At 72.0% G+C, this 57066-nt stretch carries 53 protein-coding genes (1 of these 53 only partly in view); 28 read left to right on the forward strand and 25 right to left on the reverse strand.

What is annotated here, in order from left to right:
- Positions 1–379: 379 nt before the first annotated feature.
- The 3 genes from AW273_RS32975 to AW273_RS32985 form a co-directional block, all read right to left on the reverse strand.
- Positions 380–1729, reverse strand: a complete 1350-nt coding sequence (locus tag AW273_RS32975; RefSeq protein ID WP_062357052.1) for a sensor histidine kinase — start codon at positions 1727–1729, stop codon at positions 380–382.
- A gap of 295 nt (positions 1730–2024) precedes the next feature.
- The gene (locus AW273_RS32980) at positions 2025–3869 is read right to left on the reverse strand and encodes a hypothetical protein (protein WP_062357056.1); all 1845 of its coding nucleotides are present in this window, start codon (positions 3867–3869) and stop codon (positions 2025–2027) included.
- Entirely contained in the window at positions 3854–4609 is a 756-nt protein-coding gene (locus AW273_RS32985; RefSeq protein ID WP_232327718.1) for an ABC transporter ATP-binding protein, read from the reverse strand. The genes AW273_RS32980 and AW273_RS32985 overlap by 16 nt, the downstream gene beginning before the upstream one ends.
- Positions 4610–4744: 135 nt before the next feature.
- Between AW273_RS32985 and AW273_RS32990 the strand changes: the two genes are divergently transcribed.
- Complete coding sequence (locus AW273_RS32990) at positions 4745–5800, forward strand: tetratricopeptide repeat protein (RefSeq protein WP_062357061.1); 1056 nt, start codon at positions 4745–4747, stop codon at positions 5798–5800.
- Between the two features lie 15 nt (positions 5801–5815).
- The gene (locus AW273_RS32995) at positions 5816–6544 is read left to right on the forward strand and encodes a GNAT family N-acetyltransferase (RefSeq protein WP_062357064.1); all 729 of its coding nucleotides are present in this window, start codon (positions 5816–5818) and stop codon (positions 6542–6544) included.
- Here the strand turns inward: AW273_RS32995 and AW273_RS33000 are convergent.
- The gene (locus AW273_RS33000; RefSeq protein WP_062357174.1) at positions 6532–7317 is read right to left on the reverse strand and encodes a DUF1295 domain-containing protein; all 786 of its coding nucleotides are present in this window, start codon (positions 7315–7317) and stop codon (positions 6532–6534) included. The two genes, AW273_RS32995 and AW273_RS33000, sit on opposite strands and share 13 nt — an antisense overlap.
- Before the next feature lie 10 nt (positions 7318–7327).
- Entirely contained in the window at positions 7328–8500 is a 1173-nt protein-coding gene (locus tag AW273_RS33005) for an acetyl-CoA C-acyltransferase (protein WP_062357176.1), read from the reverse strand.
- A gap of 37 nt (positions 8501–8537) precedes the next feature.
- Here AW273_RS33005 and AW273_RS33010 point away from each other — a divergent pair, with 37 nt between their 5' ends.
- Genes AW273_RS33010 through AW273_RS33020 form a run of 3 tightly spaced genes read left to right on the forward strand, consistent with a single transcriptional unit; the run spans position 8538 to position 12188 of the window.
- A complete protein-coding gene (locus AW273_RS33010) occupies positions 8538–9752 on the forward strand; it encodes an acetyl-CoA acetyltransferase (protein ID WP_062357067.1) in 1215 nt (404 codons plus the stop codon).
- A gap of 2 nt (positions 9753–9754) precedes the next feature.
- Complete coding sequence (locus AW273_RS33015) at positions 9755–11263, forward strand: carotenoid oxygenase family protein (RefSeq protein WP_062357070.1); 1509 nt, start codon at positions 9755–9757, stop codon at positions 11261–11263.
- Positions 11256–12188, forward strand: coding sequence for a winged helix-turn-helix transcriptional regulator (locus tag AW273_RS33020; protein WP_062357073.1), 933 nt, complete (start codon positions 11256–11258; stop codon positions 12186–12188). Before AW273_RS33015 ends, AW273_RS33020 begins: the two co-directional genes overlap by 8 nt.
- A gap of 7 nt (positions 12189–12195) precedes the next feature.
- Here AW273_RS33020 and AW273_RS33025 read toward each other — a convergent pair whose 3' ends face one another.
- Positions 12196–13107 (reverse strand): EamA family transporter, encoded by a 912-nt coding sequence (locus AW273_RS33025; protein ID WP_062357075.1) that lies wholly within the window; start codon positions 13105–13107, stop codon positions 12196–12198.
- 45 nt (positions 13108–13152) lie between these two features.
- On the opposite strand from AW273_RS33025, the gene AW273_RS33030 reads away from it, so the two are divergent.
- Positions 13153–13659 (forward strand): MarR family winged helix-turn-helix transcriptional regulator, encoded by a 507-nt coding sequence (locus AW273_RS33030; RefSeq protein WP_062357078.1) that lies wholly within the window; start codon positions 13153–13155, stop codon positions 13657–13659.
- Positions 13660–13771: 112 nt separating this feature from the next.
- On the opposite strand, the gene AW273_RS33035 is transcribed toward AW273_RS33030, so the two are convergent.
- A complete protein-coding gene (locus AW273_RS33035; RefSeq protein WP_062357079.1) occupies positions 13772–14929 on the reverse strand; it encodes an alkaline phosphatase PhoX in 1158 nt (385 codons plus the stop codon).
- Positions 14930–15044: 115 nt separating this feature from the next.
- Between AW273_RS33035 and AW273_RS33040 the strand changes: the two genes are divergently transcribed.
- From AW273_RS33040 to AW273_RS33050, 3 genes are read left to right on the forward strand one after another with little or no spacing between them, the layout of a single operon-like run.
- Positions 15045–17393 (forward strand): PEP/pyruvate-binding domain-containing protein, encoded by a 2349-nt coding sequence (locus AW273_RS33040; protein WP_062357082.1) that lies wholly within the window; start codon positions 15045–15047, stop codon positions 17391–17393.
- 14 nt (positions 17394–17407) lie between these two features.
- On the forward strand, positions 17408–17785 hold the full coding sequence (locus AW273_RS33045; RefSeq protein WP_062357086.1) for a YchJ family protein: 378 nt from the start codon (positions 17408–17410) through the stop codon (positions 17783–17785).
- Entirely contained in the window at positions 17769–18848 is a 1080-nt protein-coding gene (locus tag AW273_RS33050; RefSeq protein ID WP_062357089.1) for a methyltransferase, read from the forward strand. Before AW273_RS33045 ends, AW273_RS33050 begins: the two co-directional genes overlap by 17 nt.
- Here the strand turns inward: AW273_RS33050 and AW273_RS33055 are convergent.
- The gene (locus AW273_RS33055) at positions 18829–19884 is read right to left on the reverse strand and encodes a class I SAM-dependent methyltransferase (protein WP_198168485.1); all 1056 of its coding nucleotides are present in this window, start codon (positions 19882–19884) and stop codon (positions 18829–18831) included. The genes AW273_RS33050 and AW273_RS33055 overlap by 20 nt on opposite strands.
- Before the next feature lie 138 nt (positions 19885–20022).
- Between AW273_RS33055 and AW273_RS33060 the strand changes: the two genes are divergently transcribed.
- Positions 20023–20826 (forward strand): alpha/beta fold hydrolase, encoded by an 804-nt coding sequence (locus AW273_RS33060; RefSeq protein ID WP_062357096.1) that lies wholly within the window; start codon positions 20023–20025, stop codon positions 20824–20826.
- On the opposite strand, the gene AW273_RS33065 is transcribed toward AW273_RS33060, so the two are convergent.
- From AW273_RS33065 to AW273_RS33100, 8 genes are all read right to left on the reverse strand, one after another.
- On the reverse strand, positions 20816–21295 hold the full coding sequence (locus tag AW273_RS33065; protein ID WP_062357099.1) for a nucleoside deaminase: 480 nt from the start codon (positions 21293–21295) through the stop codon (positions 20816–20818). The genes AW273_RS33060 and AW273_RS33065 overlap by 11 nt on opposite strands.
- Positions 21296–21297: 2 nt before the next feature.
- Positions 21298–22122 (reverse strand): carbohydrate ABC transporter permease, encoded by an 825-nt coding sequence (locus AW273_RS33070; RefSeq protein ID WP_198168486.1) that lies wholly within the window; start codon positions 22120–22122, stop codon positions 21298–21300.
- Positions 22119–23021, reverse strand: a complete 903-nt coding sequence (locus tag AW273_RS33075) for a carbohydrate ABC transporter permease (RefSeq protein ID WP_062357101.1) — start codon at positions 23019–23021, stop codon at positions 22119–22121. The genes AW273_RS33070 and AW273_RS33075 overlap by 4 nt, the downstream gene beginning before the upstream one ends.
- Before the next feature lie 2 nt (positions 23022–23023).
- Positions 23024–24397 carry an ABC transporter substrate-binding protein gene (locus AW273_RS33080; RefSeq protein ID WP_198168487.1) on the reverse strand — a complete coding sequence of 458 codons (1374 nt, stop codon included), beginning with the start codon at positions 24395–24397 and terminating at the stop codon, positions 23024–23026.
- 101 nt (positions 24398–24498) lie between these two features.
- On the reverse strand, positions 24499–26040 hold the full coding sequence (locus AW273_RS36765; RefSeq protein WP_062357107.1) for a LacI family DNA-binding transcriptional regulator: 1542 nt from the start codon (positions 26038–26040) through the stop codon (positions 24499–24501).
- A 44-nt stretch (positions 26041–26084) separates the two neighbouring features.
- Complete coding sequence (locus AW273_RS33090) at positions 26085–27338, reverse strand: enolase C-terminal domain-like protein (protein ID WP_062357109.1); 1254 nt, start codon at positions 27336–27338, stop codon at positions 26085–26087.
- 124 nt (positions 27339–27462) lie between these two features.
- Entirely contained in the window at positions 27463–28317 is an 855-nt protein-coding gene (locus AW273_RS33095; RefSeq protein ID WP_062357112.1) for an NAD-dependent epimerase/dehydratase family protein, read from the reverse strand.
- Between the two features lie 96 nt (positions 28318–28413).
- Complete coding sequence (locus AW273_RS33100) at positions 28414–28953, reverse strand: RNA 2'-phosphotransferase (protein ID WP_062357115.1); 540 nt, start codon at positions 28951–28953, stop codon at positions 28414–28416.
- Positions 28954–29058: 105 nt separating this feature from the next.
- Between AW273_RS33100 and AW273_RS36770 the strand changes: the two genes are divergently transcribed.
- From AW273_RS36770 to AW273_RS33165, 13 genes are all read left to right on the forward strand, one after another.
- Positions 29059–30375 (forward strand): glycosyl hydrolase, encoded by a 1317-nt coding sequence (locus AW273_RS36770; RefSeq protein WP_083950236.1) that lies wholly within the window; start codon positions 29059–29061, stop codon positions 30373–30375.
- 95 nt (positions 30376–30470) lie between these two features.
- Positions 30471–31319, forward strand: coding sequence for a hypothetical protein (locus AW273_RS38260; protein WP_062357118.1), 849 nt, complete (start codon positions 30471–30473; stop codon positions 31317–31319).
- 23 nt (positions 31320–31342) lie between these two features.
- Positions 31343–32149: a GNAT family N-acetyltransferase gene (locus AW273_RS33115; protein WP_062357120.1), complete on the forward strand. Its 807-nt coding sequence runs from the start codon at positions 31343–31345 to the stop codon at positions 32147–32149.
- A 9-nt stretch (positions 32150–32158) separates the two neighbouring features.
- On the forward strand, positions 32159–32341 hold the full coding sequence (locus AW273_RS33120) for an EF-hand domain-containing protein (protein ID WP_062357122.1): 183 nt from the start codon (positions 32159–32161) through the stop codon (positions 32339–32341).
- A gap of 30 nt (positions 32342–32371) precedes the next feature.
- Complete coding sequence (locus AW273_RS33125; RefSeq protein ID WP_062357124.1) at positions 32372–32887, forward strand: RNA polymerase sigma factor; 516 nt, start codon at positions 32372–32374, stop codon at positions 32885–32887.
- Positions 32884–33753 carry a hypothetical protein gene (locus tag AW273_RS33130; protein WP_062357127.1) on the forward strand — a complete coding sequence of 290 codons (870 nt, stop codon included), beginning with the start codon at positions 32884–32886 and terminating at the stop codon, positions 33751–33753. Before AW273_RS33125 ends, AW273_RS33130 begins: the two co-directional genes overlap by 4 nt.
- A gap of 210 nt (positions 33754–33963) precedes the next feature.
- Positions 33964–35112: an inositol-3-phosphate synthase gene (locus tag AW273_RS33135; protein ID WP_062357185.1), complete on the forward strand. Its 1149-nt coding sequence runs from the start codon at positions 33964–33966 to the stop codon at positions 35110–35112.
- Complete coding sequence (locus AW273_RS33140) at positions 35109–35711, forward strand: EboA domain-containing protein (RefSeq protein ID WP_062357183.1); 603 nt, start codon at positions 35109–35111, stop codon at positions 35709–35711. The genes AW273_RS33135 and AW273_RS33140 overlap by 4 nt, the downstream gene beginning before the upstream one ends.
- 2 nt (positions 35712–35713) lie before the next feature.
- Entirely contained in the window at positions 35714–36571 is an 858-nt protein-coding gene (locus AW273_RS33145) for a TatD family hydrolase (RefSeq protein WP_062357129.1), read from the forward strand.
- Position 36572: 1 nt separating this feature from the next.
- Entirely contained in the window at positions 36573–37724 is a 1152-nt protein-coding gene (gene eboE, locus AW273_RS33150) for a metabolite traffic protein EboE (protein ID WP_062357131.1), read from the forward strand.
- Positions 37721–38512, forward strand: a complete 792-nt coding sequence (locus tag AW273_RS33155; protein ID WP_062357133.1) for a copper resistance CopC family protein — start codon at positions 37721–37723, stop codon at positions 38510–38512. Before eboE ends, AW273_RS33155 begins: the two co-directional genes overlap by 4 nt.
- Positions 38513–38523: 11 nt before the next feature.
- The gene (locus AW273_RS33160) at positions 38524–38868 is read left to right on the forward strand and encodes a hypothetical protein (protein WP_062357135.1); all 345 of its coding nucleotides are present in this window, start codon (positions 38524–38526) and stop codon (positions 38866–38868) included.
- Positions 38868–40151 (forward strand): hypothetical protein, encoded by a 1284-nt coding sequence (locus AW273_RS33165; RefSeq protein ID WP_062357137.1) that lies wholly within the window; start codon positions 38868–38870, stop codon positions 40149–40151. Before AW273_RS33160 ends, AW273_RS33165 begins: the two co-directional genes overlap by 1 nt.
- Here the strand turns inward: AW273_RS33165 and AW273_RS33170 are convergent.
- Positions 40148–40678, reverse strand: coding sequence for a formylglycine-generating enzyme family protein (locus AW273_RS33170; protein ID WP_062357139.1), 531 nt, complete (start codon positions 40676–40678; stop codon positions 40148–40150). The two genes, AW273_RS33165 and AW273_RS33170, sit on opposite strands and share 4 nt — an antisense overlap.
- Positions 40675–41412: a DUF427 domain-containing protein gene (locus AW273_RS33175; RefSeq protein WP_062357142.1), complete on the reverse strand. Its 738-nt coding sequence runs from the start codon at positions 41410–41412 to the stop codon at positions 40675–40677. The genes AW273_RS33170 and AW273_RS33175 overlap by 4 nt, the downstream gene beginning before the upstream one ends.
- A gap of 308 nt (positions 41413–41720) precedes the next feature.
- On the opposite strand from AW273_RS33175, the gene AW273_RS33180 reads away from it, so the two are divergent.
- Entirely contained in the window at positions 41721–42803 is a 1083-nt protein-coding gene (locus tag AW273_RS33180) for a lectin (protein ID WP_062357187.1), read from the forward strand.
- Positions 42804–42902: 99 nt separating this feature from the next.
- On the opposite strand, the gene AW273_RS33185 is transcribed toward AW273_RS33180, so the two are convergent.
- Positions 42903–43535: an ATP-binding cassette domain-containing protein gene (locus AW273_RS33185; RefSeq protein ID WP_062357143.1), complete on the reverse strand. Its 633-nt coding sequence runs from the start codon at positions 43533–43535 to the stop codon at positions 42903–42905.
- A gap of 93 nt (positions 43536–43628) precedes the next feature.
- On the opposite strand from AW273_RS33185, the gene AW273_RS33190 reads away from it, so the two are divergent.
- Positions 43629–44582 carry an AraC-like ligand-binding domain-containing protein gene (locus AW273_RS33190; RefSeq protein WP_062357151.1) on the forward strand — a complete coding sequence of 318 codons (954 nt, stop codon included), beginning with the start codon at positions 43629–43631 and terminating at the stop codon, positions 44580–44582.
- Here the strand turns inward: AW273_RS33190 and AW273_RS33195 are convergent.
- Positions 44544–45824, reverse strand: coding sequence for a lysine N(6)-hydroxylase/L-ornithine N(5)-oxygenase family protein (locus AW273_RS33195; protein WP_062357189.1), 1281 nt, complete (start codon positions 45822–45824; stop codon positions 44544–44546). The genes AW273_RS33190 and AW273_RS33195 overlap by 39 nt on opposite strands.
- Positions 45825–45916: 92 nt before the next feature.
- Here AW273_RS33195 and AW273_RS33200 point away from each other — a divergent pair, with 92 nt between their 5' ends.
- Both AW273_RS33200 and nhaA read left to right on the forward strand, forming a co-directional pair.
- Entirely contained in the window at positions 45917–46855 is a 939-nt protein-coding gene (locus AW273_RS33200) for a methionyl-tRNA formyltransferase (RefSeq protein ID WP_062357152.1), read from the forward strand.
- A 139-nt stretch (positions 46856–46994) separates the two neighbouring features.
- Positions 46995–48266 carry a Na+/H+ antiporter NhaA gene (nhaA, locus tag AW273_RS33205; protein ID WP_062357154.1) on the forward strand — a complete coding sequence of 424 codons (1272 nt, stop codon included), beginning with the start codon at positions 46995–46997 and terminating at the stop codon, positions 48264–48266.
- Positions 48267–48280: 14 nt separating this feature from the next.
- Here nhaA and AW273_RS33210 read toward each other — a convergent pair whose 3' ends face one another.
- The 5 genes from AW273_RS33210 to AW273_RS33230 all read right to left on the reverse strand — a co-directional run bounded on the left by AW273_RS33210 (position 48281) and on the right by AW273_RS33230 (position 53007).
- On the reverse strand, positions 48281–49573 hold the full coding sequence (locus AW273_RS33210; RefSeq protein WP_062357156.1) for an ArsB/NhaD family transporter: 1293 nt from the start codon (positions 49571–49573) through the stop codon (positions 48281–48283).
- Positions 49570–50013 (reverse strand): CBS domain-containing protein, encoded by a 444-nt coding sequence (locus AW273_RS33215; protein ID WP_062357159.1) that lies wholly within the window; start codon positions 50011–50013, stop codon positions 49570–49572. The genes AW273_RS33210 and AW273_RS33215 overlap by 4 nt, the downstream gene beginning before the upstream one ends.
- A gap of 80 nt (positions 50014–50093) precedes the next feature.
- The gene (locus AW273_RS33220) at positions 50094–50888 is read right to left on the reverse strand and encodes an ABC transporter ATP-binding protein (RefSeq protein ID WP_062357161.1); all 795 of its coding nucleotides are present in this window, start codon (positions 50886–50888) and stop codon (positions 50094–50096) included.
- 6 nt (positions 50889–50894) lie between these two features.
- The gene (locus AW273_RS33225) at positions 50895–51956 is read right to left on the reverse strand and encodes a FecCD family ABC transporter permease (protein WP_062357163.1); all 1062 of its coding nucleotides are present in this window, start codon (positions 51954–51956) and stop codon (positions 50895–50897) included.
- A gap of 1 nt (position 51957) precedes the next feature.
- Positions 51958–53007 (reverse strand): FecCD family ABC transporter permease, encoded by a 1050-nt coding sequence (locus AW273_RS33230; protein ID WP_232327719.1) that lies wholly within the window; start codon positions 53005–53007, stop codon positions 51958–51960.
- Between the two features lie 99 nt (positions 53008–53106).
- Here AW273_RS33230 and AW273_RS33235 point away from each other — a divergent pair, with 99 nt between their 5' ends.
- A protein-coding gene (locus AW273_RS33235) for a non-ribosomal peptide synthetase (protein ID WP_083950241.1) crosses the window boundary here: on the forward strand, positions 53107–57066 show its start. It continues 16152 nt past the right edge of the window; only the first 3960 of its 20112 coding nucleotides appear in the window; its start codon is at positions 53107–53109; its stop codon lies off the right edge, out of view.

Genomic DNA, 57066 nt, shown 5'->3' on the forward strand with positions numbered 1-57066 from the left:
GTGCCGGGCTGGAGAGCGCGGACAGCACACCGGTCGAGGACACCGCGGCGAGGGCGGAGCCGGTCATGGCGGAGGTCATGAACCCCCGGCGGGAGACGGCCACGTGGGACTCCTTCGGTCAGGCGGAGGGAAGGGCACGTCGCGGTGTTATCGCCGCGTAACATCGGACGGCTCGGCGTCATCTTGACAGCGACCGACACACAAACGCAACATTCGGCCGCCTTCTGGAAACTTCCGGATTAATGATCGGTAAGAGTGTGCAGGTCAGGGTCTCATCGTGGATCGGTCCAGGTTGCCGAGTTCTGTAAAGAACCCTTCGATTTACTCGAAAAGATCGGACCTCTCACCGGCGATGGGCGCGCGGCGTTCGGCGGATGCATCAGTCCTGGAGCGGCAGGCGAAGGATCATGCGCGTTCCCCGGTCCGAGTCGCCGATGGTGAGAGAACCCCGGTGGGCCTCGGCGATCTCGCGGCAGATGGCGAGGCCGAGTCCGGTGCCCGAGGGGTCCAGGTGGCGAGACTCCGCCAGCCGGGCGAATCTCTCGAAGACGAGTTCCCGATATTCGGGGGCGATGCCGGCGCCGTCGTCGGCGACCACCAGCACCCCGGTGCCGTCCTCGGTCCCGACCGTGACGGTGATGCGGGTGGCGGCGTGCCGCTGGGCGTTGTCCAGCAGATTGGCCAGCAGCCGGGAGATCAGCAGCCGGTCGCACGGGACGATCACGTCCGGCTCCAGGTCCGTCTCGATCGGCACCCGGCCGTGGGGGCGGCGCTCGATCTCGTGCCGGGCCAGCCGGCCCAGATCGGCCGGTGCGTGCGGCGGCAGCCGATCGTTGTCCATGCGGGCCAGGGTGAGGATGTCCTCGGCGAGCACCTGCTGGCGTTCCAGGTCGTTGAGGAGCTCCCGGGCGGTCGTCGGCCAGTCCACCTCGGGATCCGTCAACGCCTCCTCCAGCCTGAGCCGGGCTCCCGTGATGGGGCTTCGCAGGTCGTGGGAGACGTCGGAGGTGAAACGCCGCTCCCGCTCGATGGCCCCTTCCAGGAGTCGCAGGGTGCGGTTCGCGGTAATGGCCAGATAGCGGATCTCGTCGTAGTGAGGGGGGATGGGCACCCGGCGACCAGGGTGTTTCTCGGTGATCTCGGACAGTTCGGAAGTGATGTCCACGACGGGGCGCAGCGCGCGGCCGACGAGGAAATCGGTTCCCACCGCCACCAGGATCAGCCAGATCAGGGCTCCGGCGATGAGCACGGCCGCGAACGCGCCGTCGCCGCCGTGCCAGGGAGGGGCCGGCTCCCCTCCGTAGACGATCAGGGCGCCGCCGGGGGTCGTGATCCACATCGCCGCGACGGTCAGGCATTGGCGGGGAAAGCTGGGCACGTCGCAGACCACCTGGTCCATCGCTCCGGGGCGCCGAGGCGGCACGAGGAAGGCCATTCGCGGCTGGCCGATCATCCGGGGGTTCGCCGACACGACTCTTCCACCGGCGTCCACCACCTGCATGGCGGTCAAACCCTCGTCGGGCAGCACGGGCGGCACCACCGACGTGCCGGTCAACTGGTGCAGCACCCGCAGGTCGGCGGCGTACACCTCGCTGAGCTGCTCGGACAGCATGGACTTGTGGTTGCTGTCGAAGACGAATCCCATCGTCACCGCACACGCCACCGCCGCGGCCGCCGTCGCCCAGATCGTCAGCCGCAGCCGTACCGACCACTGCCGGGGCGACTTCACGTGTCACTCCAGCGGCGAAGGAGGCCGCGAGGGCGCCCCGCGGTCCATCTCCGCCCGTCCGTGTGGTCTTCAGCCGACATCATCACTAGAAGTTATCAATCATGACTCTACGTACATGTCGGGGGTGCGGCATGTCGCTCCGGCCTGGTGGCGCAACGGAGCGTAATGTGATGAACACGCAACGCCTTCATCGCTGCGGGTCAATGATGCGCGGAGAGTGTGGACGACATGTCGTGCGGGCAGTCCGCACTCTCCGCGGCACCCGGTGTCGCGTGACACATCCGCCGTCGGCCGATCAGCCGGCATTCTCCAGGCGGCGTGCCGCCCGGTCGTGCCGGTTCGGGATGACCGTGCCGTAGTAGATCATCACCGCTCCGACGACCACGAAGGCGACCGCCACCGGGATCCGCCACGGATCGTCCAGGTGCAGCGCCAGGAACCAGAGCCGCGACTCGCCGCCGGTCCAGATCGTCCACAGCGGCACCAGCCCCTGCGGGAACAGCGGGATCCAGCAGAAGATCCACAGGAACGTGACCAGCGCCTGCTTGCGCGCGGGCAGTCTGGTCCGGGGCCGCCCCGCGGTCACGTCCCGGGAGCCGGGCGACACGGTTCCGCCCGAGCGCATCAGGCTCAGCAGTTCCGGCCCCTTCGACGCCAGCCGCCGATGGGCCAGCCGCCCGAACCATCCTGCCAGCAGCGCCCCCGTGCCCACCCCGACCACCACGGCCGACCACGACACGACCGGCAGGTCGAGCGCGTCACCGAGGTAGGCGACGCCGCCCGCCGGGAGCGCCGTCAGCGTCACCAGCAGCAGCATCAGCACGACCTGGCCGAAGACGGCGCCCGCCTCCAGCGGGTTGCCGCCGCGCCTGCCCGGCTCGGTCACTGGCACCAGCATGGTCACCGACACCAGGGCGATCAGCCCCGCCCCGCCGCCCAGGACCGCCGCCAGGATCGACAACGTCCACGGCCACGTCCAGCCCTCGCCGCCGGCGAGCGTCCCGGCGACGGTGAGGACGATCGCGATCGGGGCGACCCGCAGCAGCCAGGCGAGCTGGCGGCCCCGCACCTCCGCCCGCTCGGTGCCCGGGTTGACCAGGTTCAGCCACAGGGCGGTGCCGTCGAGGCCGAACAGGTTGGCCGAGGTCGCGGCGGCCATCACGACCACCAGGACCCCGGCCCACGGCAGCATGCCGGACCAGCCGATGATCAGGGGGACGAGGGTGTAGAGCAGGCCGAAGAAGACGGCGAACCACAGCAGGTGGATGCGCATCAGGTCACGCGACCACGTCCGCAGCTCCTTCGCCGTCACCGCGCCCACCGGGCCGCGGGCGGCGAGGTCCCCTCCGGCGCCCTGGGGGACCCGGTGCAGGGGCCTGGTCGTGGTCCGCTCGACCAGCAGACGTGACCACACGAGCAGCGCCAGCACGATGAGCGCGCAGATCCCGAGGAGGGCCGCCGCCACCATGAGCCAGTCGCCCCGCCCGGCCGCCTCCACGGCCGCGACGCCCCAGCCCGACGGCAGCCGGCGCACCACGGCGGAGAAGGACGGCGGGAAGCCCGACGACAGCAGGTCGAACTGGATCGCCGCCCAGATCAGCACCCACGACTGGTTCAGCACGACATTCATCGACGCGTTGACCAGCGCCGCCAGGACCGCGCCCGTCCGCGACCTGACGGCCACGGCGAGCACCCCGATCATCAGCCGCGACAGCACCACGACCAGTGCCACCATCAGCGGGACCGTCACCAGCGCGACCGTGAACCCGGCCAGGCCGAACGAGCCCGCGTAGACCACGAGGGCGCTGAACGCGACCAGGCTGACCAGCGGGGGGACGCCGACGAAGGCGGTGCCGAGAAGACCGAGGGCCAGTTTGCGGGGGTCGACCGGCAGCAGCGAGAAGTGCTCGGGCCGGACGCTCTCGTCGCCGCCGCCGGTGTAGACGGGGCCGAGCATCCAGCCGAACAGCCAGACCGCGAAGACGGCCGCCAGCAGGTCGCCGTCGATCCCGGCCACCACGATCGTGCCGACGGCCAGGGCCAGGCCGGCCAGGCCGCCCATGACCATGCCGGCCGCGCGGGACCCGCCGATCGAGTGCCGCAGCACCCGTATCTTCATCGCGATCAGGACGCCAACCACGACGGGCCCTTCACGTCGTCGACGTCGGCCCCGACCAGTTCGACGAACCGGTCTTCGAGGGAGCGGCCGGCGCGCACCTCGTCGAGGGGCCCGGCGGCGGCGACGCGGCCCTTGTCGATCACCGCGACGTGGTCGCAGAGCTGCTCGACCAGCGCCATGACGTGGCTCGACAACACGACGGAACCACCCCCGGCGACGAAACCGCGCAGCATGCCCCGGATCGTCAGCGCGGAGACCGGGTCGACCGCCTCGAACGGCTCGTCGAGCACCAGCAGGCGGGGGCCGTGCAGCATCGCGGCGGCCAGGCCGATCTTCTTGCGCATGCCCGTCGAGTAGTCGATCACCAGGGTGCGCTCGGCCTGGTCGAGCTCCAGGATCTCCAGCAGTTCACCGGCCCGCGTGCCCGCCGTCGCGCGGTCGAGCCCGCGCAGCCGGCCCAGGAAGGTGAGGAGCTCGCGGCCCGTCAGCCGCTCGGGCAGGGCCAGGCCGTCGGGGAGCACGCCCACCCGCGCCCGCGCGCCGACGGGATCGGCCCACACGTCCACGCCGAAGACGCGGGCGTGGCCGGTGTCGGGGCGCAACAGGCCCACGGCCATGGACAACGACGTCGTCTTCCCCGCGCCGTTGGGGCCGACCAGCCCGTAGAAGGATCCGGGCGGGACCGAAAGGCTCACATGGTCGACCGCTATTTTCGGGCCGAAGCGTTTGCCGAGTCCGTCGAGTTCCAAAGCCGCAGCCACGATGGCACCTTATCGGGACAATGGCGGTCATTTGAATACGTGGTAATTGGCGAAATATGTCCTACTTGCGCCTGAAGTCCAGACTTCTCGGCTGAATCCGCGCAACGAACGTCGAAATATCGGCAATATGCTCGTATGACTTCACCGGACGAGGACGTCGAACGAGCCCTCCGCGCGTTGAAGCACGACCCCACCCCCGCCGCCGCGATCGAGGCCGCCCAGGCCGTCGACCGGCGCCTGCGGACGGCGGGGCCCACCCTCGCCCTCGTCCAGGCCGCCGCCACCGCGCACTCCCGCGCCGGGGAACTCCTCCTGGAGCGGGCCGTTCCGGGGCTGGGCATCTCGTTCGTCGACGCCGCCGTCATGGCGCGGCGGACCTCCCCGGATCTCACCGAGGCGGCGCGGCACCTGCTCGCGGCGGCCCGCCACGACCCGCACGACGCCCACACCCTCCTGCTGCTCGGCTCGGTCGCGCTGGCGACCGGCGACCACGAGGCCGCGCGCACGGCGGTCGGGGCGGGCCGCCCGGCCGAGCCCGAGCACGCCGCGATGCTCGGCACCCTGTACGCCTGCCTCGCGGCCTACGACCCCGGCACCCCCGAGGGCCGCAGGCTCTCGATCCTGCGCGCCGCCCTGGGGGCCCCGCCCAGCCTGATGCGGCCGCCCGCGCTGCTGGCCCTGGGCACCCTGCTGACCACCAGGTCGGAGGCGCCGCAGGACCTGGCCGAGGGGGTCGACGCCCTGGTCGAGCTGATGGAGCAGGCCGAGCCGGGCGACCCCGAGTTCGAGCACGCCGTGATCCTGGTCCTGGCGGCGATGTGCCGCCACCTCACCGTCGAGTTCCCCGCCGACTTCGGCCGCCTCGCCGCGGCGCTGCCCTGGGGCGCCCGCGACGACCTCACCCTGGCCTGCGCGGCGGCCTGCCGGTCCCGGGTCGAGCGCGAGCCGGGACACCTGACCGAGGCCGCCCGCCACCTGCGCAAGGCCGTCGAACGCTCCCGGCCCGACGACCGGGAGATGTTCCTGCTGGCCGGGGCGGGGCTGGTGCTCTTCTACGACCGGTTCGTGGCCGAGTTCTCGCTGGTGTGGCTGAACGCGGCCGACCGGTGCTGCGACATCCTGGAGGCGTTGCCGTACGGCACGGACGTGTCGGCCATGCGGCGGGCGATTGCGGAGCAACGGTCTGCTTAGAGCAAAATGTCCTTTATGGCCGACATGCTCACCCGGTACGCCCGCCTCCTCGCCGCCTCCGCCGACGCCCACGTCGCCCTCCAGGGCGGCAAGGTGTCGCGGAGCGACGACCTGTGGCTGGCCGACTTCGGGGGAGCGGCCGGGTTCGCCAACGGGGCCACGCCGGTGCGGGAGCCGGAGAACCTGGAGAAGCTGGTCGGCGAGGCGCTCGACTTCGCCGGCCTGCACGAGGGTCCCGGCCTGTTCTACTTCTGGAACGCCTGGCCGCTGCCCGAGCCGGTCGCGCCCTGGCGTCCCGACGGGCAGCCGCCGCTGATGATCCGCGAGCCCGGCGCACCGCCGAGGCTGCCCCACCACGTCGAGGAGGTCACCGGCGACCCCGCCGAGTTCGAGGCGACGGTGGCGCGGGCCTACCCGCTCGACCGGGCGGGCTGGCGGCCGGGCCGCCTGTTCGGCCCCGACATCCATCGCACCGGCTGGCGGTTGTTCCTCGGCCGGCTCGACGGGCTGCCGGTGGCGACGGCGGCGGCGTACACCCATGACGGGCTCACCGAGGTCAACTACGTCTCGGTGGCTCCGGAGGCGCGCGGCAGGGGGTTCGCCGCGGCCGTCACCTTCGCCGCCGCGTGTGCCGACCCCGCCGCCCCGGCCATGCTGCTGGCCAGCGATCTCGGCCTGCCCGTCTACCGGAAGATGGGGTTCCGGGAGCTGAGCCGGTTCCACATGTGGGCCTACGAGCGCTGACGCGGCGGCAGCGGGAAGAACCCGCTGGTGCGGTTGACGTAGTCGACGAACTCCTGGCCCTTGCTCTTGGCCATGCGCTTCTCGGTGAGGGCCTTGCCGCTCTTGGAGATCAGCAGGTAGGTCATCAGCCAGGGGCACACGATCGTGACGACCGCCCACGGGGTGCCCAGGGCGATGAGGAACAGGCCCCACCACACGGCGGCGTCGCCGAAGTAGTTGGGGTGCCGCGTCCACGCCCACAATCCCCGGTCCATGACCCGGCCCTCGTTGGCGGGGTCGGCCTTGAACCGGGCCAGTTGCGCGTCGCCGATCGCCTCGAACGCGAACCCGACGACCCAGAACGCCACGCCCAGCCAGGTGAAGACGTTGAGCGGCTGGGGCTGGTACATGGCGATCTGCACCGGCAGCGACACGAACCACATGACCGCGCCCTGCGGCAGGTAGATCTTCCTGAGCACGAAGGGGACCACCGGGCCGGTGTTGCGGCGCAGCATGGCGGCGTACCGGGGATCCTCGCCCCTGCCCCGGTTGCGGTGGTGGATGTAGGCCCCCAGCCGCAGCCCCCAGATCGCGGTGAGCACCAGCGCGAGCAGCGACCGCGCCAGGTTGCCCTCGCCGGAGGCGAGCGAGAGCACGAACGACACGATCGCGACGACGACGAACCCCATGCCCCAGACCGAGTCGACGATCGACTGGTTGTTCGTGCGCAGCGCGTAGGCCATCGTCGCGGCCATCGTCAGAGCGACGGCCACGAGGGTCACCGCCAGATTCATCCAGATCACGTCAACCGTCTACCCGCTCGATGAGCACCGCCACCCCGAGCCCGGCCGCGCCGCTGACGGCCGCGACGCCGTAACGGCCGCCCAGGCGGGTCAGGTTCTCGGCGCACTGCCCGACCATGATCGCGCCGGTCGCGCCGAACGCGTGCCCCATCGCGATCGTGCCGCCGCCGGGGTTGAGCCGGTCGGGCCCCGGCCCGAGGTCGCGCCGCAGCCGCAGGCACAGGGCGGAGAAGGCCTCGGCGAACTCGTAGACGTCGACGTCGGCGGGTGTCAGGCCGGCCCTGGCGATCACCTTCTCGACGGCGGCCTGCCCGGCGGTCAGCATGATCACCGGGTCGACGGCGGCGGTCGCGGCGCCCACGACCCTGATCGGGCTCTCGGTGGTGCCGAGGACCAGCAGCGCCGCCCCGTCGGCGAGCGCGGGGGAGGAGCCGACCGTGTGGTGGTGGACGATCTCGCCGACCTCCGGACGGGCCTTCAGCACGATGGCGTCCTGCGCCGGGTCGGCGAAGGCGGGGGCCAGCGCGGCCAGCGACTCCATCGAGGTGCCCGGCCGGATCAGCTCGTCGCGGCCGAAGACCGACCCGTCGGCGCGGGCCACCGGGATCACCGAGCCGGCGAAGTCGCCCCGGTCCCAGGCCGCCGCGGCCTTCGTGTGGGTCTCGACGGCGTATTCGTCGAGCTGCTCGCGGGTCCAGCCGTCGATCGTGGCGTTCAGGTCGGCGGCCACCCCCATGTGGATCGACCCGACCCGCTCGATCGTCGCCGGGTCGGTCCAGAGGGGCGCGCGATCGCTGAACATGGCCACCCGGGACACGCTCTCGACGCCCCCGGCGACCGCGAGGTCCATCTCCCCGGCGCGGATGCGCGCCGCCACCTGCGCCACGGCGTCGATCCCACTGGCGCAGAACCGGTTGACCGTCCCGCCGGGGACGGCGTCGCCCCATCCGGCCAGCAGGGTGGCCACCCGGGCGAGGTTGCCGCCCTGCTCGCCGACCTGCGAGGCCGACCCGACGATCACGTCGCCGACGGCGGCCGGGTCGAGCCCCCGGCCGACGAGCGCCCGTTGCAGCCCGGCCACCAGGTCGACGGGGCTCCGGTGGTGCAGCGAGCCCTTCGGGGAGCCCTTGGCCCGGGGGGTGCGCACGTAGTCGAGCACGTAGACGTCAGACACGGTTGCACTGTAACTCTGTTTGTTGTAGTACGAAAGCATGCCGGAAGCCGTATGGGTCCTGGGCGGCCACCAGACCGACTTCGCCCGCAACTGGTCCCGCGAGGGCCTCGACTTCGCCGACCTCACCGCCGAGGTGGTGCGCGAGACCCTCGACGACGCGGGCGTCTCCGCCGCCGACGTCGACGTCATCCACGTCGGCAACGCCTTCGGCCAGCTCTTCACCGGCCAGGGCCAGCTCGGCGGCATGCCCGCCACGGTCGTGCCCGAGCTCTGGGACGTGCCCGCCACCCGGCACGAGGCCGCCTGCGCCTCCGGCGGTGTGGCCCTGCTCGCGGCGATGGCCGACATCGAGTCGGGCCGCTACGACTGCGCCCTGGTCCTCGGCCTGGAACTGGAACGCACCGTCCCCGGCGACGACGCGGCCCGCCACCTGGGCGCCGCCGCCTGGGTCGGCCACGAGGGCCGGGACGCCACGTTCATGTGGCCCCACATGTTCAGCGCCCTCACCGACGAGTACGACCGCCGCTACGGGATCGACGAGGCCCACCTTCGCGCCATCGCCCGGCTGAACTTCTCCAACGCCGCGGCCAACCCCAACGCCCAGACCCGCAAGTGGACCTTCACCGGCGCGAGCTTCGCCGCCGACGACGCCGCCAACCCGGTCGTGGAGGGCCGCGTCCGCCGCACCGACTGCTCCCAGATCACCGACGGCGGCGCGGGCCTCGTCGTGGTCGGCCGCCGTTTCCTGGAGCGGCGGCGGTCCACCCCCATGGCGCGGATCCTCGGCTGGGGCCACCGCACGGTCGGCCTGCCGCTCGACCGGAAGCTCGCCCGCAGCGCCGGCCAGCCCTACGTGCTCCCCCACGTCCGCCGCGCGATCACCGACGCCTTCACCCGCGCCGGGCTGTCTTTGGCGGAAATCGACGGCATAGAGACGCACGACTGCTTCACCATGTCGGAGTACGCCGCGATCGACCACTTCGGCATCACCGCCCCCGGGGAGAGCTGGAAGGCCGTCGAGAACGGCGACCTGGAAATCGGCGGACGGATCCCGGTCAACCCCAGCGGGGGCCTGATCGGCGGGGGCCACCCGGTCGGCGCGACCGGGGTGCGGATGGTGCTCGACGCGTGCCGGCAGGTGGCGGGGCGGGCCGGGGCCTACCAGGTCGAGGGGGCCCGCCGCTTCGGCACGCTGAACATCGGCGGCAGCACGACCACGACCGTCGGCTTCGTGATCGGAACAGGGGAGTAGCAATGGACGTCGACGTCGTCGCACGGGTCCTGTCGACCCTTCCGGAAGACGACGACCACCCCTACCGGACCGGCCCGTGGCGTCCGCAGACCACCGAGTGGCGGGCCGACGACCTCGACGTGGCCGGCGAGATCCCCGCCGACCTCGACGGCGTCTACCTGCGCAACACCGAGAACCCCGTCCACCCGGCCATCGAGCGCTACCACCCGTTCGACGGCGACGGGATGGTCCACGTGATCGGCTTCCGCGACGGCCGGGCGTTCTACCGCAACCGCTTCATCCGCACCGACGGCTTCCTCGCCGAGGCCGAGGCTAGGAAACCGTTGTGGGCGGGCCTGGCCGAACGCCCCTCGCTCTCGCTGCGCGATGGCTGGGGCGCGCGCGGCGGCCTGAAGGACTCCTCGTCGACCGACGTCGTCGTGCACGCCGGGGTGGCGCTGACGAGCTTCTACCAGTGCGGCGACCTCTACCGGCTCGACCCGCTGACCCTGGAGACGCTCGGGAAGGCCGAGTGGCACGGCGACTTCCCCTACGCCTGCGGCGTCTCCGCGCACACGAAGGTCGACCCGCGCACCGGCGAACTGCTGTTCTTCAACTACGGCACCGACGAGCCCTACATGCACTACGGCGTCGTCTCCGCCGACGACCGGCTGACCCACTACGTCGACGTCCCGCTGCCCGGCCCCCGGCTGCCGCACGACATGGCGTTCACCGAGAACTACGCGATCCTCAACGACTGCCCGATGTTCTGGGACCCGGAACTGCTGAAAAGGGGCCGGCACGCCGCCCGTTTCCATCCCGACATTCCGCTGCGGATCGGCGTCATCCCCCGCACGGGCTCGAAGGTCCAGTGGTTCGAGGCCGCGCCGACCTACGTCCTGCACTGGGTGAACGCCTACGAGGAGGGCGACGAGATCGTGCTCGACGGCTTCTTCCAGGAGGACCCGGAGCCCAAGGACGTCGGCGACGGCGGCCACTACCAGCGCATGTTCCGATTCCTGGCGCTCGACCGGATGAAGACCAAGTTGCACCGCTGGCGGCTGAACCTGAAGACCGGGCGGTGCCGGGAGGAGCGCCTCACCGACTCCGTCACCGAGTTCGGCGTGCTCAACTCCCGGTACGGGGGTGTCGGCTACCGCTACGCCTACGCGGCGACCGGGGTCGAGGGCTGGTTCCTCTTCGACGGGGTGACCAGACACGACCTGGTGACCGGCGAGGAGGAGACGTACAAGCTGCCGCCGAACGTCTACGGCAGCGAGCCCGCCATGGCCCCCCGGCTCGGCTCGGCCGCCGAGGACGACGGATACCTGATCACGCTGACGACCGACATGAACGACGACCGGTCGGAGTGCCTGATCTTCGACGCGGCCCGGCCCGCCGACGGCCCGCTGGCCCGCGTCCGCCTCCCCGAACGCGTCTCCAGCGGCACCCACGCCACCTGGGCCCCCGGGGACTCCATCCCCGGCTGGCGCACCGCGGAGTCGCCCGAACGGGCCGTCGGGCTTGGCTGAGCCGGGGACGCGCCCCACCGTTCTGGCCGCGGGGGGCACCAACGCGGTCGGCATGACGCTCGGCCTGGTCGGCGACGAGTGGAACCTGCTCATTCTCCGGTACGCCATGATGGGCGTTCGGCGCTACGGGGAATGGCGGAACACGCTCCCGATCTCCCACGCCGTGCTGACCGGGCGGCTGGCCCACCTCACCGAGTCGGGCGTCTTCGAGAAGACGTCCGGCGAGTCGAAACGGCCGGAATACCGGCTCACCAAACGCGGCCGCGACCTGTGGCCGGTGCTCCTCACCGTCTGGGCCTGGGAGTCGGCCTGGGTGCCCGACCACGCCGAGTCGCTGCCGGTCATGGCCCACCGGGGCTGCGGGTCGGCGTTCGCGCCCGTCCTGACCTGCCAGGCGTGCGGCGAGGCGGTGCTGCCCCGCGACGTCGCCGGGACCTTCGGCCCGTCGGGCACGTGGGAACGCTCGGTGCCGTCCGGCGCCACCCGGCGGCGCGTGGCGTCCGCTTCGGCCGGTCTGTTCCCGCAGACGATGACGCTGATCGGGAACCGCTGGTCGGCGGCCATCCTCGGCGGGGCCTTCCAGGGGCTGGACCGTTTCCGCGACTTCGAGCGGCGCCTCGGCGCGCCGCCCGCGATCGTGGCCGACCGGCTGCGCGTCCTCCGCGACCTGGGCATCTTCGAGCAGGCGCCCTCGGCCGACCGGGCCGGCTGGACGACCTACCACCTGACCGACAAGGGCCGGGCGTTCTTCCCCGTCGTGGTGACGGCCATCGCGTGGGGGCAGCGGTGGTTCCGGGCGCCCGAGGGGCCGGCGCTGGTCTACCGGCACCAGGGGTGCGGGCAGGCGTTCCTGCCCCGGCTGGCGTGCGGAACCTGCGGGGCGGCGCTGCGCGGGCACGACGTCGCGGTGGAGCGCCCCGGCTGACGGACGGTCAGCGTGCCGCGTGGTCCGGCACCGGCTCGCGGGCCCGTTCGCCGGTCGCTGGCACGGCCTTCCTCCGGGTGACCGGGCGGCCCAGCAGGATGCCGGCGAGCGTCAGGGCCAGGCCGCCGAACTGGACCGGGGTCAGGGTCTCGGCGGCGACCAGGGTGCCGACCACCACGCCGGTCACCGGGTTGAGCAGGCCGATCAGGCCGACCGTGCCGGCCGGGAGGTGGCGCAGGCCGGTGAACCACGCGGCGAAGGCCAGCGCGGTGGCGATCACCGAGACGTAGGCGTACGCGCCGATCGCGGGGACGTCCACGGCCGGGGGAGCGCCCTCGGCGACGACGGCGATCGGGAGGAGGACCAGCCCGCCCGCCGTGAGCTGCCAGGCCGTCGACGGCAGGACGCCGGCCCCCTTGCCCCATCGTTTGGCCAGAATGAAGCCCACCGACGACAGGACCATCGCGGCGACCGACGCCAGCACGCCCCATCCGTTCACCGCCTCGGCGCCGGTGAGGACGGTCAGCGCCACGCCGGCCACGCCGACGCCCGCGCCGGCCAGGTGGGTGACGGCGGGGCGCTCGGAGACCAGGCCCCAGGCCAGCAACATCATCACCATCGGGGAGGTCGCCATGACGGTGGACGCGACACTCGACGGGAGGAGCTGCGCGGCCAGGTAGATCAGGGCGAAGAAGACGCTCATGTTCAGCGTGCCGAGGACGAGCGAGCGCCACCACCACGAACCGCGCGGCAGTCTCCGGGTCAGGAGCAGCAGAAGCAGACCGGCGGGGAGGGCCCGGAACACGGCGCCGTAGAGGGGGTGGGTGGCGGGGAGGTATTCGTGGGTGACGTAGTAGGTCGTGCCCCACGCGATGGGGGCGATCGCCGTGACCGGCGCCCACCGCCAAGTAGCTTCCATGGAAGAGAATATAGCTTCCAGGGAAGATATATCCTGACCCGCGTGATGGATCACGTCGCGCGCATCCAGCAGGAGTGGGCCCGCGAGCGGCCCGACGTCGACGTCGGACCGGCCGGGGTGATCGGCCGCCTCCACCGCGTCGCCGGGCATCTGACCGAACGGCTCTGCCTCGTCTACCGGCGGTTCGGGCTGGCCGAAGGCGAGTTCGACGTGCTGGCCGCCCTGCGCCGCGCCGGGGCCCCGTACGAACGCGCGCCCGGCGAACTGGCCGCCCACACCATGGTCACCACGGGCGCGATGACCAAGCGCGTCGACCGCCTGGAACAGGCCGGGCTCGTCACCCGCCGCCCCAGCGAGTCGGACGGCCGGGGCCGCGTGGTCGCCCTGACGACGGCGGGCCTGGAACTGATCGACGCGGCGTTCACCGAGCACATGGCCAACGAACGCCGCCTCCTCGACGCGCTGGCTCCCGACGACGCCGACCGCCTCGAAACGATCCTGACCACGTGGCTGGCCGTCTTCGAACTCCCCGTCGGCGAACCTCCCGCCTGAGACGCGCAGTCCGTCGCGGCGCCTGGCCGATCGGGTGCGGACCGCCGGACTACGGCTCCGCCCGGGTCGGCGGGCGGTGCGATGGTGGGCGGAGCCGTGACGGAAGGGGGACTCAGCGGCGGAACGGGCCCGTCACGCAGTAGGTGATGCCGCCCGAGGACGAACCCGACGTGCCCCGCTGCGAGGAGAAGTAGAGGCGGTCACCCGCCGGGTTGAAGGCCGGGCCGGTGATCTCCGACGAGCTCTGGTTGTTGATGCGCAGGAACGTCGAGATCTTGTCGTCGGGGGTGATCATGCAGATCTCCATGTTGCCGCCGTCCTCGGCGACGTAGAGGTCGCCCGCGGTCGAGCCCGTCACGTTGTCGACGCCGGTCAGCGGGGGCGTGCCCGAGGTGACCAGGCTGTCGTCGTAGGCCAGTTCGTAGGTGTTGTTCGTCAGGTTGACCTGCCAGACGCGGTTGTCGCCCTTGGTGGTGAACCAGACGGTGTCGTCGGCGTAGTAGCAACCCTCGCCGCCGTTGAAGGACTTCGAGCCGGACACCTGGTTGCGGGTCGCCGTCGGGTCGCCGTCGGGGTCGGGGACGTTCGCCCAGGTGAACGAGCCGCTGGTGGCCGAGCCCGCCACCATGACCTGGAGGGTGCCCGACGACAGGTCGCCCCACGTGGTGGGCACGAAGCGGTAGAAACGGCCGTTGGACTCGTCTTCGGTGAGGTAGATCACGCGCCGGACCGGGTCGGCCGCCGCGGCCTCGTGGGTGAACCGGCCCATCGCCGGACGCTGGACCGCCGCGCCGCCGAAGGGGTAGGTCTCGTACACGAAGCCCCTGCTCACCTCTTCGCACGACAACCACGTGTTCCACGGGGTCTTGCCGCCCGCGCAGTTCTGCCGGGTGTTCGACAGGATGCGGTTGGCCGAAACGACGTTGCCGGCCGAGTCGAAGCGGATCGCCGAGGCCCCGCCGCCGGGGTTGATCTCGGAGTTGGAGACGTAGATCCAGCCCGATCCGTCGGCGAAGCAGGCGCCGCCGTCGGGGGCGTCGTGCCAGGTGTACGAGGTGCCGGAGACCACCTGCCGCGATCGGGCCACCACCCGGCTGGTGAAGCCGGCGGGCAGCCGGATCCCGTTGGCGTCGGCCGCCTGGAGGGCGCCGTAGGGGCTGGTCGCCGGCTGGGCCGGGGCCGCCAGCGCGGCGCCCTGCCAGAGCGATCCGGAGAAGGCCACCGTGCTCGCGCCCAGGACGGAAGCACGAAGGAAATTGCGTCTTTCCATGATTTCTTACCTCCTTGACCGGGACTGTAAGCCTCGTAATGTTTACACAGGGTGAACGGAATGTGGGCGCTGAGTGACGGGTTTCGTATGACCGAGTTTCCGGCATCATCCCGAAATGAGCCCGTACACCCTGCCGTTGACCAGCGAATCGGCCGACGCCGGCACCGCCGGCGGGAAAGGCGCCTCCCTCGCGCGGCTGGCGTCGGCGGGGCTGCCGGTGCCGGACGGTTTCCACGTCACCACCGCCGCCCGCGAGGCCGGGATGAACCGCGAGGTGACCGCCGAGATCTCGGCGGCCTACCGGGCGATGGGAGACGACGTGCCGGTCGCCGTGCGGTCGTCGGCCACGGCGGAAGACCGGCCCGACGTGTCGTTCGCCGGGCAGCACGACACCTACCTCGGGGTCCGGGGGGTCGCGGCGGTGATCGACGCGGTCGAGCGGTGCTGGCGGTCGCTCGACAACGACCGGGCGCGGGCCTACCGGGAGCGGGAGGGCATCGCCCGGCCGGGGATGGCGGTGGTCGTCCAGGAGCTCGTGGACGCGTCGGTGTCCGGGGTGATGTTCACCGAGCTCGACGGGAAGCTGGTGATCAACGCGGCCTGGGGCTGGGGGGAGACCGTCGCGGGCGGCACGGTCACGCCCGACGTCTACGCCGTCGACCGCGACGGCCACATCGACGAGACGATCTCCGACAAGGCCGTCATGGCGGGCACCTCGGGGCTCGTGCCGGTGCCGCCCGACCTGCGGTCGGTGCCCACGCTGACGCGCGAGCAGGTGATGGCGCTGGCCGGGCTCGGGCGGCGGATCGAGATCCTGTACGGGATGCCCATGGACGTCGAATGGGGGATCGCCGCGGCGAAGCCGTACATCCTGCAGGCCCGGCCGATCACCGGGCGGCGGGAGGTGTGGAACGACTCGCTGCGCGGCGACTACCTGTGGACCAACGGCAACCTCGCGGAGGCCATCCCCAGTGTGATGACGCCGGTGACCTGGTCGGTGGTCCAGCGGTTCATGGCCGACGCGATGATCGCCGGGTCGTTCGCGGGACACCCGGTGTGCGGGAACATCGGCGGGCGTTTCTACCTGAACCTGTCGGTCCTGCTGACCATCGGCGACTCGCTCGGCCTCAGCCGGATGATCAGAGACACCCTGGAGCCGGTCTTCGGCCGGCTGCCCGAGGGCGCCGAGGTCCCGCTGCTGCCGCTGACCAGAGCCCGGTCGGTGCGCGGCACGCTCCCGCTGCTGCGGGGCCGGCTCGCCCTCATCCCCTATGCCCGGCGGCTCGACCGCATGTTGCCGCGCCTGCGGCGCCGGGCCGACGACCTGCGGACCCTGATCGCCGTCAGCAACGACCTGGCCGGCCTGTGGCGGGGCGCGGTCGAGCCCTACTTCCGCGAGTGCAACCGCCTCCTGGCCGCCGCCGGACGGCAGGACGCCGGCAGCCTGATCTTCCTGCGCAACCGCCTGGAGAACCTCGTCGGGGCGGCCGACGCCAACGCGCTGACCAGCGGGTTCGGCGCCCACCTGGAGAGCATGGGGCCGCTCCTCGGCCTGGGCGAGGTGAAGCGCGGCCGGTTGCCCCGGCAGGAGTACGCCCACCGCTGGGGGCACCGCTGCCCCGACGAGCTCGAACTGTCGGCCGCCCGGCCGGGCGAGGATCCGGAGTGGGTCGACCGGGAGCTCGCCGGCCTGTCGGAGGACCCGATCCTCCTGCTGAGCCGGCAGGAGGAGGTGTCGCGGGCGGCGTGGCGGCGGTTCAAGGAGCACGACCCGCGCGACGCCTACCGCTACTGGGGCCTGATCCGGCGGTGGGGCCAGATCGTCCGGGCCCGGGAGGAGGCCCGGTCGGAGGCGGTCCGGGCGTTCTGGGTGCTGCGCGACTGGGTGCGCCGGGCCGGGTCGGTCACCGGGGCCGGCGACGACGTGTTCTTCCTGCGGATCGGCGAGATCCTGCGGCTGCTCCGGGGCGATCGGGGGGTGCTCGGCCTGACGGACGTGCGGCGGGCGGCCTACGAGCACTACCGGTCGCTGCCGCCCTACCCGGGGGTGATCCGGGGCGCGTTCGACCCCGAACGGTGGGCGGCCGACCCCGACCGGCGCTCCGACTACGCCGACGCCGCGAGGGGGCCCTCCGCGCGGGACGGGTCGATCAACGGCTTCCCCGGCGCGGCCGGGGTGGTGGAGGGCATCGCCCGCGTCATCCCGTCGATGACCGAGGCGCAGCACCTGGGCGCCGGGGAGATCCTGGTGACGAACGTGACGAACGTCGGCTGGACCCCGCTGTTCCCACGCGCCGCCGCCGTGGTCACCGACGTCGGCGCCCCCCTGTCGCACGCCGCGATCGTCGCCCGCGAGCTGGGCATCCCCGCCGTCGTCGGCACGGGCGACGCGACCACCCGGATCCGCGACGGGGCCCGGGTCCGGGTCGACGGCTCGGCCGGGACGGTCGAGGTCCTCGACTAGGGAAGAATGGCCGGGTGGCCGAGAAGGGGTGTCCTTGCGGGTCCGGCAAGGCATACGGGGAGTGTTGCGGGCGGTTCCACGCCGGCGAGGCGGCGGCGCCGACCGCCGAGGCGCTGATGCGGTCGCGGTTCTCCGCCTACGCCAAGGGTGACACGGCCTATCTGCTGACCACCTGGCACTCCACGACCCGGCCGCCGCGCCTCGACCTCGACCGGAAGACCCGGTGGACGGAGCTAGAGATCCTGGAGACCTCCGGCGGGTCGGCGATCCACACCGAGGGGACCGTCCGGTTCCGGGCCCACTACGCCGAGCGCGGCCGGGCCGGGGTGCTGGAGGAGCACAGCACGTTCTCCCGTGAAAACGGCCGCTGGGTCTATGTCGCCGCTCTCTGACCTCGGCCTGCGCCGCCACCCCGACGACCCGCGCGACCCGTTCCGGGCCTGGGACGCCGCCGACGAATACCTCCTCGACGAACTCGGCGAGCCGCGGGGCGCGGTCGTGGTGTTCGGCGACCGCTGGGGCGCGCTGGTCACCGCGCTGGCGGCGCACCGGCCGGTCCAGATCACCGACTCCTACCTGACCCAGCAGGCGACCCGGGCCAACCTGGCCCGGCTCGGGCTGCCCGAGGCGACCCTGCTGTCGACCCAGGACGCCCCGCCCGGCCGGATCGACACGCTGCTGGTCCGCGTCCCCAAGAGCCTCGCCCTGCTGGAAGACCAGCTCATCCGGCTCGCGCCGGCGGTCCACGAGGGCACCAGGATCATCGGCGCGGGCATGGTCAAGGAGATCCACACCTCCACGCTGGCCCTGTTCGAGAACATCCTCGGCCCCACCCGCACGTCCCTCGCGGTCAAGAAGGCCCGGCTGATCTTCACCGAGCCGCGCCCCACGCCGAGGACGAGCCGCTTCCCGGTGACGTACACCCATGAGGGTCTCGACCTGGTCAACCACGCCGGCGTGTTCTGCGCCGACCGGCTCGACATCGGCACCCGGTTCTTTCTGAAGCACCTGCCCGCGACCGTCAAGGGGCAGCGGGTCGTCGACCTCGGCTGCGGCAACGGGATCGTCGGGGCGTTCGTGCTGCGCGGCAACCCCGACGCCGAGGTGCTGTTCGTCGACGAGTCCTACGCCGCCGTCGCGTCGGCCCGCGCCAACGTGCGGGGTCCGGCGGAGTTCCGGGTCGGCGACGGGCTGGCCGGAGCCGAGCCGGAATCGGCCGACCTGGTGTTGTGCAACCCGCCGTTCCACACCCACCAGGCCGTCACCGACGCGACGGCGTGGCGCATGTTCACGCAGGCGAAGCGGGCCCTGCGGCCCGGTGGCGAGCTGCGGATCGTCGGCAACCGCCACCTCGGCTATCACGTCAAGCTGAAGCGCCTGTTCGGCGACGTGACCGTGGTGGCGGGCGATCCCAAGTTCGTCGTGCTGAGCGCGGTCAGGCGCGGGCCTCGATGACCAGGTTGAAGTCGGTCGTCAGGGCGGTCCGCACCCGGCCGAAACCGGCCTCGCGCAGCAGCGCCTCGATGCGGGAGGGGCCCGCCTGGTTGCCCAGCCCGAGCCTGGCGCCCTCCGACAGGCCGTGCGGCAGGCAGAGCATGACCGAGGACGCCGCGTAGGTCGCCGCGATCGGGTTGCCGATGGTGTCCTCCAGCCGGTCGGCCGCGAAGGGCTCGACGACCAGGACGGTGCCGCCCTCGGCCAGCGCCGCGCGGGCCCGGGCCGCCGCCGCCGGCGGGTCGCCCATGTCGTGGAGGGCGTCGAAGAAGCAGATCAGGTCCCAGGCGCCGGACTGCTCCTCGCCCGAGTCGGCGACGTGGAAGCGCACCCGGTCCTCGACCCCGGCGTCCTCGGCGGCCAGGCGGGCGGCCTCGATCGAGGGCTCATGGGCGTCGACGCCCACGAAGCGGGAGTTCGGGAAGGCCTCGGCCATCAGGATCGAGGACGTCCCCATGCCGCAGCCGACGTCGAGCACGCGGGCCCCGGCGGTCAGCCGCCCGGTGACGCCGTCGAGGGCGGGCAGCCAGTGGTCGACCAGGCTGAACCGGTAGAGCGGGGCGAAGAACCGCGACACGCCGCCGAACAGGTTCTCGTCGTGGCGGCCCCAGGCGAAGCCCTCGCCGGTGCGGAACGCCTCGGTCAGGTGGTCGGCGGCCTTCCAGGAGGCGGCCTGGATCTGCGAGGCCGAGGCGCGGGCGGCGATCGTGGTGTCGTCGGCCAGCACCAGGGCGTGCTCGTCGGGCAGTTCGTAGGTTTCTCCGGCGGGGTCGTAGTCGACGTGCTCGGCGACGGCCTGCACCCGCAGCCACTCGCGGACGTACCGCTCCGACAGGCCGGTCTTGGCGGCGAGGTCGGTGCTGGTGAGCGGGCCCGCCCCGGCCATGGCGCGGAAGAGGCCGAGCCGGTCGCCCAGGTGGGTCTGGAGGGTGAGGCCGGAACCCAGGCTCTCCAGGGTGATCTTCATCGCGAAGTCTTCGAGCTTCTTGGTGTCCATGTCGTACACCCTGCCCATTTCGCGTTTCACGGCCCTTTCGCCGTTCTGTCGCCGGTCATGAAAGGGTGAAATCTCGGCCATTAGTATTGACGCCATTTCGCTGGGTAATGTGCATATTCCGGAACGGGGGATTTCGAAATGCCGTACATCACCACGAACGACGGGGTCAGGATCTTCTACAAGGACTGGGGGACCGGGCAGCCCGTCGTCTTCAGCCACGGCTGGCCGCTCACCGCCGACGTCTGGGACAACCAGTTGCGCCTCGTCGCCGAGCACGGCTTCCGGGGCCTGGCCCACGACCGGCGCGGCGGCGGGCGGTCCGACCAGCCGTGGAACGGCAACGACATGGACACCTACGCCGACGACCTGGCCGCGCTGCTCGACACGCTCGACCTGCGCGGCGTCGTGCTGGTCGGCCACTCGACCGGCGGCGGCGAGGTCGCCCGCTACATCGGCCGCCACGGCACCTCCCGGGTCGACAAGGTGGTGCTGGCGAGCGCCGTCCCGCCGCACATGGCCGCCTCGATGCCGATCGAGGTCTTCGACGAGATCCGCGACGGCGTCGCCGGCGACCGGTCGCAGTACTACCGGGAGCTCGCGCTGCCCTTCTACGGCTTCAACCGGCCCGACGCCGAGATCAGCCAGGGGGCGATCGACGCGTTCTGGATGTGGAGCATGCAGGTCGGGGTCAAGAGCGCCTTCGAGTGTGTACGGGCGTTCTCGGAGACCGACTTCACCGGGGATCTGCCGCGGATCGACGTGCCGACCCTGGTCGCCCACGGCGACGACGACCAGATCGTGCCGTTCGAGGCGTCGGCCCCGAAGACCGCCCGGCTGATCCCCGACGCGACCCTCCAGGTCTACCCGGGGGCGCCCCACGGGATCAGGGGCGACTACGAGAAGGCGTTCAACGCCGACCTGCTGACGTTCATCACGAAGTGATCGTGCGCCGGTGGAGGGCCTTCATCTCGGCCTCGAACTCCGGCGCCGGGCCCCCGACGGCCACGCCGGGCGCCACCTCCTGGATCGGGAGGGGGCGCACCGGCGCCGACGGCGCGCCCCACCCCTCGCGCCATTCGGACAGCTGAGCGGCCGAGACGGCGTACACGATGCGGCCGAGGCCCACCCACGCGTGGGCGGCCGAGCACATCGGGCAGTGTTCGCCGGAGGTGTAGACGGTCGCGCCCGCCCGCTCCTCCGGCGTCAGGTTGGTCGCGGCCCAGCGGGCCAGTTCGAACTCGGGGTGGCGGGTCTGGTCGCCGGCGGCGGTCCGGTTGTGGTCTTCGGCCAGGACGGTCCCGTCGGCCCCGGCGAGCACCGAGCCGAACGGCTCCTCGCCCGCCTCGAACGCCTCGTGGGCCAGCTCGACGCAGCGCCGCAGATGCCGCAGGTCCGTCTCGGAAACCGTCATCGTCACCCTTTCACCGCACCGACCAGCCCGTTGACGAAGTAGCGCTGCAGGAAGGCGAACAGCGCGATCACCGGCAGCACCATGATCAATGATGCCGCGAGCACCTCGTTGTAGCGGACGACGGTACCGGAAATCAGGGACTCCAGGCCCAGGGGCAGCGTGTAGAGCGACTCGTCGTTGAGGGAGACCCGGCTCAGCACGTACTCGTTCCAGGTCGGCACGGCCGTCAGCACCGCGATCGTGACGTGCGCGGGCCGGGTCAGCGGCAGGTGGACGCGCAGGAAGATCCGCGCCTCGCTCGCGCCGTCGGCCCGCGCGGCCTCGCGCAACTCCTTGGGGACGCTCCGGTACGCCGCCGTCAGCAGCAGCACCGTCAGCGGGGCCGTGCCGTTGACGAAGGGCAGCACCAGCCCCATGTGGGTGCCGAGCAGGCCCAGCCGGTTCTCCAGGATCACCACCGGCAGCAGCACCGTGATCCCCGGCACGAACAGCAGCGCCACGAACAACCAGTAGAGCGCCTTCGCGCCCGGGAACCTGAGCACCGCGAACGCGTAGGAGGCCAGGCTGTAGACCACCAGCACGCCCAGCACCGTCAGCCCGGTCACGATCAGGCTGTTGCGGAAGTAGTCGACGAACGCGAGCTGGTTCCACGTGGTGACGATCGTGTCGAAGGTCGGCTCGCGCGGGATCAGGTGTCCGCCGTCGAGGATCTCCTCCCGCGTCTTGAACGCCCCCGACACCATCCACAGGAACGGATAGAGGCTCAGCACGGCGTAGATCGTCAACGCCGCGTAGGCGGCCGTCTTCGCGACGCGGGCGGCGGTCACCGCACCCTCCTCAGCAGCCGGGCGTTGGCCAGCGTCAGCAGCACGGCCCCCGCGAACAACAACCAGCCCAGCGCGCTCGACAACCCGAGCGTCGGCGCCAGCCCCTTGAAGAAGGCCAGTTCGTAGGTCTCCAGGGCGAGCACGCTGGTGTGCCCGCCGGGCCCGCCGTTCGTCATGATCAGGAAGATCTGGAACCCGTGCAGCGAGTCGCGCACGCCCAGCAGCACGATCCCGGCCGTCATCGGCGTCAGCAGCGGCACGATGATCCGCCGAAGCACCTGGCGGGGGGCCGCGCCGTCGATGCGGGCCGCCTCGACCATGCTCGGGTCGATCGCCTGGAGCCCGGTGAGGTAGAGCAGCGTCGCGGTCGGCACCGCCGACCAGACCAGGATCAGGATCAGCGTCCAGAGCGCCGTCGACGGATCGGCCAGCCAGCCCTGCGGCCGGGCCAGCGAGCCGAGGCCGGCCGAGCGCAGCATCAGGTTGATCGAGCCCTCGGGTTCGAGCAGGTAGCGCCAGGCGTAGTAGGTGGCGATTCCGGTGGTGACGTACGGGAGGAAGTAGACCGAGCGCAGCAGTCCCCGCAGGCGGCGCACGGAGTTGAGCGTCACCGCCAGCGGCAGCGAGATCAGCACGGTCAGCAGCGGCACCGCCACGCACACGTGGAGGGTGTTCCACGCGGCCCGGCGCACCGCCGGGGCCAGCGACGGGTCGGCCCACAGCAGGTCGGCGTAGTTCTCCAGGCCCACCCAGATCCAGTTCGGGGTGAACCCGTTCCACGACGCGAAGCTCAGCGCGAGGCCGCTGCCGATCGTGTAGACGCCCATCACCGCGAAGAGCGCCACGGCCGGGAACACGAACGCCCAGCCGGTGAGCCACTCCTTCCACCGGGTCGCCATGGCTACTCGGCGGACTTCCACATCGCGCCGAAGACGGCGTCGAGCTCCCGGCCGGCCCGCGCCGGGTCGAGCTCCTTCAGCGGTGACAGCCGCACGAACACCTCTCCCGGTTTGACCTGGTCGTAGCCGCCCGGGAAGAACGTCGTGTCGCCGGCGTCGTAGGTGCTCTCCGGGGCGCCGGTGAAGTACTTCTGCAGCGCGGCCAGCTCCGGGCCCATCAGCGTGGCCGCCTCGGCGCCCAGATCGGTGGCCGGGAGGTCGAGCGACTCCTTGGCCACCACGCCCGCCCCGGCCGGCGAGGTGACGTAGTCGATCCACTTCAGCGCGGCGGCCCGGTTCTCGGACGTCGAGGTGACACCGAGGGAGGTCAGAGCCAACGGGGCCATCACGATGTCCTTGTGGGCGCCCGACTCCGAGGGCGGGATCGGGAAGGCGAGCACCTTGTCGGGCGACATGCCGTTCTGGGCCAGGAACGCCAGGGTGAACGTGCCGCCGACGTTGTAGGCCGACTTGCCCTGGGCGAAGGCGATGTCGGCCTCGTCGATGCCGAGGGTGGTCGCGCCGGGCATCCAGTAGGGCGTGAGCTGCCCGTACAGGTCGAGGGTCTTGACCCCGCCGGGGGACCCGAACCCGGCCGTGGTGCCCTTGGCGAACAGCCCCTGGAACTTCTCCCTGCCCAGGTAGGCGTGGGCGAGCGGCTGGTAGATCCAGTTGTAGCCGACCTGGCTGACCTTCAGGCCGAGCGAGAGGCCGCCCGCCCGCGGGTCCTTCTCCGTGGACGTCTTGAGCGCCGCCACGAACTCCTCCCAGCTCGCCGGGGGAGTGTCGGGGCTGAGCCCGGCGGCCTGGAGTTTCTCCTTGTTGGCGTAGACGATGCCGAACGCTCCCGCGGTGAACGGGACGGCGTACATCGACCCGGCCTTGGCCTGCTTGAACGGCGAGTCGGACGCCGCGCGGTCGATCCGGCCCTGGTCGAGCACGCCCGCGTTCCGCGTGGACGGCAGGAACCGCGCCCTCCAGGCGTCGTTCACGTCGCCGCCGATGTCGGCGAGCAGGCCGGAGGCGCCGAGCTCCAGGTCCTCACCCGCGGCGTGGGCCTCCAGGACGTCGGGCAGGTCGCCCGTCTGGGCGGCGCTCTGGATCTTGCTCTTGAAGACGTCGTCGGGCGTGACGGCCTCGACCTTAACGCTGATGCCGGTCTGCGCGGTGAACCGCTCGGCGGCCTTCTGGAGCGCGGTCGCGTGCGACTGCTTGAAGGTCCACATCGTCAGCGACTGACCGGACGCGGCCGGTTCGCCCGGTTGCCCGCCGCCTGACGAGCAACCGGCGGCCACCAAGGTGGCGACGGCGGCCAAGGACAGGATTCGCGCTTTCATAGATGCCATGTCGGCCCCCTGGGGGTGGGACGCAAATCGTTAAGACTGTCCCTGGAATTTACACGCGGGACATTCTGTGTCAAGGGTCAGGGTGTCAAGGGTCAGGCCGATTCGCGGCGGACCAGCCGGGCCGGGATGATCGTCTCGGTCGAGCTCTCGGCGACCGTGCCCGACAACCGGGCCAGCAGGCGTTCGCCGCAGGCGCGGCCGATCTCGCGCGCCGGGTTGGCCATCGTGGTCAGCCGGGGTGAGACCAGGCTCGCGGCCTCGATGTCGTCGAAGCCCATCACCGCCAGGTCGCCGGGGATGCGCAGGCCGCGGGCCATCGCGGCGTCGATGGCGCCCAGGGCCATGATGTCGTTGGCGCACAACACCGCGTCGGGCGGATCGGCCAGGCCGAGCAGCCACGACGTGCCGCCCGCGCCGCCCGAGCGGCTGAAGCTGGTGTGCACGACCAGCCCGGGATCGGCCTCGATCCCGGCCGAGGCCAGGGCCAGCCGGTAGCCGGAGACCCGTTCGGCGGCGGGCCCCTCGGCGCGTGGCCCGCAGACGAAGCCGATGCGCCGGTAGCCCGTTTCCAGCAGGTAGCGGGTCGCCTCGGCGGCGCCGCCCTCGTCGTCGCTGTGCACCAGGTCGACGCCGTCCTGGACCTGCACGCCGCCCAGCCGGACCACCGGCAGCCCGGCCTCGATCACCGGCAGCAGGTCTTCGGCGTGGGTGTGGAAGACGGCGAAGGCCAGCCCGTCGACCTGCCGGGCGATCATCTGGTCGATCGCGGCACGTTCCATGTCGCGGTCGCCGTCGGTGTTGCTGATGATCTCGTCGTAGCCGGCCGGCCGCAGCACGTCCTGCAACCCCCGGGCCAGCGCCGGATAGAACGGGTTGGTGATGTCGGGGATGACCAGCCCGATCGTCTGGCTGCGGTTGGTGCGCAGCCCCCTGGCCAGCACGTTGGGCCGGTAGCCGAGCCGGTCGATGGCCTCCAGCACCCGCCGCCGGGTCTCCGCCGCGACCGGGCGGCGCCCGTTGAGCGTGTGGGACACCGTGGTCGCGCTGACCCCGGCGGCCCGCGCGACCAGCAGGATGCTCGGCCGCCGCGGGTCGGCGCGCGGGGCGGGGGCACGCCGGACCGGGGGCGCGGCGAACGAGGCCAGGGCCTCTTCGAGCCGGTCGCGGGCCTCCTCGGCGGCGGTGGGCGCGGGCACGCCGTCGGCGACCCGCAGGATCGCCGACTCCCACACCCGCCGGGCCGCCGCCGCGATCAGCGTGCCGGTCACCCCCGCGCCGAGCTCCTCCTCCCGCGCCGCGAACGCCTCCCGGGCGTGCGCGCGCAGGTCGGCGTCGTCGCGGTAGACCCGCGCCCGCTCCCGGTCGATGACGCCGGTCGCCGCCACCCACCCGGCCACGACCTGCGGCACCGGCTCCTCGGGCAGCGGCCCGCGCGGCAGCAGCGGCGGGTCGGCGTCGAAGAAGAGCTGCTCCTTCGCCGGGAAGTAGTTGAACACCGTCTTGACCGCGACGTCGGCCTCGGCGGCGACGTCGGCGACCGTGACGGCGGCGAACCCGCGTTCGCCGAACAGCCGCAGCGCGGCCCCGGTGATCGCCCGGCGCGTCTCGGCCTTCTTCCGCTCCCGCCGATCCATGGAGGGATCGTATATCCACACGCACCTTGCATCGGGTGTAAGTTCTACGGCGGCTCGATCCCCCCGTCCGGGCGGCGGACCCGGCCCGCCCACCGTTCGTGCAGGTGCGTCTCGGGCGGGAACCTCGCGGCGGCGCTCTCGTCGAGGTCGACGCCCCAGCCGGGGGCGTCGTGGGGGAACAGGTAGCCGCCGACCGGGTTGATCGTGCCGGGGAAGACCTCGACGACCGGATCGGGGTAGACGTGGCCCTCCTGGATCTGGAACGCGTGCGTGGTGACGTCGAGGGCGATGTTGGCCGCCGAGCCCACGGGGGAGACGTCGGCGGGGGAGTGCCAGGCGGTGCCGACCCCGTTCAGCTCGCAGAGCGCGACCAGTTTCCGGACCGGGGTCAGCCCGCCGACGGCGGAGACGTGCAGCCGCAGCAGGTCGACCCCGCCGTTCATGACCAGCCGCGCCGCGTCGGCGACCGAACCGAGCTGCTCCCCGGCCGCGATCGGCATCGGCGCCGCCGCCCTGACCTCGGGGAGCCGGTCGTAGTGCTCGGGGGCGATCGGGTCCTCCAGGAAGAACAGCCGATAGGGGGCCAGCGCCCGCGCGAGCCCGACCGCCTGCTTCACGGTGAGCCGCGAATGGACGTCGTGCAGCAGCCCCGGCTCCTCGCCGAGCTCCTCCCGGGCCCGTTCGAAGAGCCTCGGGGTGTCGCGGAGGTAGCGCTGCACGTCCCAGCCGTCGGGATAGGGCGCCTCCGGGTAGCCGCCCGGCGAGCCGGGAGCGCCGTAGTGGCCCAGGCCGGGCGCGCCGGTCTGCAGCCGGACGTTGCGGTAGCCCGCCGCCAGCAGCCGCCGGGCGTGGTCGAGGGTCGCCTCGACGGTCGCGCCCTCGGCGTGAAGGTAGGTGTCGGCGGCGGCCCGCACCCTGCCGCCGAGCAGCTCGTAGACGGGCATGCCGGCGCGTTTGCCCATGATGTCCCAGAGGGCCTGGTCGACCCCGGACAACGCGCTGTTCAGCACCGGCCCGCCGCGCCAGTACGACGAGTAGTGCACCATCCGCACGATGTCCTCGATGTCGGCCGGATGGCGGCCCACGAGCATCGGCCCGACGTGCGCGTCGACGGCGGCGGCCACGGCGTGGAACCGCTGGGTGAAGGTGGCGCAGCCGAGGCCGTACAGGCCCGGATCGGAGGTGTCGACCCGGACGACCACCAGTGGCGGCCCCCCGGGCGCGGTCACGATCGACCGGACCCGGGTGATCCTCAGGTTGTCGCGCGGCTGCCAGGGGGCCTGGGTCTCGGGAATCATGTGGCCACTCCTGAGCTGTCGGCGATCGAAAGGGCGATGGCCGGGTGTCTTCCGGAGCGGTCCGCCATCGGGAGTAGGCATACGGCGCGATGGCTCGCGGGCAGTGGTGTTCGGGTGCGGCGGATCATCTAGTCGCTGCCGGGAAGAGGTGCCGGGCACGGAACCCGAGCAGGGTCTCGGCCGCCGTCAGGTCGATCGGCGCCTCGCGGCCCTCGAACCTTTTCCGGCGTTCCACATCGGGATGGAAGCGGTCGAGCAGTTCCTCGGTCGGCTGGGGGGCGAGGGTGTCGGGGGCCGTCACGAAGACCGCGTGGTAGCCGGTGAGGGGGACCGTGACGGCCAGCCAGGCCGCTCGGGCGGCATCGCGGTCGTCGAGGTAGGTCCAGAGTTCCGACGCCCCCAAGCCGGGGTCGTCGGCGTAGCGGGCGGCGGTGTCGTCGAACTTGTCGCCGGGCCCGCCGAGCAGCGGATAGCGCAGCGCCACCACGCCCGTCCCGAACCGCCGGGCCATCATCTCGCCGGTCGCCTCGTCGGCCTGCTTGGACAGGCCGTAGGGGTCCTCGTTCTGGAGCGGGAGCCGCTCGTCGAGCGGCAGGTAGGCGGGGTGCAGCGGCTTGGCGGCCCACGGCATCCCGGTCACCGAGAGGCTACTGGCCAGCGCCGCCCGGGGCACCCCGAGCCGCCCGGCCTCCTCCAGCACGACGAACGTCGCCCGGGTGTTGCCGCAGTAGACCTCCTCGGGGGTGCCCAGCGTCGGCGCGGGGATGGCCGCGAAGTGCAGCACCGCGTCGACCCCGGCCAGCGCCCGCCGGACCGTCGCGGGATCGCCCGCGTCGCCCACCACGACCCGTTCCGCGCCCGACGGCTCCCGATCGAGCGCGGTCGCCTCGACCCCCAGCTCGGCCAGCAGCGCGAGCGTGGCCCTGCCCAGCCTGCCCGCGGCCCCCGTGACCAGCACCCGGCGGGGTGTGTCGGCCATTCGATCACCTCCTGCAAAACGTTTTGCTTATGAGCAAAACGCGGCGTACCAGGGTTTGTCAACGCGCTTCGCCGGGCGATCTTATAGCCGGTATATCTACGGGAAGTCGATGAAACCCGGCGGCACCCGGTCGGTCAGCCACACCCCGTTGGCGCTGATCCGGAACGCGTGCCCCTCGGCGTGCATGCGCCCAGCCCGCACGGTCAGCACGACCGGACGCCCCCTCCGCGCCCCCACCCGCTCGGCCGTCGCCACGTCGGGAGACAGGTGCACGTGGTGCCGCGCCATCCGCACCAGCCCCTCGGCCCGGATCGCGGCCAGCGCCGCCGGGGCGGTCCCGTGGTAGAGCACCTCGGGCGGCTCGACCACGGGCAGGTCGAGCTCGACCTCGATCGAGTGGCCCTGGCTGGCTCTGATGAGGCCGCCCTCGATGACGTACCGCCTCTTGTCGTTGGCCTCGACCACGTGGTCGAGCTCGGCCCGGTCGAAGGGGAAGCCGTGCGCGGCGGCGGCCGCGATCAGGTCGTCGACGGAGGTCCAGCCCCGCGCGTCGAGGACCAGGCCGATGCGTTCCGGCTCGTGCCGCAGGTGCTTGGCCAGGTATTTGGAGATGCGCACCATGCGCCGTTCGTCCATGGTCTTCGAGTGTGGCCGGAAAAACCCGCCGCCGTCTTCCCGATTTCTGTTATCCGCAGGTCGTCGCGGGGTCTCCGGTTCAGACATCCCCTACGAAGGACAACCATGACTCAGACGACAGTTCCCCGCCGGCGCGCCGCGCTCGGGGGCGCCCTCGTGGCCGCCCTGAGCGCGTCCCTGATCACCGGTGCCGGGCCCGCCGAGGCCGCCGACACGCTGGTCTCGCAGGGTCGTCCCGCGGTGGCCTCGTCGGTCGAGCGGGGCGACCTGTCGGCGGCAGCGGCCTTCGACGGCAGGACGAGCACCCGCTGGTCCAGCAAGTTCGCCGACCCGCAGTGGATCCGCCTCGACCTGGGCAAGGTCACGCCGATCAGCCGGATCGTGCTCAACTGGGAGCGCGCGTACGCGACCGCCTTCCAGATCCAGACCTCGAACGACGCCGCGACGTGGCGGACCATCCACACCACCACCGCCGGCAGGGGCGGCGTGCAGACGATCAACGCCTCGGCCAGCGCCCGCTACGTGCGCCTCCACGCCACCAAGCGGTCCAGCCAGTACGGCGTCTCCCTCTGGGAGTTCCAGGTCTTCGGCAACGGCACCCCCGGGACGACCCCGACCACCACGCCTGCCACGACCCCCAAGCCGAGCCCGTCGTCGAGCCCGAGCACGCCCCCGGCGACCGCGAAGGGCAAGAAGGGCATCGCCGTCTGGCAGATCCCCGGCGTCAACGCCGCCGTGGCCAACGCCCAGGCGAGCTGGTACTACACCTGGGCCGTCGACCACGCCAACATCACCACCCCGGCCGACAGCCAGTTCGTCCCGATGATCTGGGGCGCCAACAGCGTCACCGACGCCAACCTGGCCAAGGCCAAGGCGGCCGGCCCCTACCTGCTCGGCTTCAACGAGCCCGACTTCGCCGACCAGGCCAACATGACGGTCGAGAAGGCACTCGACCTCTGGCCGAGGCTCCAGGACGCTGGCAAGATCCTCGGCGCCCCCGCCGTGGCGTGGGGCGGCGACCGCGCGGGCGGCTGGCTCGACCGCTTCATGACCGGCGCGAAGCAGCGCGGCTACCGCGTCGACTTCATCCCGCTGCACTGGTACGGCGGCGACTTCGTCACCGAGCGCGCCGTCCAGCAGCTCAAGGGCTACCTCCAGGCCGTGTACGACCGTTACAGGAAGCCCATCTGGCTGACCGAGTTCGCCCTGATCGACTTCAGCAACGGCGTCCGCTACCCGACCGAGGCCCAGCAGGCCGCGTTCGTGACCGAATCGGCCAAGATGCTCCAGTCGCTTCCGTTCGTCGAGCGCTACGCGTGGTTCGGCATCGGCGCGGGGGCCGGCGGCGTCAACAGCGGCCTCTTCCGCGACAACGGCACCCCGACCGCGGTCGGCCGCGCCTTCCAGGCGCTGCCCCGCTAGTCACCCGATCCGGCCGGACCGCCATCCCGGGACCCGCACCCCCGGCATTTCGCCCGGGTCCCGGGATGGCCCTTTTCTTACGCCATAATCCGACGATGCTCCGCTTGTTGATCTCCGTGGCCCTCGTGTACGCCGGCGCCTCGGCCGCCGGAGGAGCGGCCGCGAAGGACCCGTGGCCTGAGGGTGGCCGCCTCGGCGTCTACATGTGCCCGCAGGACTCCGTCGTGGACGGCTGCGATGGGGGCGCGGCGACGCCCGAGATGGTCCGTGCCGTCCGCAGGGTGCTGGAGGCCGATCCCCGCCTCGCCGATCTGACGTACTCCAGCCCCGCGGACATGGTGGCGGACGCCACACGGCTGATGGAGGAGAACAGGTCGAACGCCGAACCTCTCTACGACCAGGCGGAACTGGCGGAGATGGGCCTGACGGAAGACGACCTGAAGCCCGAGGAGGCGGGAATGGGGGGAATGTTCACCGCCACCATCGCCCGCACGGCGGACCTCGCGGCGGTGGAGGCGGACTATCCGGGCTACCCGGACAGCCCGGAGCTCGTCGGATCATGGGGGGCGTCGGTCACCCCCAAGCCGTACTGGGCGGACAAGGGCGAGGTCGTCGTCAGGATGTGCGGCGAGCGCGTGGAGTACTCGTCGTACACGTGCGCCGGAGGCCGGGGCGCGGCCACGGCGGCCGAGCTCGCGGCCGTCGAGAAGGTGCTCAGGGGGATCGACGGTGGAGTGGTGTATCCGGTGAGCCGGGCCTTCACGCTCTGGATCGAAAGCCGGGGCGATGTGCGGGAGTCGTTCGGAAAGCCGCTCGACCCGCCCTCCAGCGAGGTCACCGAGGCCCACTACGGCGAGATGTTCGTGGTGGACCCGCCCGGCACACCCGACCCCGCCCTCCTCGACCGGCTGATCCGCATGCCCGGGGTGTTGGGCGTGCACTGATCTCTCTGCGGCAGGATCGAGCGATGAGCATCGAGGCCATGCAGGAGCTCACCTCCCGCCTGTGGTTCCCGGGTGCCCGCTGGCACGTCGGCGACCTCGCCTGGGGTCTGCGCCAGCACACCGGCCGCGAGCACGAGTGGCCCACGAAGGTCTGGCGCTCGGACGGCCGGGTCGTCGCGTGGGGATGGGCCGAGTTGCCCGGCCACCTCAACCTCCAGGCCGTCGACGAGCACTGGGCCGATGAGGTCCTCGCCTGGTTCGAGGAGATCACCGAGCCGGCGGGCGTCGTGGTCTCCAGTGCCGAGCCGCACCTGGTGCGCGCCGTCGAGGCGCGCGGGTTCGTCCAGGTGGACGGGCCGTTCTTCCTGCATCTGGTACGCGACCTCGAAGGGCTGCCCCGGCCGCGGGCCGCCTGCCGTCCCGTCATCGACGTCGCGGGCCGGGTCAGGGCCCACCGGGAGGCCTTCTACCCCTCGCGCGTCACCGAGGAGAGCTACCGGAACGTCCAGGACACCTGGCCGTACCGGAGAGAGCTCGACGTCGTCGCCGACGTGGACGGCGAGACGGCCGCCTACTGCCTGGCCTGGCTCGACGACGCCCGGAAGGCCGTGCTGATCGAGCCCGTCGGCACCGTCCCCGACCACCGGGGCAGAGGGCTGGCCCGGGACGTCTGCCTGGCCGCCCTCCACGCCGCGAAGGACCTCGGGGCCGAGATCGCCACGGTCAGCCCCCGGGGCGACGACGCCTGGCCGATTCCGGCGCGTCTGTACCGTTCGATGGGGTTCACCCAAGTCGCCCGGACCGTGCACTATGGTGTGGCCCGAGGATAAGGAGACCAGGTGGACCTCAAGGCTACGTTCGACGCCATCGACGCCGACAGCGACGGATACGTCACCGAGGCCGAGATCGTCGCCCACTTCCCCCAGTTGCCCGCCGAGGCCCTGGGGGCCTACGCGACCGGTCTCGACGCCGACGGCGACGGCCGCTACTCCTTCGAGGAATTCTCCCGCCTCCTCGGGTAATGCCGGGGCTCTCAACGTCATAAGGGGGACGTGACCCCCGAAACCTTCGAGGCCGTCTTCCGCGACACCTACGAACGGCTGACTCGTTACGCGGTGCGCCGTTGCGCGTCGCCGCAGGACGCCGCCGACGTCGTCGCGGACACCTACGCCGTGGCCTGGCGCAAACGCGAGAAGATCCCACGCGGCGACGAGGCGATTCTCTGGCTCTACGCCGTCGCCCGCCGCGTCCTGTCCGAACACCGCAGGAGCGGCCGCCGCGACGCGCTGCTCGACGCCGAGATGGCCGACCTGTACGCCGAGACGCCCGGCGTCGAGATGAGCGTGATCGGGCAGACCTTCCGGGCGCTGCCCGACGGCGACCGCGAACTGCTCGCCCTGGTGGCCTGGGAAGGGCTCGGCCACGACGAGATCGCCGTGACGCTCGGCATCACCCGCAACAACGTCCGCGTCCGCCTCCACCGCGCCCGCCGCCGGTTCGCGAAGGCGCTGGCCGCCAACGGCGTGCCCACCTCGTTCGCCCTGGCACCCCTGGGAGAAATCCGATGACCGATCTGCTGACGACCCTCGACCCGTCCGCCCGAGGCGGCGACCCGGACGCGCCGGGCGCCCGCGCGCTGCTGGCCCACGTGATGAGCGAGCCCGCGCCGGTCCGGCGGCGCCGCTTCCTGCGGCCCGCGCTGGTGGCCGTCGCCACCGGGCTCGTCGTGACGCTGACCCCGCCCCAGATCGTGACGTCCTACGCCAACGCGGCCGTCGAGATCCACCTGGAGGGGAGGCAGTACGTCGCCCGGATCCTCGATCCCCTCGCCGAGCACGAGCGGTTCACCGAGGCGTTCCGCGCCGTGGGGCTCGACGTGCGGATCCGGCCGCTGCCGGTCTCGCCGCTGTCGGCCGGCACGTCGCTCGGCATGATGATCGGCGGGACGTTCGACCGCCCCGGCGAGATCGGCGGCGAGTTCGCCTACGACGGGGTCGTGCTGAGCGCCAATCCCGAGCCGAAGGGGTGCGCACCCGCCCAGCCGGGCTGCTCGCTGATCGTCCGGGTGCCCGAGGGTTTTCCCGGGTCGGTCGACATCCGGCTCGGCCGGCCCGCCCGGCCGGGAGAGGACTACGCCGACTTCGACAAGGCCCTCGCGCCCGGCGGGCCGCTCCACGGGGTGCGGCTGCGGCACGGCGCGCCCGTGAGGGACGTCAGGGCCGAGGCGGAGCGGCGGGGCCTGCGGGTGACGTACCAGAGGATCGACATCGGGCCCGGCGGAGGGCTCTCGTTCGCCGACGTCACCCCCGGCGACCGGTGGACCGTCTGGAACGCCTGGCAGGTCCGCGAGGGGGTGGTGCGGCTGCTGGTGACTGAACGGCGGCTCAGTCAGAACCCGTTTTACAACGGGTCCGCGCCGCCTCCCAACCTGTAGGCGGCATTGACCCGACCTGTACCGCACCGTAACAATATGGACGTCTCGGGCTTGGCGGCGGTGGCACGTCATAGGTCAAGCAGGGTTTTTTGAACCGTAGACGCGTTCGGCGTGCGCGTCCTCCGACCGGGGACTCAGCGTGCCATAGGCCGGCTACATCCGACCTCACCAAGCCGTCCCTTCGGAGATATATCGAAAGGGAAGCCGGTGATGGTGAAGCAGAGTCGGACGGGCGTCTGGTTCGTTGGAGTTCGTGGGTCGGTGGCGACCACCGCGATGGCGGGTGCCACCGCGGTGCGGCTGGGGCTGGCCGCCCCGGCGGGCCTGGTCTCGGAACTGCCGGACTTCGCACAGCTTCCGTTGGCCGGATTCGGGGACCTCGTCTTCGGTGGTCACGACATCGTGGCCACGCCGCTGGCCAAGCGCGTGGAGCAGTTGACCACCTCGGGGGTGGTCCCGCGCGACATCGCGGCGGCGGTGCTGCCGGAGGTGACGGCGGTCGAGGCGGAGATCCGCGACGGCGTGCACGTCGAGGACGCGGTGCCGCAGCTCCAGGTCGTGGCGCGGCTGGCCGCCGACATCGCGGGTTTCCGCGAGCGGCACGGGCTCGACCGGGTCGTCGTGATCAACGTCTCGTCGACGGAGCCGCCGAGCGCCTACCGTCCCGAGCACGACGACCTCACGGCGCTCACGAAGGCGATGGAGACCGACGCCTACGTGCTGCCGCCCAGTTCCGTGTACGCCTACGCCGCCTTCGAGGCCGGCTGCGCCTTCGTCGACTTCACCCCGTCGACCGGCGCCCGCCTGCCGGCGCTCGACGAGCTGGCCAAGTCGCGCGGCGTCCCGTACGCCGGCAGCGACGGCAAGACCGGTGAGACGCTGATGCGGTCGGCGCTGGCGCCCATGTTCACCACCCGGGCGCTGCGTGTCCTGTCGTGGTCGGGCACCAACCTGCTCGGCGGCGGCGACGGGGCGACCCTGGCCGACCCGGCCGCCGCGGCCAGCAAGACGGCCTCCAAGCAGCGGGGCATGGCCAAGATGCTCGGGTACTCCGCCGGGGGCGACGTCCACATTGACTACGTTCCTGACCTGGGCGACTGGAAGACCGCCTGGGACCACATCCTGTTCGAGGGATTCCTCGGCGTCCGGATGACGATGCAGTTCACCTGGCAGGGCTGCGACTCGGCGCTGGCCGCGCCGCTCGTGCTCGACCTGGCGCGGTTCACGTCGTGGGCGCACGCGCAGGGCGAGTCGGGCGCGCTGACCTCGCTCGGCTTCTTCTTCAAGGACCCCGTCGGCACCGACGAGCACCGGTTGCTCGCCCAGTACGACGCGTTGCGAGAGTGGGCGGCCCGATGACGCCCGACGACCTGCGCGCCGCCCTCGACCTCACCCCCGAGGCGGCGGCCTGGCTGGAGGCCTCCCGGGAGAAGGTCGCCGGCGACCCCGCCAAGCTGGCCGTCCTGTTCCCGGCGGCCGGGCGGAAGGTCGGCCGGGGCGCCCTGGAGCACCCGGCCGGCTGGACGGCCGACGACGCCGCCCGCGCCCTGCTGCTCGACGCGCTGCCGCGGCCCAGGGCGGCGGCGGTGTCGCGGGCGTACACCGAGGGGGACAACGCCGAGAAGCGGGCCGTGCTGCGGGCGCTGCCGCTCCTCGACCTCGGTGACGAGGGGCTGCCGCTGGTCCGCGACGCCCTGCGCACCAACGACACCCGGCTCGTGGCCGCCGCCATGGGCCCCTACGCCGCCGCCCACCTCGACGACGAGGGCTGGCGGCACGGCGTGCTCAAGTGCGTTTTCGTGGGCGTTCCCGTGGCCGCGGTCGCGGGCCTGGCCGACCGCGCCGACGCCGAGCTGGCCCGCATGCTGGCCGACTTCGCCAAGGAGCGCGAAGCGGCCGGCCGCGTGGTGCCCGACGACGTGCACCTCGTGCTCCAACTCGCCGACCAGGAGTCCTGAACATGCGTATCTTCGACCCGCACATCCACATGACGTCGCGGACCACGAACGACTACGAGGCCATGTACGAGGCCGGCGTCCGCGCCCTGGTCGAGCCCGCCTTCTGGCTGGGCCAGCCGCGCACCGGGGTGCGCTCGTTCCTCGACTACTTCGACTCCCTCGTGGGCTGGGAGCCCTTCCGGGCCGCGCAGTTCGGCATCCGCCACCACTGCACGATCGCGCTGAACCCGAAAGAGGCCAACGACCCCCGCTGCGTGGACGTCCTCGACGAGCTGCCGCGCTACCTCGCCAAGGACGGCGTGGTCGCGGTCGGCGAGGTCGGCTACGACTCGATGACCAAGGAGGAGGACGAGGCCTTCACGCGTCAGCTCGACTTGGCGAAGGAGCACGAGCTGCCGATCATGGTCCACACCCCCCACCGCGACAAGGCCGCCGGCACCCGGCGGACCCTGGACGTCGTGCGCGAGTCGGGCATCGACCCGGGCATGGTCGTGGTCGACCACCTCAACGAGATGACCGTGAAGATGGTCGTCGAGTCGGGGAGCTGGGCCGCCTTCTCGATCTACCCCGACACCAAGATGGACGAGGACCGCATGGTCCGCATCCTCCAGGAGTTCGGCACCGACCGGATGCTGGTCAACTCGGCCGCCGACTGGGGCCGCAGCGACCCGCTGAAGACCCGCAAGACCGGCGACGCGATGCTGGCCGCCGGGTTCGGCGCCGACGACGTCGACAAGGTCCTGTGGCGCAACCCGGTCGAGTTCTACGGCCAGTCGGGCCGCCTCGACCTGGAGGACCTGAAGACCGACGAGACCTTCGAGGGCAACTCGGTGCTGCGCGGCGTGCGCAAGGACGCCTGACATGCGGCTCCGGCATCCCGACGGGTCGACGGTGCACGTCGCCTACTGCACCAACGTCCACCCCGCCGAAAGCCTGGAGGGTGTCCTGGGCCAGCTCGCCCGCTTCGGCGAGCCGGTCAGGGAGGCCCTCGGCGTCGACCGCCTTGGCCTCGGCCTGTGGCTGGCGCGCGACGTCGCGACCGCCCTGGTGGAGGACCCCGTCCAGGTGGTGCGGCTGCGCCGCGAGCTCGCCGCGCGCGGCCTGGAGGTGGTGACGCTCAACGCGTTCCCCTACCGGGGCTTCCACGACCCGGTGGTGAAGCGGAAGGTGTACGTCCCCGACTGGACCACCCGCGACCGGCTGCGCTACACCCTCGACTGCGCCTCGGTGCTGGCCGGGCTGCTGCCCGACGACGCCGCGCGCGGCAGCGTCTCGACCCTGCCGCTGGCCTGGCGCACCCCGTGGGACGCGGGCATGGCCGCCCAGGCCCGGTCGCGGCTCACCGAGCTGGCCGAAGGACTGTCCAAGCTGGCGGCCTCCAGCGGCCGGACGATCCGGGTGGCCCTCGAACCCGAGCCCGGTTGTGTCGTGGAGACCATCGGGCAGGCGTGCGAGGAGTTCGCCGCGCTCGACCACGACTGGCTCGGCGTCTGCCTCGACGTCTGCCACCTGGCCGTGCAGTTCGAGGACCCGGCCGAGGCGCTGGCCGCGCTGGAGACGGCGGGCCTGCCGGTCGTGAAGACGCAGGCCTCCTGCGCCCTGCACGTCGAGGACCCCGCCTCCGCGAAGGAGGAGCTGGCCGCCTTCCACGAGGAGCGGTTCCTGCACCAGACGCGGGAGCGCGGCGGCGGGTCGTGCGACGACCTCGACGAGGCGCTCGCCGGGCTGCCCGGCGACGACGCCTGGCGGGTGCACTTCCACCTGCCGCTGCACGCCGACCCCGAGCCGCCGCTGGCGAGCACGAGCGGCGTGCTGAACAGCACCCTCGAAGCCCTCTTCGGCGGAGAGCGGGCGGTGACCGACCACGTGGAGGTCGAGACCTACACCTGGCAGGTCCTCCCCGAGGACCGCCGCCCGCACGGAGACGCGGGCCTGGTGGCGGGTCTCGCCGCCGAGCTCGCCTGGACGCGCGACCGCCTGGTCGCGCTCGGACTGGAGGACGTGTCCCGATGACGAGATGGCTGGCCCGGTTGCTGATCGCGGTGCTCTGCCTGGGCACGACGACGGTCCTCCTGGAGGGCCCGGCGTTCGCCCACGGCCAGCTCGTCGAGTCGTCACCGGAGAAGGGCGGCACCCTCGCCGAGGCCCGCCAGACCCTGACGCTCTGGTTCACCGAGGCGCCGCCGGGCAACGCCCACTTCACCGTGACCGGGCCCGACGGCAAGCGCGTCGAGCGGCAGTGGCTCACCGGCGCGACCAAGCGCCTCGACGAGCCGGTCACGGAGCTGTTCCTGATCGACGGCAAGTGGGAGCCCCGCCTCTACCACGAGGGCTACTCGGTCGAGATCCCCGTGGCCTATTGGCCCAAGACCGGCGACTACACGGTCGAGTACCTGTCGATGGCCAGCGACGGCGAAGAGGTCAAGGGCAAGCTGGAGTTCACCTACGCGGGCAAGACGGGCAAGGCCCCCGCCGACTGGACCGAGCCGACGCACGGCCCCGACCCGGGCCTGCTCGCCGCGATCGAGGCGGCCCACTCGCAGGACAACCGGCCGGTGACCCTGCCGACCACCGACACCCAGACCGTGACGACGGCCGCGCCGAGCGTCGTGCCGTCGCCGGTGGCCGCGCCCGACACGGGTGACGACAGCCCGCTGGTCTGGCTGATCCCGGTCGTGCTCGGCCTCGGCGTGGTGGTCCTGCTGGCGCGGGCGATGCGACGTCCACCGGCGAAGAAGACGGGCAGGTCGGGGAACCCCGCGAAGAACAACCGGCCCAAGGCCGGCGCGAAGAGACGTTGACTGGAGAACCGATGAGACACCTCGCCGCTCTGCTCGTGGCGGTCATGGCCCTGACGGGCTGCGCCACCGGGGGACCGGCCGCCGCGGTCGGCCCGATCAAGGAGGTCACGATCACGATCTCCGGCAAGAAGGTCACCCCGCCTCCGGGCCGGATCGAGGTCCGCCTCAACCAGGGCGTCAAGATCACCGTGACCAGCGACGTCGCCGACGAGGCCCACGTCCACGGCTACGACAAGGCCGCGACGCTGCTGCCGAACCACCCCTCGGTCATCTCGTTCCTGGCCGACACGACCGGGTTGTTCGAGGTGGAGACGCACGACCAGGGCCTCCAGCTCTTCCAGCTCGTGGTGAGCTGATGCTGCTGGCTCACGGCGTGGGCGGCCGTCAGGACCTGCCCATCCCGTTCTCCGCCGCCCTGATCGGCGCGATCATCTGCCTCGTGGTGTCGTTCGCCGCGCTGGGGTTCCTGTGGCGCGAGCCCCGGCTCGGCCCCGGCCTCGACGACGCCCGCCCGCTGCCGGGTTTCCTCCAGTGGCGGGTGCCGGAGTGGGTGTGGCGGGTGGTCGGCCTGGTCGCGACGGCGTACTTCCTGATCGGCTTCTTCGGCCCCGACGACGCCGACAACCCGACGGCCGGGGTGGTCTACGTCCTGTTCTGGGTCGGCCTGGTGCCGCTGTCGCTGGTCTTCGGCGGCGTCTGGCGGTTGTTCAACCCGCTGCGGACCGTCGTCCTGCTGGTCCGGGGCGAGCGCTCGGTCCGCCCGCTGCCCGAGCGCCTCGGCTACTGGCCGGCCGCCGCCGGGCTGCTCGCCTTCGTCTGGCTGGAGCTGGTCGCCCCCGGGCGGGTGACCCTGCCGGTCATCGGCGGGTGGCTTTCCCTGTACGCCCTCGCGATGCTCGCCGGCGGGTTCGTCTACGGCGTGCGGTGGTTCGACAAGGGTGACACCTTCGAGGTCTACAGCGACCTGGCCGGGCGGCTCTCCCCGGTCGCCCGCCGCGACGACGGCGTGCTGGTCTGGCGCAACCCGCTCGACGGCATGACCACCCTGCGCCCCGCGCCTGGGCTGGTCGTGCTGGTCATCGTCCTGCTCGGCTCGACCATGTACGACAGCGTCTCCAACGCGCCGGTCTGGGTCAGGTTCGTCCAGGAGAACAGCCTGCCGTCACCCGTGCTGGGCACCCTCGGCCTGCTGTCGGTGATCCTGCTCGTGCTGGGGGCCTACCTGCTGGCGACCCGGCTGGCCGGCCGGCGCGGCATGGGGGAGCAGCACCGGACGGCGGGCGAGATCGCCCACTCGATCGTGCCGATCGCCATCGGCTACGTCGTGGCCCACTACTTCACCCTGCTCCTGTACGAGGGCCAGCGCACGATCGCGCTGCTCTCCGACCCCCTGATGACCGGCGCCAACTGGCTCGGGACGGACGGCTGGACCATCCAGTCGGCGTTCCTGACCCCCGCCGCCGTGGCCATGCTCCAGGTGACCCTGATCGTCATCGGCCACGTCCTCGGCACGGCCCTGGCCCACGACCGGGCCCTGGTGCTGTTCCCGAGGCGGACGGCCGTGGCGGGGCAGGTGCCCCTGCTGGTCCTGATGGTCGTCTACACGGTGACGGGCCTGATGCTCCTGTTCGCCGCCTAGATCGTCCGGGCCACCCGGAAGCCGAGATCGTCGATCGCGAACGCCGGGTGGCTCTTGCGGCGGCACGACGCCCGCAGCGCCGCCGGCCGGTCATGGGCGCCGCCGCCCCGGAACACCCGGTAGTCGCCGTAGACCTCGGGGTCGTAGAGGTCGGCCGTCCACTCCCAGACGTTGCCGATCATGTCGTACAGACCCCAGGAGTTGGGCTCCTTCAGGCCCACCTCCCGCACCTCGCCGCCGTGCCAGGCGATCGCGTCGAGCTCGCCGTAGCGGTCGCCCCGGGAACCGGCGCGGCAGGCGTGCTCCCACTCGGCCTCGGTCGGCAGCCGCCCCCCGGCCCGCGCGCAGTACTCCTGGGCGTCGTACCAGGACACGTCCGTGACCGGACGCCGGTCGCCGGCCACGCCGTGGAACTCCTCCCGGGTCACCGGATGGGCGGCGAGCAGGAACGGCTCGACCTCGACCGTCCACCCGGTGTTCCGCGCCTCGTCGCGCAGCAGGATCACCCCGCCCGGGATCTCGATCACTTCGAGAACTTCGTCTTCGGCCGCTGCTCCAGCTCGCCGTCGACGTAGACGTCGACCTTCTCGTTGTAGAACGCGACCAGCCCGGCGATCTTCTGGCTCTCCGGCAGCGGCGTCCGGTAGGACCAGGCGAGATCCTTGCCGCCGTTGACCGTCCAGTATTCGGCCGACCCCTTGTAGGGGCAGTGCGTGACGGTGTCGGTCGCCTCCATCAGGTCGAACCGCACGTCGGTCTTGGGCAGGTAGTACCGGGCCGGCAGCCCGGTCTCGAAGAGGATGCGCGCGTGCCGCGACTCGGCGACCGTCTGCCCGTCGACCTCGATCCGGATGTGCCGCGACGACGGCAGGATGTCGACCCGCGTGTACGGGTCACGCGGGTGGACGAAGACCTCCTCGTCCTCCTCGAACCAGGCGTCCATGGCGTCCCACTCGAACCGGACGTGGTCGCGGATCTCCTCGATCGGCGAGTCGGCGTAGACGATCGCCGGGGCCTGCCTGCCGCCGGACGTGACGGTGTAGAGGGTGGCGTCGCCCCGGGAGGGCGAATGGGGCCCCGGACCGGCCTCCTTGAGCACCCCGGGCACGACGTCCTTGATCGGGATGTAGTAGGTCGGGTAGTAGGGCGCCTCCCAGACCATGAGCGCCGACGTGGTGTCGGCCACGGGCAGGCCGCCGAGATAAACGCGCAAACGCTTGGCCGTCGGCTCCAGCCGGACCCGGCCTCTGGTTGTCGTCATACCGGCGGAAACCATGCCTGGTGGGGAGGTATTCCACCCCTGGAGTCGCAGCCGGTCGGGAAAGTTTCAGTGCCCCGGCGGGCCGGGGCCTCCGCCCCCGCAGGAAGGCGTGCCGGATCTCCGGTCGCGATGTTTCATACTCTTGACGGTCGCCGATTGTTTCCTGTTTGCTTCGCATGATTCACCCCGTAGATCACGGGTGGAGATGTTAACGCTCACATCAACCTGACCTGCACGATGAGAGGTTGGCCATGTCCGCTGGGAAACGATTACTCACCCTGGTGCTCGGAGCGGTTACCGTGCTCGCCATGTTGGTGGCCGTCCGGGCGACCGCCGCCCAGGCGGAGTCCAACGGCGGGGTGCGCGTCATGCCCCTGGGCGACTCCATCACCGAGGGCACCCAGGTGCCCGGCGGTTACCGCATCGGGTTGTGGCAGCGGCTGGCCGCCGCCCGGTACACCAACGATTTCGTCGGCTCCCAGTTCAACGGGCCGAGCTCGCTCTGGGACCACGACCACGAGGGACATCCCGGCTGGCGCATCGACCAGATCGACGCCAACGTCACCGGCTGGTTGCGGACGCACAACCCGCGCACCGTGCTGCTCCACATCGGCACCAACGACATCCTGCAGAACTACAACGTGTCCACCGCGCCCCAGCGGCTGTCCACGCTGATCGACCGCATCACCGCGACGGTCCCGAACGCCGACGTCCTCGTCGCGACCATCATCCCGCTGTCGTCGGCCAGCCAGGGAGCCGCGGCCCGCACCTTCAACGCGGCCATCCCGGGCATCGTCTGGGACAAGGTCTCCGCCGGCAAGCGGGTGCACCTGGTCGACATGTACAGCAAGCTCACCACGTCCGACCTGATCGACGGCGTCCACCCGACGGCGGGCGGCTACGACAAGATGGCCGCCGCCTGGTACACGGCCCTGCAGTCGATCCCCGGAAGCATCGGCCAGCCGAACACCACCCCCAGCCCGACCCCGTCGCCGTCCCCGTCGGCGACCAGTTCCATCCGCGGTGTCGGTTCGAACCGGTGCGTGGACGTGGCGGGCGTCTCCCAGGCCAACGGCGCGCGGGCGCAGATCTGGGACTGCAACGGGCAGGCCAACCAGCGGTGGACCGCCACGTCCGCGTCTGAGCTGCGGGTCTACGGCAACAAGTGCCTGGACGTGAACGGCGGCTCCACCGCCGACGGCGCGGCGGTGATCATCTGGGACTGCAACGGCCAGAACAACCAGAAGTGGCGTTTCAACGCCGACGGCACCATCACCGCCGTCGGCGCGGGCAAATGCCTGGACGTCCCGAACTACTCGACGGCCAACGGGGTGCCGTTGCAGATCTGGTCCTGCAACGGCGCCGCCAACCAGCGCTGGAGCCGGGTCTGAACCCGATCCGGCGAGGGCGCCCGGACCGGGGCTGAAGACCGCACGCCGGCGACACCGTCACCGGCGTGCGGCCGGGGCGCTCCCACCCGCACCCGCGTCTCAGCGGCGGCAGCGGACCTCCGTCCGGGTGGTCGTGACCGTCCCGTCGACCAGGCGGTGGACGTGACAGGCCCCGGCCGGGGCCTCGCGGGTGGCCGCCACGACCGCCAGGCCCTCCTTGGTGAGGCGGTCGAGGGCCGAGAGGTCGGCGGGCGCGTCGAGGAGCAGGATCCGGGGGTTGGCCATCAGGGCGCGGCCGACGGCGGCGGCCTGGTGTTCGGTGAGGGAAAGGGCGGCGGCATGGGCGCGGCGTTTTTCCCGCAGGTTCGGATAGAGGTCGTAGACCTTGTTGAGGGTCCACGGCCCCGGGGCCGCCCAGCGTGCGCCGACCAGGAGATTCTCCTCCACGGTCAGCGACGTGAACAAACGGTGATTCTGCGGCATCAGGCATAGCCCACGGGCTTTCCGCCATTCCGGGCGTTCCCGGGTGATGTCGGAGTCGTTGAAACGGATCGTCCCGTTCGCGGCGGGGTGCAGGCCGACGACGGTACGCAGCAGCGTCGTCTTGCCCGAGCCGGGGCCGCCCACGATGGCGTGGTGTTCTCCCTGCTCAACCCGCATCGTGACGGCGCGGATGGCGCGCGTGGCGCCATAACCGGCGGACAGTGCGGTGACTTCCAGTACGGCGTTCATTTGCCATCAATTGTGGAAATTTCAGGCCGCATTCGTCTTGCACCTGGCGGCACACGACTTGACGCTCAGCGCACCGGGTCCCAATCTGCACACATGCTCTATATCGCCCATACCGCGGGCGTCCCGGTCGAGGAGCGTCAGGATTTCTGGCAAGACGTGGTTTCCTCGGCATTTGTGCCACTTGAAGCGGTTTTTCCGACAAAGCGGTTCGAGGGAAGACTCCGGTCCACCTCGCTGGGCCCGCTCGACGTGATCGACGTCGACACGACGGCCCACCAGGCCCGCCGGACCCCCAGGCTGGTCTCGGCCGCCCCGTCCGACAGCCTGAAGCTCGGCCTGTTCGTGAAGGGCCGCGGACGGCTGGAGCAGGACGGCCGCCAGGCCGTCGTCGAGACCGGCGAGATGGCCGTGTACGACACCGACCGCCCCTACTGGCTCGACTTCGACGAACCGGCCCGCATGGTCGTGCTGCTGTTCCCGCGCGCCATGCTCGGGCTGCCGCCCGACCGGGTCGACGAGGTGACGGGGCGGTCGATCCCCAGCGCCGGCGGCGTCGGCGCCCTGGTCGCGCCCTTCCTGCTCCGGCTCGCGGCGCAACTCGACGACGTCGAGGTCCGCGACTCCGCCCGGCTGGCCGGCAACGTCGTCGACCTGGTCGCGACCATGCTCGCCGACCGGCTGGACCTGCCCCCGGCCGACCCCGACGCCGCGCGCCGGGCGATGCTGCTGCGCATCACGTCGTACATAGAAGGGCACCTGGGAGACCCCGGCCTCGACCCGGCCCGGATCGCGGCCGCGCACCACATCTCCACCCGATACCTGCACAAGCTGTTCAGCGCCGAGAGCACGACGGTGGCCGCCTGGATCCGCACCCGCCGCCTGGAGCGCTGCGTCCGCGACCTGCGCGACCCCCTCCAGGCCGCCCGTCCGGTCAGCGCGATCGGCGCCCAGTGGGGGTTCCCGGACGCCTCCCACTTCAGCCGCCTGTTCAAGGCCGCCTACGGCCTCTCACCCCGCGACTACCGGAGCGCGGTGGGCGAGCACTGAGTCGCGGATCTCGCCCGCCCGGATCGCCGTGGTCGACAACAGGGTCGAGGTGAGGCCGTGGGAGTGCTCGGTGCCTCCCTGGAGGTAGACGCCGGCGGTCACCGGGCCGGCGAACTGGACGCGGTGGTCGCGGCTCACCCGCAGCGCGTCCTCGTCGTCGCGCAGGCAGAGCTTGCCCGCCTCGCCAAGGAGCGCGGCCACGTCGTGGGGGCGGTAGCCCGTCGCGTGGACCAGGACGTCGGCCTCGATCGTGACGTGCTCGCCGGTCGGGAGGTATTCGACCGTCACCCGCAGGCCGCCGGGACCCTCCTCGACGTCGCGGATGCGGGAGACGTTGAGCATCCGCAGCCTCTGGTGGCCGTGCACCTTCTCGCGGTACATGGTGGCGTACAGGGCCTGGATGAGGTCCATGTCGACCACGGAGTAGTTGGTGCCCCGGTGGTAGTCGACGAGCGACCGCTTCACCTCGGCGGGGGCGGTGAAGTAGACGTCGACCGCGTCGGGGTCGAAGATGCGGTTCGCGAACGGGCTGTCGTCGGCGGGGGTGTAGCCGTACTTGGCGAAGATCGCGCAGACCTCGGCGTCGGTGAAGGTGCGGTGCAGGTAGTCGACCGCCTCGGCGGCGCTCTGCCCGGCCCCGAGCACTAACACGCGCCCGATCCGGTCGCCGCCGGCCACCTTCTCCGCCACCTTCGGGACCAGCCCGCTGGTGTGCCAGACCCGGTCGGACAACACCGTCCCGGGCGGCAGATGCGGCTCCAGGCCCACCGCGACCGACAGGTTCCGGGCCCGGCGCACCCGGCCGTCGGCGGTGACGACGTCGAAGTAGCGGATCTCGCCGTCCTCCTTGACGGCCTTCACCGCGGTCACCTCGGAGGAGTAGGTCACCGTGTGGGCCATGCGCGCCGCCGCCCACTCGAAGTAGTCGTGGAACTCCGCGCGGAGCGGGAACAGGGTCTTCTGGTTGAGGAAGTCGACCAGGCGGCCCTTGTCCCGCAGGTAGCACAGGAAGCTGAACTCGCTGGCCGGGTTCCGCATCGTGACCAGGTCCTTCGGAAAGGAGACCTGCATCGTCGCGTCGTCGATGAGCATGCCGCGGTGCCAGCCGAAGCGCGGCTGTTTCTCCAGGAAGGCGGCGGTCATCCGCTCCGACGGCGCGGCCCGCGCGTTGTGCTCCTCGACGGCTATGGCCAGTGCCAGGTTCGAGGGCCCGAATCCGATCCCCAGAACGTCGTAGACCATCGTGGTCACGCGATCGCCTCCCTTGTCGCTCGTATGGTAAATAAGGTTAGCCTTACCTTGCAATATCGGCCGACGGAGAGGGAACCCCCACCATGCGGGTCGTCATGTTCGGACACCAGACCTGGGGGCACCGCACCCTGCGGGCGCTGCTGGAGTCGTCGCACGAGGTCGTGCTGGCGGTGACCCATCCGAAGAGCGACCACGCGTACGAGAGGATCTGGGACGACAGCGTCGCCGACCTGGCCGCCGGGCACGACGTGCCCGTCCTGCTGCGCAACCGCCCGACCGACCCCGAGTTACTCCAGGCCGTGAAGGACGCGCGGCCCGACGTCATCGTGGCCAACAACTGGCGCACGTGGTTGCCGCCGGAGATCTACGACCTGCCCCCGCACGGCACCCTCAACGTGCACGACTCGCTGCTGCCGAAATACGCCGGGTTCTCACCGATCATCTGGGCCCTCATCAACGGCGAACCGGAGGTCGGCGTGACCGCCCACCGGATGACGGAGGACCTGGACGCGGGCGACGTCCTCCTCCAGCGCTCGGTCCCGGTGACGCCCACCTCGACCGCGACGGACCTGTTCCTCGCGACCGTCGACCTCATCGCGCCGATCGTGCACGAGGGCCTCGACCTCATCGAGTCGGGCCGGGCGGTCTGGACCCCCCAGGACCGGTCGCAGGCCTCCTTCTTCCACAAACGGGCCGTCGAGGACAGCCGCATCGACTGGACGTGGCCCGCGGAGGACCTGGAGCGGCTGGTACGCGCGCAGTCGGACCCCTATCCGAACGCCTTTACCTTTCACCGGGGCGAGCGGATCCGGGTGCTGGAGGCCTCGGTCTCGAAGGGCCGTTACGGGGGGACGCCGGGGCGGGTGTTCATCCGCGAGGGCGACGGGATCGTGATCGTGGCCGGGGCGAACGCGCGGTCGGGGCGGCTCCCCGGGTTGGTGATCAGCAAGGTCCGGCTCGACGACGGCACGGAACTCCCGGCGACGGAGCACTTCCGCGTGATGGGCGGCTACCTCGGCTGACCCGGCGACCCCGCGGGACTTCCGGGTAGAGAACGCGCCGAGCATCCCGCGATGGGCGTATTGATACGATCGGTAGAGGTGTGCCGGGAAGTCTGGTCGGCGGAGGTTGTTCGCGTTCCTGCTACCAGAGCGGAGTTCCATGCCCGGCACCGAGATTCGTCGTGCCCCTCGACTGTTCGACCGCAGCACCTGGCCCGAGACCAGGCGCATCGCCGACATCCTGCGCAAGGAGACCATCGGCGGCGCGTTGCTGCTGGCGGCGGCGCTGGCCGCGATGGTGTGGGCCAACTCCCCGTGGGCGCAGGCCTACCGGGAGCTCGGCGCGATCGAGGTCGGCCCCGCCGCGCTGCACCTGAACCTCGACCTGGCCGCCTGGGCGGCCGACGGCCTGCTGGCGATCTTCTTCTTCGTGGCCGGGCTGGAACTCAAACGCGAGTTCGTCGCCGGTGACCTGAGCGACGTCCGCCGCGCGGCCGTGCCCGTGGCGGCGGCCTTCGGCGGCGTGCTCGTGCCCGCCCTGCTCTACCTGGCCATCGCGGGAGAGACCGGGGCGCGGGGGTGGGCGATCCCGACCGCCACCGACATCGCCTTCGCCCTGGCCGTGCTGGCCGTCGTCGGCCGGAACCTGCCCGCCGGGCTGCGCACGTTCCTGCTGACGCTGGCGGTGGTCGACGACCTGATCGCCATCGTCATCATCGCCGTCTTCTACACCGCCCACCTGTCGGTCGTGCCCCTGCTGCTGGCCCTGGCGCCGCTGGCGGTCTTCGCCGCGCTGGTACGGCGGCAGGTGCGCGCATGGTGGCTGCTGCTGCCGTTGGCGTTCGCCACCTGGGCGCTGGTGCACGCCTCGGGCGTGCACGCCACGGTGGCCGGGGTGCTGCTCGCGCTGACCGTCCCGGTGCCCCGCCGCGACGGCGGCGAAGGCCCAGGACTGGCCGAGCACTTCGAGCACCGGCTCCGGCCGGTCTCCGCCGGGATCGCGGTGCCGGTCTTCGCCTTCTTCTCCGCCGGCGTCACCCTCGGCGGCCTCAGCGGTCTGGCCGGCACCCTGAGCGACCCGATCGCCCTGGGCGTGGTCGCCGGCCTGGTGGTGGGCAAGCCGGTCGGCATCCTGCTGGCGACGTGGCTGGTGGCCCGCTTCACCCGGGCCAGCCTGGACGACGGCCTGGCCTGGATCGACCTGGCCGGCCTGTCGGTGCTGGCCGGGATCGGCTTCACCGTCTCCCTGCTCATCGGTGAACTGGCCTTCGACGGGCAGAGCGGGGTCAAGGTCGCGGTGCTGGCCGGGTCGCTGGCCGCCGCCCTGCTCGCGACGGTGATCCTGCGCATGCGCGCCCGCGTCTACCGGCGGCTGCACGAGGCCGAGACCCGCGACTCCGACGGCGACGGCGTGCCCGACTGCTACGAGTGAGGCCGCGCCACCTCCTACATCAGGTACCGCAGCCACAGGTAGGGGGTGACCAGGGCGACGGTGACCACGGTGACGACCAGGCCGTACTTGGTGAACGTCCAGAAGCTGATCGGCTGGCCGTTGCGGGCGGCGATGCCGATCACCACCACGTTGGCGGCGGCGCCCACGGCGGTGGCGTTGCCGCCCAGGTCGGCGCCGAAGGCCAGCGCCCACCAGAGCACCTGGGCGTGCTCGTTGCCGCCGCCCGCCTGGACCAGGTCGGCGGCGATGGGGCTCATGGTGGCGACGTACGGGATGTTGTCGACGATCGCGGAGATCACGGCCGATCCCCACAACATGACCATGGTGGCCAGCCCGAGACGCCCCTCGGTGGCCTCGACGGCCAGGCGGGAGACCTGGCCGATGACGCCGGTCTCGACCAGGGCGCCGACCATGACGAACAGGCCGACGAAGAAGACGAGCGTCGGCCATTCGACCTCGGCGATGGCCTCCTCCGTGGTGACCTTCGTGGCGGCCACCAGGATGCCGGCGCCCAGGATCGCGACGATCGAGGGTTCGTAGTGCAGCACCGGATGCAGTACGAACGCCACCAGGACCAGGCCGAGCACCACGAGGCTCTGCCACAGCAGCCGCCGGTCGGAGATCGCCTCCCGCTCGTCGAGTTGCATGATCTCGGCGGCGCGCCGTTCGTCGTATACGAACGCCTTGCGGAACAGCACCCGGCACAGGCCGAGGAACACGACGACCAGCACCACCACCATCGGGGCCATGTGCACCAGGAAGTCGTTGAACGACAGGCCGGCCCGGCTGGCGATGATGATGTTCGGCGGGTCGCCCACCAGCGTGGCCGCGCCGCCGATGTTGGAGGCCAGCGCCTCGGCGATCAGGTAGGGCACCGCCGACAACCCCAGCCGCGCGCACACCAGGAACGTGACCGGCGCGATCAGCAGCACCGTGGTCACGTTGTCGAGCAGCGCCGAGGCCGCGGCGGTGATCAGGACCAGCAGCACCATCAGCCGGTAGGGGCGGCCCCTGGCGCGTTTGGCCGCCCAGATGGCCAGGTATTCGAAGACGCCCGTCTGTTTCAGCACCCCGACGATGACCATCATGCCGAGCAGCAGGAACACGACGTTCCAGTCGATCCCCGTCTCCTGGGAGAAGAACGCCGCCCCGGCGTCGGTGGCGTGGATGCCGAGCATGATCCCCGCCCCGCCGAGGGCGGCGGCGACCCGGTGGACCCGTTCGGAGGCGATCAGGGCGTAGACGCCCAGGAAGACCGCCAGCGACAACCAGGCGAGCGCGCTCATGCGCCGGAGAGCCGGTCGAACAGGGTCGTCAGCGTGATCGCGCCGAGGTAGCGGCCGTCGTCGACGACGGCGACCAGCGGACTTCGGGTGCGGGCCATCAGCGCGGCCACCTCCAGGATCGTGGCCTCGGGATCGGTCACGGGAAGCTCTCTCGGCCGTGGCGGCAACGCGTCCCGCACGGCCCGGTCGCCGACGTCGGCGAGAAAGAGGTCGGCGTGCGCCTCGTCGACGACCCGGGCCAGCGCCGGGTCGTCCTGGCAGTAGCCGGGCACCGCGAGCGCGAGGACCTGGGTGCCCGGCAGCACGCTGTGCGGAAGGCCGTCCTCGTCCAGCACGATCAGCCCGGCGAGGCCGAGCTCGGCCATCAGCCGGGCGGTCTGCCTGATCGGGGTGTCGAGGGTGACGGTGGGGAAGTCGGTGAGCAGATCACGAGCGCGCACGGCCGGGCCCTTCGCGGATGGCGGAAACAGTGCCGACCAGACTTCCCGGCTCACCTGGCAGGAACTCTAACAAGAGCCGGCTACGACGTGTGGTGCCGCCCCATCGGGATGACCAGAGGCGTCCCGCTCACCGGGTCGGTCGTCACCTGGCAACGCAGGTCGAAGACCTCCGCGACGGTCTCCGCCGTGATGACGTCGGCCGGGTCGCCCTCCGCCACGATGCGCCCGCCCTTCATGGCGATCACGTGGTCGGCGTACCGGCAGGCCTGGTTCAGGTCGTGCAGGACCATCACGATCGTGCGGCCCTCGTCGCGGTTCAGGTCGTGGATCAGGTCCAGGACGTCGATCTGGTGCGCGAGGTCGAGGTAGGTCGTCGGCTCGTCGAGCAGCAGGACGGGGGTGCCCTGCGCCACCGCCATGGCGATCCAGGCCCGCTGGCGCTGGCCGCCCGACAACTCGTCGACGGCGCGGCCGGCCAGGTCGGCGATGCCGGTCGCGGCCAGGGCGCCGTGGACGGCCGACTCGTCGGCCTTCGACCACTGCCGCCACCACGTCTGGTGCGGCGACCGGCCGCGTGTCACCAGGTCGAGCACGGTCAGGCCCTCGGGCGCGGTCGGGCCCTGCGGCAGGATGCCGAGCCGCCGGGCCAGTTCCCGGGTCGGGATCGAGTGCAGGGCTCGGCCGTCGAGTTCCACCGCCCCCTTGCGCGGGGCCAGCAGCCGGGCCAGGGCGCGCAGGAGCGTCGACTTGCCGCAGGCGTTCGCGCCGACGATGGCCGTGATGCGGCCCGGGGGGACCTGCACGTCGAGGTCGTCGACGACGACCCGCTGGTCGTAGGCGAGCTGGAGGCCACCGGCCTGGAGTCGGGGGGTCATGGGATCTCAGCCTCCTGAGCCCGCGCGGTTGGCGCGGATGAGCAGCCAGAGCAGAATCGGGGCGCCGAGGACGCCGGTGACGACGCCGACCGGGAGTTCCATCGGGAACAGCCGGGCGGCGGCGAGGTCCGAGCCGGCCACGAACAACGCGCCGGTCAGGCCCGCCGCGAGCGGGGGAGGCCAGGCGGTGCCGGCCAGCCGCTGGGCGATCTGGGGCGCGGCCAGGGCGACGAACGCGATGGGCCCTCCGGCGGCCGTGCCGAAGGCGACCAGGCCGACCCCCGTCACGAGCAGGGCGAGCCGGACGAACTGCACGCGGGTGCCGAGGCCGATGGCGACGTCGTCGCCGAGCTGGAGGGTGCGGGTCAGGCGGCCGAGCGCCAGGGCCGCCGGGACCAGCACGGCCATGGTGAGCGCCAGCGGCAGGGCCTGGGACCAGTCGCGGCCGTTGAGGTTGCCGGTGAGCCAGCCGAGGGCGGCGTGCGCCTGGAACTGCATGCCGCGGGCCACCAGGTAGTCGGTGGCCGAGGTGGCCATCCACTGGAGGCCGATGCCGACCAGGATGATGCGGTAGCCGGTGGTGCCGCGCCGCCAGGCCAGCACGTACACGAGGGCGGCCATGACGAACGTGCCGAGCAGGCCGAGCGCTTGCGTGCTGACGGTGCCGGTCCAGCCGAAGACGATGCCGGCCACGACGGCCGTGCCGGCGCCCTGGGTGAAGCCGATCATGTCGGGGCTGGCCAGCGCGTTGCGGGTCATCGTCTGGAAGATCGCACCCGACAGGCCGAACGCGAAGCCGACCAGGAGGCCGACGACGGCGCGCGGCAGGCGCAGCTCCCGCACGATCAGCAGCGTGCCGGGGTCGCCGACGCCGACGACGGCCCGCATCGCCTCGGTGAAGGTGATGGGGAAGTCGCCCATCGACACCGCCCAGGCGACCACGAGGAACGTGGCCGCGGCCAGCGCGGCGCAGACGGTGATCAGGCGGGGGCGGAGACGCCCGGAGAGGGGCGGCAGGGCGATCCGGAAGTGCGGGCCGGGCTTGGGGGAGAGGGTCTTGGCCGCCACGTCACACCTCGGCCAGCTTGCGGCGGCGGACCAGCATGATGAAGAACGGCCCGCCCAGGAACGCGATCAGCACGCCCGCCTGCACCTCCGTCGGTTCGGCGATCAGGCGGCCGGCGATGTCGGCGACGAGCAGCAGCGCCGGGGCGATCAGCGCCGACAGCGGCAGCAGCCAGCGGTGGTCGGGGCCGAGGCCGGCCGACTGGGCCAGGGCGCGGGCCACGTGGGGCACGACCAGGCCGATGAAGACGACCGGGCCGATCGCGGCGACGGCCGCCCCGGTCAGCAGCATGACGGCGACCACCCCCTGCGTGCGGACCAGGGCCAGGTTGCGCCCCAGCGAGGTGGCCACGTCGTCGCCGAGCGCGAGGCTGTTGAGCGCGGGGGCCGAGGCGAGCGCGAGCACCGCGCCGGCCACCACGAACGGGAGGATCTGGAGGGCCACGTCGCCGTTCAGCCCGGCCAGCGAGCCGGCCGACCAGAAGCGGTAGCGGTCGAGCGCCTCGACGTCCATGAGGACCATCGCGCTGGTCACCGAGCCGAGGAACGCGGTCACGGCGATGCCGGCCAGGGCGAGTTTCACCGGGGTGAGGCCCGAGCGGCCCATGCGGCCCAGCACGAACACCACGACGCTGGCCGCCGCCGCGCCGAGGAGGGCGAACCAGATGAAGCCGTACAGGGTGCCGATGCCGAAGGCCACGATCGAGACGACGATGCCGAACGACGCGCCCGCGCTGACGCCGAGCAGGCCCGGGTCGGCGAGCGGGTTGCGGGTGAGCGCCTGCATGAGGGTGCCGCCCAGGCCCATCGCGACGCCGGTGGTCAGGCCGATGGCGGTGCGGGGGGCGCGGACCGACCAGACGATGTTCTCGACGTTCGACGACACCGGGTCTCCGGTGAGGGCGGCGACGACCTGGCCGAGGGGGATCGCGACGGCGCCCAGCGCCAGGGAGAGCAGGCAGACGAGGACGAGCAGGGCGACCAGCAGGGTCAGCAGCAACGTCGGCCGGACCCCGGGGGGTGACTTACTGGGAGTAACTGAACCGATCGCCACGAATCCTCATCTTAGGTTAGGCAGCCCTTAACTCTAGCGCCCGGGTTTCGGTAGCCTTTCCCGAGAACTTAGGTAATGCTTACCTTAGTAGTGGCGTTCATGGTTTGGGAGGCTCGGTCTTTCGTGTCCGCTATCGATCAGTCGGCGGCTTTCTGGCGCCGGCGCCTGACCCCTCTTCCTCAGCGGCTCACTCTCCCGGTGGACACGGCGACCCCGCCCGGATCCCGGCGCGGCCGGCGGGCCGTGCCCGCCGCCCCGGAGGCGACCCGGCTGGCCGCCGTCGCGGCCCTGCTGCACCGCTACAGCGGCGCGACCGACTTACTGATCGGGTACGACGGCCTCCCGCTCCGCCTGGCGGTCACGGGGGCGACCTCCTTCTCCGAGCTTGTACGCAGCGTCACCGCCACCCTGGAGGAGGCCCGCGCCCACGGCCGCCCGGGGGAGCTCCCCGAGGTCGCCGTCGCAGTGGGGCCGTGGCCCGCCGAAGTCGCCCTCACGGTGACCTTCGACGACGGCCACGTCGTCTTCGACGGCCCCGGCGACGCCGCCCACCTCGCCACCCTGCTGGCCGGCGCGCTCGCCCGCCCCGAGGCTCCCGTCGCCGACCTTGACCTGCTCCCCGCCGACGAGAGGAGCCTGATCCTCGACGGCTGGAACCCGACCACGCACGCCGTGCCACTGCGCACGTGGCCGGCCATGTTCGCCGACCAGGTCGCCGCCCGCCCCGGCGAGATCGCCCTCGTCTTCGAGGACCAGGCGCTCACCTACGCCGAGCTCGACGCGCGGGCCAACCGCCTCGCGCACGCCCTCATCGCGCGCGGCGCGGGCCCGGAGAAGGTCGTCGCGCTCGCGGTGCCGAGGTCGCTCGACCTGATCGTCGCCGAGGTCGCGGTGCTCAAGTCGGGCGCCGCCTACCTGCCGGTCGACACCGACTACCCGCCGGACCGCGTCGCCTACATGCTCCAGGACGCCCGGCCGGTCTGCGTGGTGACCACCACCGAGACGGCCGAGCCCGGGAGCCTGGTGCTGGACGCGGCGGAGACCGTACGGGAACTGGAGTCGAGGCCGGCCACCGACCCGGTGAGCGATCTGCGGGTCGGCGACGCCGCCTACGTCATCTACACCTCCGGCTCCACCGGCCGGCCCAAGGGCGTGGTGTTGTCGCACGCCGGGGTCGCCAAGCTGGTCGCCACCCAGGTCGAGCGGTTCGGGATCGGGCCGCACAGCCGCGTGCTCCAGTTCGCCTCGCCGTCGTTCGACGTCGCGTTCTGGGACCTGTGCCTCGGGCTGCTGTCGGGCGGACGCCTGGTCGTGGTGCCGTCGGAACGGCGGGTGCCCGGACGGCCGCTGGCCGACTACGCGCACGCCCACGGCATCACCTTCATGATCCTGCCGCCCGCGCTGCTCGACGCGATGCCCGCCGACGTCGTGCTGCCCCCGGCGACGCTGCTCGCGGGCACCGAGCGGGTCTCGCCCGAGCTGGTCAACCGCTACGCGCGCGGCCGGATGATGTTCAACGCCTACGGCCCGACCGAGGCGACCACCAACTCCACGCTCGGCCTGTGCGACCCCGACATCGCGCCCGGCTCGATCGTGCCGATCGGCGTCCCCGACCCGGGCACCCGCGCCTACGTGCTCGACGACCGGCTCAGGCCGGTCCCGGCGGGTGTGCCGGGCGAGCTCTACCTGGCGGGCGAGGGCCTGGCGCGCGGCTACCTCGGCCGCCCGGCGCTCACCGCCGAACGGTTCGTCGCCGACCCGTTCGGCGGGCCGGGGGAGCGCCTCTACCGCACCGGCGACCTGGTCAGATGGCGGTCGGACGGCCGCCTGGAGTTCCTCGGCCGGGTCGACTCCCAGGTCAAGATCCGGGGATACCGCATCGAGCCCGGCGAGATCGAGTCGGTGCTGCGCGCCCACCCGGCCGTCGAGCAGGCCGCCGTCGTGGTGCGCGAGGACCGGCCGGGCGACCGGAGGCTGGCGGCCTACATCGTGCCGTCGCTCGTCGGGGGAGCGAGCGTCGGGGAGTGGAAGGACCTGCACGAGCTGCTCTACTCCGCCTCGGCCGGTGACGGCTTCGCCGGGTGGAACAGCATGTACGACGGCCTCCCGATCCCCCTGGAGGAGATGCGCGAGTGGCGCGAGGCCACCGTCGCGCGCATCGCGGCCCTGCGGCCGGCGAAGGTCCTGGAGATCGGGGCGGGCAGCGGCCTGATCCTCGACCGGATCGCCCCGGCGGCCGAGGCCTACTGGGCCACCGACCTATCGGAGGAGGCCGTGCGGGCGCTCGGCGACCGGCTCGACCCGGCGCTGGCCGCCAAGGTGCGCCTGCGCGCCCAGCCCGCCGACGACGTCACCGGCCTGCCCGAGGGCCACTTCGACGTCGTCGTGGTGAACTCGGTCGCGCAGTACTTCCCCGACGCCGCCTACCTGGAGCGGGTCATCCGGAAGGCGGCGACGCTGCTGGCCCCCGGCGGGGCGGTCTTCGTCGGCGACGTGCGCAACCTCCGGCTCCTGCGCACGCTGCGGGCCGCCGTGGAGACGCGCCGCCACCCCGACGACAAGCAGGCGATCCGGGCGGCGACCGACCGTTCGGTGTCGTGGGAGGGCGAACTCCTCCTCGACCCCGACTTCTTCGCCACCCTCGACGGCTTCACCGCCGACATCCAGGTCAAGCGGGGACGGTTCCACAACGAACTCACCCGTTACCGCTACGACGTCGTGCTCCGCCCCGGCACCCGGGAGCCCGCCGACGCGCCGGCCGTCCGGTGGACGGGCCCCGGCCTCACCCTCGCCGACGGCCTGCGCGTGACCGGCATCCCCAACGCCCGCCTGACCGCCGACCTCACCGCCCTGTACGCCGTCGACGACACCAGCCGCCCGGCGGCGGCCGAGGGCGTCGACCCCGAGGACCTGCACGCCCTCGCCGCCGAGCAGGGCTTCGAGGCCACCGTCACCTGGGACGCCCAGGCCGACGACGGCTCGCTGGAGGCCGTCTTCACCCGGCCGGGCGCCGGCGCGCCCCCCGGCTACCGCCCCTCCGGGGGGTTCCCGCTCGCCAACCGGCCCGCCCCCTTCCGGGACGTGTCGGCGCTCATGCGCGTGCTGCGGGCGCACGCCGCCGAGTTCCTGCCCGACTACATGGTCCCGGCCGCCTTCACCCCGCTCGACCGGCTGCCCGTCACCGCCAGCGGCAAGATCGACGCCGCCGCCCTGCCCGCGCCCGACTACGCCGCGCTCAGTTCCGGCCGCGCCCCGCGCGACCCCCGGGAGGAGCTGCTCTGCGCGTTGTTCGCCGAGGCGCTCGGGGTGTCCGGCGTGACGATCGACGACGACTTCTTCGTGCTGGGCGGCGACAGCATCACCGCGATCCGGGTGCTCGCGGGCGCCCGCGCCGCCGGGCTGCGGCTGACCTCGCGCGACGTCTTCCGGCACCGGACCGTCGCCGCGCTGGGCGGCGTCGTGGCCGACGTCCAGACTCGGACGGCCGGCGCCCTCGACGTGCCCGGGGGCGCCGACGTCGCCGGGCTCGACGTCGAGGAGCTGCTGCCGCTCAGCCCCCTCCAGGAGGGGTTCTACTTCCACTCGCTGGCCGACGACCACGACGCCTACGTGGTCCAGCAGGTCGTCGAGCTCGACGGCGACGTCGACGCCGAGCGGCTGCGCCGGGCGGCGGAGCGGCTGGTCGCCCGGCACGCGCCGCTGCGGGCCTGTTTCCGGCCCGGTGACGACGGCCGTCCCGTGCAGGTGGTCCGGCGCGAGGTGGCGCTGCCGTGGCGGGAGTCCGACCAGGACGTCACCGCCGAGGAGAGGGCGCGGCCGTTCGACCTGGCCGACGCGCCGCTGCTGCGGTTCGTGCTGATCGGCGGCCGGCGGCTGGTCCTCACGTTCCACCACATCGTCGCCGACGGGTGGTCGCTGCCGGTGCTCCACCGTGAGCTGCTGGCGCTCTACGCGGGTGAGACGCTGCCGGAGGTCACCCCGTACCGCGAGTTCCTGCGCGGCCTGGCCGGGCGCGACGGCGAGGGCGCGCGGGCGGCCTGGGCGACGGCCCTGGCCGGG

Origin of the sequence: Herbidospora yilanensis, from assembly GCF_001570565.1 — a bacterium.
Lineage (GTDB): Bacteria > Actinomycetota > Actinomycetes > Streptosporangiales > Streptosporangiaceae > Herbidospora > Herbidospora yilanensis.

Coding starts and splice junctions, on each gene's coding strand:
- AW273_RS33035 (WP_062357079.1), bottom strand. CDS start 14,929: ATGGAAAGACGCAATTTCCTTCGTGCTTCCGTCCTGGGCGCGAGCACG.
- AW273_RS33130 (WP_062357127.1), top strand. CDS start 32,884: ATGACCGATCTGCTGACGACCCTCGACCCGTCCGCCCGAGGCGGCGAC.
- AW273_RS33055 (WP_198168485.1), bottom strand. CDS start 19,884: ATGGACACCAAGAAGCTCGAAGACTTCGCGATGAAGATCACCCTGGAG.
- AW273_RS33025 (WP_062357075.1), bottom strand. CDS start 13,107: ATGGAAGCTACTTGGCGGTGGGCGCCGGTCACGGCGATCGCCCCCATC.
- AW273_RS33200 (WP_062357152.1), top strand. CDS start 45,917: ATGCGGGTCGTCATGTTCGGACACCAGACCTGGGGGCACCGCACCCTG.
- AW273_RS33135 (WP_062357185.1), top strand. CDS start 33,964: ATGGTGAAGCAGAGTCGGACGGGCGTCTGGTTCGTTGGAGTTCGTGGG.
- AW273_RS33100 (WP_062357115.1), bottom strand. CDS start 28,953: ATGGACGAACGGCGCATGGTGCGCATCTCCAAATACCTGGCCAAGCAC.
- AW273_RS33095 (WP_062357112.1), bottom strand. CDS start 28,317: ATGGCCGACACACCCCGCCGGGTGCTGGTCACGGGGGCCGCGGGCAGG.
- AW273_RS33000 (WP_062357174.1), bottom strand. CDS start 7,317: ATGAATCTGGCGGTGACCCTCGTGGCCGTCGCTCTGACGATGGCCGCG.
- AW273_RS33155 (WP_062357133.1), top strand. CDS start 37,721: ATGACGAGATGGCTGGCCCGGTTGCTGATCGCGGTGCTCTGCCTGGGC.
- AW273_RS33180 (WP_062357187.1), top strand. CDS start 41,721: ATGTTGGTGGCCGTCCGGGCGACCGCCGCCCAGGCGGAGTCCAACGGC.
- AW273_RS33040 (WP_062357082.1), top strand. CDS start 15,045: ATGAGCCCGTACACCCTGCCGTTGACCAGCGAATCGGCCGACGCCGGC.
- AW273_RS33015 (WP_062357070.1), top strand. CDS start 9,755: ATGGACGTCGACGTCGTCGCACGGGTCCTGTCGACCCTTCCGGAAGAC.
- nhaA (WP_062357154.1), top strand. CDS start 46,995: ATGCCCGGCACCGAGATTCGTCGTGCCCCTCGACTGTTCGACCGCAGC.
- AW273_RS33210 (WP_062357156.1), bottom strand. CDS start 49,573: ATGAGCGCGCTCGCCTGGTTGTCGCTGGCGGTCTTCCTGGGCGTCTAC.
- AW273_RS33080 (WP_198168487.1), bottom strand. CDS start 24,397: ATGAAAGCGCGAATCCTGTCCTTGGCCGCCGTCGCCACCTTGGTGGCC.
- AW273_RS33090 (WP_062357109.1), bottom strand. CDS start 27,338: ATGATTCCCGAGACCCAGGCCCCCTGGCAGCCGCGCGACAACCTGAGG.
- AW273_RS32990 (WP_062357061.1), top strand. CDS start 4,745: ATGACTTCACCGGACGAGGACGTCGAACGAGCCCTCCGCGCGTTGAAG.
- AW273_RS33030 (WP_062357078.1), top strand. CDS start 13,153: ATGGATCACGTCGCGCGCATCCAGCAGGAGTGGGCCCGCGAGCGGCCC.
- AW273_RS33220 (WP_062357161.1), bottom strand. CDS start 50,888: ATGACCCCCCGACTCCAGGCCGGTGGCCTCCAGCTCGCCTACGACCAG.
- AW273_RS33010 (WP_062357067.1), top strand. CDS start 8,538: ATGCCGGAAGCCGTATGGGTCCTGGGCGGCCACCAGACCGACTTCGCC.
- AW273_RS33060 (WP_062357096.1), top strand. CDS start 20,023: ATGCCGTACATCACCACGAACGACGGGGTCAGGATCTTCTACAAGGAC.
- AW273_RS33145 (WP_062357129.1), top strand. CDS start 35,714: ATGCGTATCTTCGACCCGCACATCCACATGACGTCGCGGACCACGAAC.
- AW273_RS33050 (WP_062357089.1), top strand. CDS start 17,769: ATGTCGCCGCTCTCTGACCTCGGCCTGCGCCGCCACCCCGACGACCCG.
- AW273_RS32995 (WP_062357064.1), top strand. CDS start 5,816: ATGGCCGACATGCTCACCCGGTACGCCCGCCTCCTCGCCGCCTCCGCC.
- AW273_RS33185 (WP_062357143.1), bottom strand. CDS start 43,535: ATGAACGCCGTACTGGAAGTCACCGCACTGTCCGCCGGTTATGGCGCC.
- AW273_RS33165 (WP_062357137.1), top strand. CDS start 38,868: ATGCTGCTGGCTCACGGCGTGGGCGGCCGTCAGGACCTGCCCATCCCG.
- eboE (WP_062357131.1), top strand. CDS start 36,573: ATGCGGCTCCGGCATCCCGACGGGTCGACGGTGCACGTCGCCTACTGC.
- AW273_RS33140 (WP_062357183.1), top strand. CDS start 35,109: ATGACGCCCGACGACCTGCGCGCCGCCCTCGACCTCACCCCCGAGGCG.
- AW273_RS33115 (WP_062357120.1), top strand. CDS start 31,343: ATGAGCATCGAGGCCATGCAGGAGCTCACCTCCCGCCTGTGGTTCCCG.
- AW273_RS33075 (WP_062357101.1), bottom strand. CDS start 23,021: ATGGCGACCCGGTGGAAGGAGTGGCTCACCGGCTGGGCGTTCGTGTTC.
- AW273_RS33160 (WP_062357135.1), top strand. CDS start 38,524: ATGAGACACCTCGCCGCTCTGCTCGTGGCGGTCATGGCCCTGACGGGC.
- AW273_RS33065 (WP_062357099.1), bottom strand. CDS start 21,295: ATGACGGTTTCCGAGACGGACCTGCGGCATCTGCGGCGCTGCGTCGAG.
- AW273_RS36765 (WP_062357107.1), bottom strand. CDS start 26,040: ATGGATCGGCGGGAGCGGAAGAAGGCCGAGACGCGCCGGGCGATCACC.
- AW273_RS33190 (WP_062357151.1), top strand. CDS start 43,629: ATGCTCTATATCGCCCATACCGCGGGCGTCCCGGTCGAGGAGCGTCAG.
- AW273_RS38260 (WP_062357118.1), top strand. CDS start 30,471: ATGCTCCGCTTGTTGATCTCCGTGGCCCTCGTGTACGCCGGCGCCTCG.
- AW273_RS33195 (WP_062357189.1), bottom strand. CDS start 45,824: ATGGTCTACGACGTTCTGGGGATCGGATTCGGGCCCTCGAACCTGGCA.
- AW273_RS33175 (WP_062357142.1), bottom strand. CDS start 41,412: ATGACGACAACCAGAGGCCGGGTCCGGCTGGAGCCGACGGCCAAGCGT.
- AW273_RS36770 (WP_083950236.1), top strand. CDS start 29,059: ATGACTCAGACGACAGTTCCCCGCCGGCGCGCCGCGCTCGGGGGCGCC.